53 protein-coding genes and 1 pseudogene are annotated in these 55358 nt (G+C 52.8%); 27 read left to right on the forward strand and 27 right to left on the reverse strand.

The features are described 5' to 3' along the window. Positions 1-226 precede the first annotated feature (226 nt). The 4 genes from BLV85_RS05370 (at position 227) to BLV85_RS05385 (ending at position 4084) form a co-directional block, all read left to right on the forward strand. Complete coding sequence (locus BLV85_RS05370; RefSeq protein WP_090412987.1) at positions 227-1489, forward strand: Fic family protein; 1263 nt, start codon at positions 227-229, stop codon at positions 1487-1489. A gap of 621 nt (positions 1490-2110) precedes the next feature. Beyond that, entirely contained in the window at positions 2111-2758 is a 648-nt protein-coding gene (locus BLV85_RS05375) for a MotA/TolQ/ExbB proton channel family protein (RefSeq protein ID WP_090412989.1), read from the forward strand. After that, complete coding sequence (locus BLV85_RS05380) at positions 2745-3146, forward strand: ExbD/TolR family protein (protein ID WP_090412992.1); 402 nt, start codon at positions 2745-2747, stop codon at positions 3144-3146. Before BLV85_RS05375 ends, BLV85_RS05380 begins: the two co-directional genes overlap by 14 nt. Positions 3147-3166: 20 nt before the next feature. After that, the gene (locus BLV85_RS05385; protein WP_245725099.1) at positions 3167-4084 is read left to right on the forward strand and encodes a hypothetical protein; all 918 of its coding nucleotides are present in this window, start codon (positions 3167-3169) and stop codon (positions 4082-4084) included. 853 nt (positions 4085-4937) lie between these two features. Here BLV85_RS05385 and BLV85_RS05390 read toward each other — a convergent pair. After that, positions 4938-5342, reverse strand: coding sequence for a DoxX family protein (locus tag BLV85_RS05390; protein WP_090412997.1), 405 nt, complete (start codon positions 5340-5342; stop codon positions 4938-4940). A 542-nt stretch (positions 5343-5884) separates the two neighbouring features. On the opposite strand from BLV85_RS05390, the gene queA reads away from it, so the two are divergent. From queA to ubiE, 8 genes are all read left to right on the forward strand, one after another. Then, on the forward strand, positions 5885-6919 hold the full coding sequence (gene queA / locus BLV85_RS05400; RefSeq protein WP_090413116.1) for a tRNA preQ1(34) S-adenosylmethionine ribosyltransferase-isomerase QueA: 1035 nt from the start codon (positions 5885-5887) through the stop codon (positions 6917-6919). Then, the gene (tgt, locus tag BLV85_RS05405) at positions 6916-8001 is read left to right on the forward strand and encodes a tRNA guanosine(34) transglycosylase Tgt (RefSeq protein ID WP_090413002.1); all 1086 of its coding nucleotides are present in this window, start codon (positions 6916-6918) and stop codon (positions 7999-8001) included. The genes queA and tgt overlap by 4 nt, the downstream gene beginning before the upstream one ends. 70 nt (positions 8002-8071) lie before the next feature. Beyond that, positions 8072-8548 carry a preprotein translocase subunit YajC gene (gene yajC / locus BLV85_RS05410; protein WP_090413005.1) on the forward strand — a complete coding sequence of 159 codons (477 nt, stop codon included), beginning with the start codon at positions 8072-8074 and terminating at the stop codon, positions 8546-8548. 86 nt (positions 8549-8634) lie between these two features. Then, on the forward strand, positions 8635-10476 hold the full coding sequence (gene secD, locus BLV85_RS05415) for a protein translocase subunit SecD (RefSeq protein WP_090413008.1): 1842 nt from the start codon (positions 8635-8637) through the stop codon (positions 10474-10476). Positions 10477-10504: 28 nt separating this feature from the next. Beyond that, on the forward strand, positions 10505-11437 hold the full coding sequence (gene secF / locus BLV85_RS05420; protein ID WP_090413010.1) for a protein translocase subunit SecF: 933 nt from the start codon (positions 10505-10507) through the stop codon (positions 11435-11437). A gap of 197 nt (positions 11438-11634) precedes the next feature. After that, the gene (locus tag BLV85_RS05425; protein WP_090413014.1) at positions 11635-12234 is read left to right on the forward strand and encodes a DedA family protein; all 600 of its coding nucleotides are present in this window, start codon (positions 11635-11637) and stop codon (positions 12232-12234) included. A gap of 4 nt (positions 12235-12238) precedes the next feature. Further along, the gene (locus BLV85_RS05430; protein ID WP_090413016.1) at positions 12239-12616 is read left to right on the forward strand and encodes a gamma-butyrobetaine hydroxylase family protein; all 378 of its coding nucleotides are present in this window, start codon (positions 12239-12241) and stop codon (positions 12614-12616) included. A 43-nt stretch (positions 12617-12659) separates the two neighbouring features. Beyond that, positions 12660-13394 carry a bifunctional demethylmenaquinone methyltransferase/2-methoxy-6-polyprenyl-1,4-benzoquinol methylase UbiE gene (gene ubiE / locus BLV85_RS05435; protein ID WP_090413019.1) on the forward strand — a complete coding sequence of 245 codons (735 nt, stop codon included), beginning with the start codon at positions 12660-12662 and terminating at the stop codon, positions 13392-13394. Between the two features lie 19 nt (positions 13395-13413). On the opposite strand, the gene BLV85_RS05440 is transcribed toward ubiE, so the two are convergent. Continuing rightward, positions 13414-14268, reverse strand: coding sequence for a pirin family protein (locus tag BLV85_RS05440; RefSeq protein WP_090413022.1), 855 nt, complete (start codon positions 14266-14268; stop codon positions 13414-13416). A 772-nt stretch (positions 14269-15040) separates the two neighbouring features. On the opposite strand from BLV85_RS05440, the gene BLV85_RS05445 reads away from it, so the two are divergent. The 3 genes from BLV85_RS05445 to BLV85_RS05455 all read left to right on the forward strand — a co-directional run bounded on the left by BLV85_RS05445 (position 15041) and on the right by BLV85_RS05455 (position 17745). Then, on the forward strand, positions 15041-16399 hold the full coding sequence (locus BLV85_RS05445; RefSeq protein ID WP_245725100.1) for a YncE family protein: 1359 nt from the start codon (positions 15041-15043) through the stop codon (positions 16397-16399). Between the two features lie 135 nt (positions 16400-16534). Then, entirely contained in the window at positions 16535-17134 is a 600-nt protein-coding gene (locus BLV85_RS05450; protein ID WP_090413025.1) for an SCO family protein, read from the forward strand. Then, positions 17131-17745 (forward strand): hypothetical protein, encoded by a 615-nt coding sequence (locus tag BLV85_RS05455; protein ID WP_090413030.1) that lies wholly within the window; start codon positions 17131-17133, stop codon positions 17743-17745. Before BLV85_RS05450 ends, BLV85_RS05455 begins: the two co-directional genes overlap by 4 nt. Positions 17746-17753: 8 nt before the next feature. Here the strand turns inward: BLV85_RS05455 and BLV85_RS05460 are convergent, their stop codons facing one another. The 7 genes from BLV85_RS05460 to BLV85_RS15125 form a co-directional block, all read right to left on the reverse strand. Next, a complete protein-coding gene (locus tag BLV85_RS05460; RefSeq protein ID WP_090413033.1) occupies positions 17754-18659 on the reverse strand; it encodes an FAD:protein FMN transferase in 906 nt (301 codons plus the stop codon). Between the two features lie 99 nt (positions 18660-18758). Continuing rightward, complete coding sequence (locus tag BLV85_RS05465) at positions 18759-21401, reverse strand: DUF3570 domain-containing protein (RefSeq protein WP_090413036.1); 2643 nt, start codon at positions 21399-21401, stop codon at positions 18759-18761. Between the two features lie 35 nt (positions 21402-21436). Next, a complete protein-coding gene (locus BLV85_RS05470; protein ID WP_090413123.1) occupies positions 21437-21658 on the reverse strand; it encodes a DUF4266 domain-containing protein in 222 nt (73 codons plus the stop codon). Positions 21659-21817: 159 nt separating this feature from the next. Next, positions 21818-22384, reverse strand: coding sequence for a TlpA family protein disulfide reductase (locus tag BLV85_RS05475; protein ID WP_090413039.1), 567 nt, complete (start codon positions 22382-22384; stop codon positions 21818-21820). Positions 22385-22495: 111 nt separating this feature from the next. Next, positions 22496-22951, reverse strand: coding sequence for a hypothetical protein (locus tag BLV85_RS05480; protein WP_090413042.1), 456 nt, complete (start codon positions 22949-22951; stop codon positions 22496-22498). Positions 22952-23139: 188 nt separating this feature from the next. Further along, positions 23140-23928, reverse strand: a complete 789-nt coding sequence (locus tag BLV85_RS05485) for a hypothetical protein (protein WP_090413044.1) — start codon at positions 23926-23928, stop codon at positions 23140-23142. A 116-nt stretch (positions 23929-24044) separates the two neighbouring features. Further along, the gene (locus tag BLV85_RS15125) at positions 24045-24299 is read right to left on the reverse strand and encodes a hypothetical protein (protein WP_176973940.1); all 255 of its coding nucleotides are present in this window, start codon (positions 24297-24299) and stop codon (positions 24045-24047) included. A 128-nt stretch (positions 24300-24427) separates the two neighbouring features. Here BLV85_RS15125 and BLV85_RS05490 point away from each other — a divergent pair, with 128 nt between their 5' ends. Then, positions 24428-25981: a fused MFS/spermidine synthase gene (locus BLV85_RS05490; RefSeq protein ID WP_090413048.1), complete on the forward strand. Its 1554-nt coding sequence runs from the start codon at positions 24428-24430 to the stop codon at positions 25979-25981. A gap of 100 nt (positions 25982-26081) precedes the next feature. Here the strand turns inward: BLV85_RS05490 and BLV85_RS05495 are convergent. Continuing rightward, positions 26082-26840 (reverse strand): annotated as a pseudogene (locus tag BLV85_RS05495) (RNA-guided endonuclease InsQ/TnpB family protein); the annotation flags it as partial. A 46-nt stretch (positions 26841-26886) separates the two neighbouring features. Between BLV85_RS05495 and BLV85_RS15130 the strand changes: the two are divergent. The 4 genes from BLV85_RS15130 (at position 26887) to BLV85_RS05510 (ending at position 31318) form a co-directional block, all read left to right on the forward strand. After that, the gene (locus BLV85_RS15130; protein WP_176973939.1) at positions 26887-27090 is read left to right on the forward strand and encodes a hypothetical protein; all 204 of its coding nucleotides are present in this window, start codon (positions 26887-26889) and stop codon (positions 27088-27090) included. 189 nt (positions 27091-27279) lie between these two features. Beyond that, entirely contained in the window at positions 27280-28110 is an 831-nt protein-coding gene (locus BLV85_RS05500; RefSeq protein WP_176973941.1) for a hypothetical protein, read from the forward strand. Positions 28111-28130: 20 nt separating this feature from the next. Further along, positions 28131-30293, forward strand: coding sequence for a TonB-dependent receptor (locus BLV85_RS05505; protein ID WP_176973942.1), 2163 nt, complete (start codon positions 28131-28133; stop codon positions 30291-30293). Positions 30294-30322: 29 nt separating this feature from the next. Then, positions 30323-31318, forward strand: coding sequence for a hypothetical protein (locus BLV85_RS05510; RefSeq protein ID WP_090413056.1), 996 nt, complete (start codon positions 30323-30325; stop codon positions 31316-31318). Positions 31319-31545: 227 nt separating this feature from the next. Here the strand turns inward: BLV85_RS05510 and BLV85_RS05515 are convergent, their stop codons facing one another. The 11 genes from BLV85_RS05515 to BLV85_RS05560 form a co-directional block, all read right to left on the reverse strand. Next, a complete protein-coding gene (locus BLV85_RS05515; protein WP_090413058.1) occupies positions 31546-31800 on the reverse strand; it encodes a BolA family protein in 255 nt (84 codons plus the stop codon). Between the two features lie 75 nt (positions 31801-31875). Further along, complete coding sequence (locus BLV85_RS05520; RefSeq protein WP_218132780.1) at positions 31876-32835, reverse strand: ISAzo13 family transposase; 960 nt, start codon at positions 32833-32835, stop codon at positions 31876-31878. 7 nt (positions 32836-32842) lie between these two features. Beyond that, positions 32843-33082, reverse strand: coding sequence for a hypothetical protein (locus tag BLV85_RS15440; RefSeq protein ID WP_218132781.1), 240 nt, complete (start codon positions 33080-33082; stop codon positions 32843-32845). A gap of 95 nt (positions 33083-33177) precedes the next feature. Next, a complete protein-coding gene (locus BLV85_RS05525; protein WP_090413061.1) occupies positions 33178-33933 on the reverse strand; it encodes an ABC transporter permease in 756 nt (251 codons plus the stop codon). Beyond that, the gene (locus BLV85_RS05530) at positions 33930-34844 is read right to left on the reverse strand and encodes an ABC transporter ATP-binding protein (protein WP_090413064.1); all 915 of its coding nucleotides are present in this window, start codon (positions 34842-34844) and stop codon (positions 33930-33932) included. Before BLV85_RS05530 ends, BLV85_RS05525 begins: the two co-directional genes overlap by 4 nt. 221 nt (positions 34845-35065) lie before the next feature. Further along, a complete protein-coding gene (locus tag BLV85_RS05535) occupies positions 35066-35353 on the reverse strand; it encodes an STAS domain-containing protein (RefSeq protein WP_143032290.1) in 288 nt (95 codons plus the stop codon). 31 nt (positions 35354-35384) lie between these two features. Further along, the gene (locus BLV85_RS05540) at positions 35385-36002 is read right to left on the reverse strand and encodes an MlaC/ttg2D family ABC transporter substrate-binding protein (protein WP_090413069.1); all 618 of its coding nucleotides are present in this window, start codon (positions 36000-36002) and stop codon (positions 35385-35387) included. Positions 36003-36092: 90 nt separating this feature from the next. Continuing rightward, positions 36093-36560: an outer membrane lipid asymmetry maintenance protein MlaD gene (mlaD, locus tag BLV85_RS05545; RefSeq protein ID WP_090413071.1), complete on the reverse strand. Its 468-nt coding sequence runs from the start codon at positions 36558-36560 to the stop codon at positions 36093-36095. Further along, positions 36560-37357 (reverse strand): lipid asymmetry maintenance ABC transporter permease subunit MlaE, encoded by a 798-nt coding sequence (gene mlaE, locus BLV85_RS05550; protein WP_090413074.1) that lies wholly within the window; start codon positions 37355-37357, stop codon positions 36560-36562. Before mlaE ends, mlaD begins: the two co-directional genes overlap by 1 nt. Positions 37358-37444: 87 nt before the next feature. After that, positions 37445-38272 (reverse strand): ABC transporter ATP-binding protein, encoded by an 828-nt coding sequence (locus BLV85_RS05555; RefSeq protein ID WP_090413125.1) that lies wholly within the window; start codon positions 38270-38272, stop codon positions 37445-37447. Positions 38273-38359: 87 nt separating this feature from the next. Continuing rightward, positions 38360-39805, reverse strand: a complete 1446-nt coding sequence (locus BLV85_RS05560; RefSeq protein ID WP_090413077.1) for an alanine/glycine:cation symporter family protein — start codon at positions 39803-39805, stop codon at positions 38360-38362. 50 nt (positions 39806-39855) lie between these two features. Between BLV85_RS05560 and BLV85_RS05565 the strand changes: the two genes are divergently transcribed. Then, positions 39856-40731, forward strand: coding sequence for a thermonuclease family protein (locus BLV85_RS05565; RefSeq protein WP_090413081.1), 876 nt, complete (start codon positions 39856-39858; stop codon positions 40729-40731). Positions 40732-40919: 188 nt separating this feature from the next. Here the strand turns inward: BLV85_RS05565 and BLV85_RS05570 are convergent, their stop codons facing one another. Together BLV85_RS05570 and BLV85_RS05575 are read right to left on the reverse strand one after the other, a co-directional pair. Next, positions 40920-41603 (reverse strand): TIGR04211 family SH3 domain-containing protein, encoded by a 684-nt coding sequence (locus BLV85_RS05570; RefSeq protein ID WP_090413083.1) that lies wholly within the window; start codon positions 41601-41603, stop codon positions 40920-40922. A gap of 135 nt (positions 41604-41738) precedes the next feature. Next, positions 41739-41930 carry a hypothetical protein gene (locus BLV85_RS05575; protein WP_090413086.1) on the reverse strand — a complete coding sequence of 64 codons (192 nt, stop codon included), beginning with the start codon at positions 41928-41930 and terminating at the stop codon, positions 41739-41741. 115 nt (positions 41931-42045) lie between these two features. Between BLV85_RS05575 and cutA the strand changes: the two genes are divergently transcribed. From cutA to BLV85_RS05600, 5 genes are all read left to right on the forward strand, one after another. Next, a complete protein-coding gene (gene cutA, locus BLV85_RS05580) occupies positions 42046-42363 on the forward strand; it encodes a divalent-cation tolerance protein CutA (protein WP_090413089.1) in 318 nt (105 codons plus the stop codon). Positions 42364-42375: 12 nt separating this feature from the next. Beyond that, a complete protein-coding gene (gene dsbD, locus BLV85_RS05585) occupies positions 42376-44307 on the forward strand; it encodes a protein-disulfide reductase DsbD (protein WP_090413092.1) in 1932 nt (643 codons plus the stop codon). 110 nt (positions 44308-44417) lie between these two features. After that, positions 44418-44963 (forward strand): TlpA family protein disulfide reductase, encoded by a 546-nt coding sequence (locus BLV85_RS05590; protein WP_090413095.1) that lies wholly within the window; start codon positions 44418-44420, stop codon positions 44961-44963. A 491-nt stretch (positions 44964-45454) separates the two neighbouring features. Then, positions 45455-47005 (forward strand): MraY family glycosyltransferase, encoded by a 1551-nt coding sequence (locus tag BLV85_RS05595; protein ID WP_090413097.1) that lies wholly within the window; start codon positions 45455-45457, stop codon positions 47003-47005. A 96-nt stretch (positions 47006-47101) separates the two neighbouring features. Further along, positions 47102-47449, forward strand: coding sequence for a P-II family nitrogen regulator (locus tag BLV85_RS05600; RefSeq protein ID WP_090413100.1), 348 nt, complete (start codon positions 47102-47104; stop codon positions 47447-47449). Between the two features lie 4 nt (positions 47450-47453). On the opposite strand, the gene BLV85_RS05605 is transcribed toward BLV85_RS05600, so the two are convergent. Further along, positions 47454-49451 (reverse strand): monovalent cation:proton antiporter family protein, encoded by a 1998-nt coding sequence (locus BLV85_RS05605; RefSeq protein WP_090413126.1) that lies wholly within the window; start codon positions 49449-49451, stop codon positions 47454-47456. 462 nt (positions 49452-49913) lie between these two features. Between BLV85_RS05605 and BLV85_RS05610 the strand changes: the two genes are divergently transcribed. Beyond that, positions 49914-50306 (forward strand): hypothetical protein, encoded by a 393-nt coding sequence (locus BLV85_RS05610; RefSeq protein WP_090413102.1) that lies wholly within the window; start codon positions 49914-49916, stop codon positions 50304-50306. Between the two features lie 95 nt (positions 50307-50401). On the opposite strand, the gene BLV85_RS05615 is transcribed toward BLV85_RS05610, so the two are convergent. The 3 genes from BLV85_RS05615 to BLV85_RS05625 all read right to left on the reverse strand — a co-directional run bounded on the left by BLV85_RS05615 (position 50402) and on the right by BLV85_RS05625 (position 55230). After that, complete coding sequence (locus BLV85_RS05615) at positions 50402-51580, reverse strand: MalY/PatB family protein (protein ID WP_090413107.1); 1179 nt, start codon at positions 51578-51580, stop codon at positions 50402-50404. After that, entirely contained in the window at positions 51577-53694 is a 2118-nt protein-coding gene (gene ovoA / locus BLV85_RS05620) for a 5-histidylcysteine sulfoxide synthase (protein WP_090413110.1), read from the reverse strand. Before ovoA ends, BLV85_RS05615 begins: the two co-directional genes overlap by 4 nt. A gap of 426 nt (positions 53695-54120) precedes the next feature. Continuing rightward, on the reverse strand, positions 54121-55230 hold the full coding sequence (locus BLV85_RS05625) for an AOC03_06830 family ribosome hibernation factor (RefSeq protein ID WP_090413113.1): 1110 nt from the start codon (positions 55228-55230) through the stop codon (positions 54121-54123). Positions 55231-55358 lie beyond the last annotated feature (128 nt).

A 55358-nucleotide genomic window follows, 5' to 3' on the forward strand; every position in this document is an offset into this window, starting at 1 on the left:
GTGTTCCGCACCTCTTGGGAGAGTGTCTTTCGCTCGGTGGAGATGGCTGTGCAGTGGGGACGTGAGCACCGGGACCTTAGCGGTGTACGCGCCATTGGGATTGACGAAATCGCCTGGAAGAAGGGGCACAAGTATCTGACCTTGGTCTACCAAATCCCCAAAATACGATGCGTTGTTCCAAAATATCGTGCGCGACAGTCCGAGCAGATATTTAGAACTGATCTCCATGACGATTCGGCCAGATCCCAAGGAAAACTATTATCACTGGGACAAACTTCGCCATTTGATACCACCAGATGGGCTTACCTGCGAGGAATGGTGGTTTGCTGTCAAGACTGCTCGTATGGTGCAGTTCAAACCGATTCCACATGCGGATGCGCATGGAAAACCCTTTCGGTATACACAACCAGATGTTGTGATGCGCTTGCTACACGAGATAACCCGTGATGCAAGTGGTGTTATACAGAGTAGCACGGCGATTACAAATCTACAGACTAAGGACGCGTATCTACTTAATTCCCTAATTGAAGAAGCAATTACTTCAAGCCAGCTTGAGGGGGCATCCACAACGCGAAAAGTTGCAAAGGAAATGATCCGCCAAGGCAGAAAACCTAGAGACAACTCTGAAAGAATGATCATCAATAACTATCACGCAATGCAATTTATCAGCGATATGAAGGAGGAGAAGCTTACCCCTAAAGTAATTTTTGAATTACACCGCTTGCTGACAACAGGCACGATGGCAAATCCTTCCATGGCAGGTAGACTGAGGAAAACCGATGACATCTATGTTGGAGATGAGCGCGATACGACAATTTTGCATGTGCCGCCCATGGCAGCAGAACTAGAACAACGACTAGAAAACCTTTGTGAATTTGCCAACGACAATCAGATAACTGATTTTATACATCCTATTATAAAGGCCATTCTTCTGCACTTCATGCTTGCCTATGACCATCCATTTGAAGATGGCAACGGCCGCACCGCTCGGGCGCTGTTTTATTGGGGCATGCTTAACCAGGATTACTGGCTTATTGAATTTATCTCAATATCGCGAATAATCAAATTGGCTCCAGCTCAATATACACGCGCATACTTATACACGGAGACAGACGACAACGATGTCACTTACTTTGTCGCACATCAATTAAACGTAATCATTCGGGCGATTAATGATCTATATGAATACCTGGACAGAAAGTCTAAGGAACTGCGCTCAGCAGAATCTTTCTTAAAACAGTCCCCAAAATTACGCGCCGTATTGAATCATCGTCAAATCGCGTTGTTAAACAGGGCCCTAAAAAATCCTCAATCCGTATTTTCCATACAAGGTCATCGCAGCTCACACAACGTTGTTTATCAAACGGCTAGAATGGATTTATTAGACTTGGCCAACCTTGATCTTTTGGTTAAGGAAAAAATTGGAAAGGGATTTCTTTTTACCGTACCAGTTAATCTCAAGAACAAACTGGAAAAATTTGGAAATTGAATTAGGAGCCGTGAAGGAATAAGTGTGACAATTGGGCGCGTCTGGCGGGATGCAATGCAAGGCGAGAGGAGGAGTCATAGCAAGGCTATGGCGACGACGAGTAACGCCGCAGTGCGCCCGCCAGATGCGATCCAAGTGTTGCAGTTATTTATGAGCGACTCCTTATTAGAGCAATCTCCTTGACGTCCATTGCTCTGCGGTGGTGATCGAACACAACCCCGACGTCATGGCCAGGCCTCGTAGCGGGGGGTATAATTAGCGCATTGCACATTAAAAACAACGCGTTACCATGACTTATTCATACAAACAACATTTCCCCCCTGATCTGCCTCATTTGGCAATTTAAATTCTAAGAGATGCCCTATAGTGAACACCGAAATGCGCGCTGATTTCGGGCATGGAGTAGGCGTCTGGCAGATATGCCTGCCACATTTCTGTCCTGCTGGTATCGCTTGACGAAAGTATCATCTCCCAACAACACTTTTGATGAAGCGTCAGCAAGATACGCATGCATCACATAGACGCTTTCTGACTAGCCGGTATCAATTAGTGGCTTAAGTTCAAGGCAACGGCCGTTTCAAATCACACGCTATAAAAACAGACTTAATCTGGAGTTTATGAATGGAATACCTTAACCAAGCCTGGATCATGTTAGAACTGGGCGGAATCATTATTCTGCCGCTATCTTTGCTGGGTGTCATTGCGCTAGCGATAATGCTCGAAAAAGCATTTGTTTACTGGCGCTTCGCTCGTCTCTCAAACGATTTATTGAATCTCATCGAAACCTATGGTTTCAAGTGGGAAGACCTGGAAAAAATCCTGTCAGGACTGGATAAACGCCACTATTACAAACGCTTCTTTGAAGTGGTGATTTCCAATCGGCACCAACCATCCTGGTGGACCGAATCACGCGCAGCGGATGAAGCCCAGCTCATTGAAAGTTCACTCGCCCGCCGACTCTGGGCACTGGAAACAATCGTGACAGCCGCGCCGCTACTAGGGCTAGTGGGAACCGTTGTCGGCATGATGCGCGCCTTTCAAGTTATCGGCAGTGAAGGCATTGTCAACCCGACCGCAGTGACAGGCGGTGTTGCCGAGGCATTGATTGCAACCGTTATTGGTCTGATTATTGCTTTGGTTGCGTTGTTTGGATTCAATTACTTCTCACGTCTGCAATCACTAACGATGGATGAAATGGAACGTCTCGGCACGCGCCTGATCGATCATATTCGGCTGGATCAGAAGGAAGACACCCATGAAACTGCGTAAACCCAGGACACCCCGAAAAGGTTATATTCAGATTATTCCCATGATTGATGTCATGTTTTTTCTGCTCGCAACATTTATGCTGGCTTCGTTATCCATGCAGAAGCTGGATTCTCTGCAAGTCAGCTTACCCGAAGGCCAAGCCGAGAAACTTAGTGCCGAAAAACCGGTGACTCTAACACTGACCAAGGATAGTGAAATTTTTATCAACAAAGAATCCGTTACCCTCGACACTCTGGCTACCACACTCAAACCGCTGCTTCAAGATGCCAAGCAAAAATTGATCATATCGGCGGATAACGAAGCGCCACAAGGTATTGTGGTTCAGGCGATGCTCCGGGCGCGGGGTGCGGGCGTGCAGCATTTTCTGATCGCGGTTCGGCATAAATAATTACCATACCCCTTAATAGCTTGGAAGAGTTCGTAGCGATGAATAGCTCCAGATCAAAGGAAATTCAGCTCTGGTGGCCGCTGCCGCTGGCTGCGCTACTTTGGCTGATCATGATCTGGGTGTTCGGTTTTTTCCTGACGGAGCCCGAAATTGCAGTCAATATTGCTATCCCTGATGCAATAGAAGCGGAATTTCTGGAGCTTCCGGAACTCGTACAGCCACAGAAACCTGTCCCACCACCACGCAAAGGCATCGAGACGCACCCCCAGAATGAAGCGCAGCAAGCAAAAACAGCACCGGACCGGCTCAAGCCGCCGCTGCCGCTTCCGCGCCCCCCCACCCCACCCAAGCCGTCGCTACCTGACAGACAAAATGCGATTGAAACCACAAAAGTTACGCCACCTAAGGAAGTAATCAGAAGCGAGGTTCCACAAAAAGAGAAAGTCGCCCCACCGGCGGCCGATCTATCGGAGTATATCAATCAGAGAAGAGCGCAACGTAGTCGTTTGACCGGTATTCCTGATGGGTTTGAGAACAACAAAAATATCAACCCGAAACCACAGCCGTCGGAGGAAGAGATCAGAATGGCGAAAGTCAAACGCAACCTGCAAATGCCCGGCACCAGCGGCGTTTTTCAGATTCTCAAAATTGGCCCACGCTATGCACAGTTTTCATTTCGCGCCTGGACAACCGGCGGCGGCAATCCACGGCGAGAACTAATTGAAGTAGAAGCCGGGCCGGACGGCGACATTCAGCGAGCAATCATCCGTAGAATGATCCAACTCATTCGTCAGTATCATCAGGATGACTTTAACTGGGAGTCAGATCGCCTTAATCGCGTCGTTGTCCTGTCCGCACGCCCAGGAGATAACGAGGGGCTTGAATATTTTTTAATGCGCGAGTTCTTTGGAGAACCTATCCCACCTTATTTGCGCTAAGGGCTCGTTAATGCAAACGCAGGATTAAACCAAACTCTCTGATCACCACCAACCAATCGCTTTGCATAACAGAAACCGGTGCACGAGTGCACCCTACGCTTGTGGCAGCAAAAATTTTTGTTCGAATCACCGCACAGCTACGCTCACCGTCGTATAATGGACACCGTTCTCCGTCGTGGTGCAGGCGCACCGGATAGGTGAGCCCGCGCCATTGCCTCTACTGCCCACACCGTTCAATTGGCGGACACCTTGGATCAGATTTCCGTCGCCCGTTTCCACAAGCAGGTGATAAGTGGTTGAGCATCTGACAACAAACATGGACGTTCCAGCTGAAGTGGACGCAAACATCGCCGATAAACGCTATGTGTTATACCTGATCAACAGACGTATTTATTTAACATTTTATTGATCTTAATCAATAAATCTCACCTTTCTTTGGTTCACGATTTAGCTCCGACTGTCACATAATGTGGAGGTAATGATGAACATGCTAGAGAAAGAAGATGCTGAAACATTTAAAGATTTGGGTTGGAATTTTGCATTCATAGTCGCCGTAGCGGTGGCTTTGATTGTCATGTCTGTATACTTTTCGTAAGCGGCTGGTCGACAAAAAAAGCTGGGGGTTGCTATGCTTGAATTTAAGCGCTCCAGCGAACAAGCCACCGGCTGAAAGCCGGTGGCTGTATGTAATAAGTTACCGTTTAAAGCCTCATCAAAGCTAAAGGAGGCACCCGGGCGCCTCGCCAATCTTCGCCGCCAAACCGCGTCCAAAATATTTCCACAGAATGAATCGCTCAGCTTCGGCTGCCCAGATCCCTCTGATGCGGGTAGTGGCTGGTAAATTCCGAAGTCTTCAGTCAGGTTTTACGGCCATTCTGCCACTGCCAAGGAAGAATACTGCAAGTCCCGTAAGCAGGAAGAAAGCCTGCAGCTCAAGCCCATATCCACCATGATCGGTTAATGTAAATAAGTGGCTGCGGTGTACCAGCACTATTGCAAAAATCATATTGCCAAAAACAAGCAAACCGCCCAGCCGGGAATATATTCCGAGGATGATCATCAGCGGTGCAATGACTTCCCCAAGATAAACCCCGTAAGCCAAAGCCTGCGGCAAATTCATGCCAGTCAGCTGTTTGCTGATAAAATCGAGAGAAGCTGGGTTGAGTATCTTATTGACACCATGAAACAACATCAGTACGCCTACGCTGAGGCGCAGGGTCAATTTACCCAAGCTATCGCTTTGGAACGGAAGACTCATAATATTATCTCCTTAAACTAATGTGCCCGAATATATCAATGCCAATCGTTACAATCCTCGGTGATACGACCCGCCTGAATTTAAGGGGACCCAGCATGCGATTTCGCCACCTGAAGCCTACCTGTCCCTATACATACAAATTCCCGGAGATTATACGCATTTACCCGCGCCGGGACACATGCGCATCATTCACGCAGCGGACAAATGCGATACCAGACTTTTTCCCGGCCACTGCAATTTAATATCAGCCGAATGGTGCGCAAGCGCACCCTTGATTCCAGGCTCCAAACAGCTTCTCAGGATCGTCCTTAGGAGCCGTGAAGGAATAAGTGTGACAATTGGGCGCGCCTGGTGGGATGCAATGCAAGGCGAGAGGAGGAGTCATAGCAAGGCTATCGCGACGACGAGTAACGCCGCAGTGCGCCCGCCAGATGCGATCCAACTGTTACAGTTATTTATGAGCGACTCCTTAGCATCGCTATGATGCCCAATGAATAAGAATGGTTAGCGAAAAAGGCTGCGCCATCGGTATAATTCGCGGCATGAAAACAGATACATTCGATTTTTATTTGCCAGACGACTTGATTGCGCAATTTCCGCTCGCCAACCGCACGGATAGCCGCATGCTGTATGTCGGCGGCACGGCCCAGCATATCAAGGATGCCACTTTCAGGGATCTGCCCGATTACATGCGCCGGGGTGATCTGCTGGTGCTCAACAATACCCGTGTGATCAAGGCCCGCTTGTCCGGCTTCAAACCCACTGGCGGCAAGGTGGAAATCATGGTCGAGCGCCTGCTGGACGTGCACCGCGCGCAGGCTCTGATTCGCGCCAGCCACGCGCCGGCGGTCGGTTCAACGCTATCGTTGAGCGACGGCATCACCGCCGTGGTGGAAGCCCGCCAGCAGGATATCTATACACTGCGCTTCCTGCATCCGCTGCCATTACTGGAGCTGCTCGACCGGTACGGACGCGTCCCACTGCCGCCCTATATTGAACGGACCGTCACCAATTCCGATGAAAGCCGCTATCAAACTATTTTTGCACAGGAAAGCGGCGCGGTCGCCGCACCCACAGCGGGGCTGCATTTTGACCAGGCGATGCTGGATACCTTGCGCGCGATGGGCGTAGCGATTGCCTATATCACGCTGCATGTCGGTGCGGGGACTTTCCAGCCAGTACGAGCTGAAAACATCGAAGATCACGTCATGCATGCCGAGCGATACAGCATTCCACCCGACACGATCGAGGCCATTCGGGCCTGCAAGGCCGGTGGCGGGCGCGTGCTCGCGGTGGGCACCACTTGCTTGCGCGCACTCGAGGCTTGCGCACGCGCCCATGAAGGGCAACTGATTGCCGGTCAGGGCGAAACCAACCTTTTCATTACCCCCGGTTATCGTTTCCAGGTGGTCGACCGACTACTGACCAACTTCCATTTACCTCGCTCCACTCTGCTGATGCTGGTCTCCGCTTTCGCGGGCATGGACGCCATCCAGCGTGCCTATCAGCATGCAGTTGCCGCCCGCTATCGTTTTTTCAGTTATGGCGATGCCATGCTTCTCGAAATCCAATCATGAATTTTCAGTTACATTGCAGCGACCGGCAGGCCCGCCGGGGCACCCTGACGCTGGCGCATGGGGTGGTGGAAACACCCGCATTCATGCCCGTTGGCACCTATGGCGCGGTCAAAGGCCTGTCGCCAGAGGATTTGCAGACACTGGGCGCCGATATTATTCTGAGCAACACGTTTCATCTGTGGCTACGGCCAGGGCTGGAAGTCATCGAGGCGCATGGCGGATTACACCGTTTCATGGGCTGGGATGGCCCCATTCTGACCGACTCGGGTGGTTTTCAGGTATTCAGCCTGGGCGCGCTGCGCAAAATCAGCGAACAAGGTGTGCATTTCCGCTCGCCTGTCAATGGTGACGCCTGTTTTCTGACGCCCGAGGAATCCATGCGGATTCAGCGTGTGCTGAATTCGGATGTCGTCATGATCTTCGATGAATGCACGCCCTACCCGGTGGATATCCAGACCGCCGAGCAATCCATGCAGCTCAGCCTGCGCTGGGCCGAGCGTTCCAGGGCCGCTCATGCAGGTAATCACAATGCCTTGTTCGGCATCGTGCAAGGCGGCATGTATGAGTCACTGCGTGACCGCTCAGTCGCGGCACTGTGTGATATCGGCTTTGATGGCTACGCCATCGGCGGGCTTTCGGTTGGCGAACCCAAGCAGGATATGCAACGCATTCTCACCCATACCGCCCCTCAGCTACCGGTCGACCAGCCGCGCTACCTGATGGGGGTGGGTACCCCAGCAGACATCGTATACGCCGTCTCCCAGGGAATCGATTTATTCGATTGCGTCCTGCCGACCCGCAATGCGCGCAATGGCTGGCTCTACACCAGGCACGGCATACTCAAGCTGCGCAACAGCCGCTACCGGCTGGACACCGCGCCGCCGGACGCACAATGCGCGTGCTACACCTGCCGCCATTTCAGCCGCGCCTATCTGCATCACCTGCAGCGGACCAATGAAATGCTGGGTGCGCGCCTCAATTCCCTGCACAACCTGCATTACTATCAACAGCTGATGGCAGACATTCGCCAGGCCATTGAAACCGGCCGCTTCGAGCAACTGGTACAGGAATTTTCGGTCTAAAACTTCATGTTAGAATATACGACACTTCGCTTTTATCTTTGTTATTTTCAACCCCGAGGAGGGAATTGCCATGTTTATAAATGAAGCCTTCGCCCAAGCCGCCGGTGGTGCGGCTCAGCCCGAACCGACTCTGATGAGTTTTCTGCCGCTGATCGGTATTCTCGTCATTTTCTACTTTTTGTTGATTCGCCCGCAAACCAAACGTGCAAAAGAACAAAAACAAATGCGCGATGCATTGCAAAAAGGCGATGAAATCATCATTGCCGGCGGTGAGTTGGGACGGGTCACGAGCGTGGGAGAAAATTATATCACCATGGAAATTGCCCCCGATCTTGAAATCACTGTCCTCAAGACAGCCGTTCAAACCCTGCTGCCCAAAGGCACGCTGAGAACCATCGACACCGGCAAAAGCAATCGCGCGCTCAAAGCCACCAAGCAGCAGAAAACGCAAGAGTCTCAAAAAGATCAGCCTGAAGAAAACAGGCCTGAAGCGGATACGACCGACTCTGCCAGCGAAACCACCAAACAAGACAGCGAAAAAAACTGATTGTTACCGCTTTGCCATACCTTGACGCCGCCAAAATCCTGCCAGGACTTTAGCGGCTGTTTTTTCTTCCGAACACACTGGTCATCATGAATCGCTACCCCCTTTGGAAATATCTCATCATCGCGGTTTCGCTCCTGTTTGGGTTGCTGTACACCTTGCCCAATTTTTTCGGTGAATCGCCTGCCATTCAGATTTCTCCGCTGCGCGCCAGCGCGCAGGCCGATGCAGTGCTATTGCAACAGATCGAGCAAACGCTGGCCCGGCATCATCTGCCGTTCAGCGGCACGTTGCTGGAAGCCAGCGGCATCAAGATCCGTTTCGCCGATACCGACACCCAGATCAAGGCCCGGGACGTACTGGAGTCCGAGATTGGCAACGATTTCATCGTCGCTCTCAACCTGTTGCCCAATTCTCCCGAGTGGATGAACCGTATCGGTGCGCTGCCCATGTACCTGGGGCTGGATCTGCGCGGTGGCGTGCATTTCATGCTGCAGGTGGATATGGATGGCGCGCTCTTGAAATCGCTCGATCGTTACAGTTCCGATCTGCGCAGTACACTGCGCGAACAGCGAATTCCTTCGGCAGGGATCGACCGGGATGGCGATCAAATCGTGATCAAATTCCGCAATACCCAGACACGGGATAGGGCCATTGCCGAGCTCAGTAAAACTTTTGTCGACCTGGATTTGCGAACCATCGATACGGCCGATGATTTTCACTTGCAAGTCGCCATCAAGCCGGATGTGCATAAGCGTATGCAAACAGCCGCCTTGCAGCAGAACATTACCACCCTGCGCAACCGGGTCAATGAACTCGGAGTCGCGGAGCCGATTATCCAGCAAGCCGGCACCGATCGGGTAATCGTTCAGTTACCGGGCGTGCAGGATACGGCCAAAGCCAAGGATATTCTGGGACGCACCGCGACACTGGAAATTCGCATGGTGGATGACGAAAGCGATATCGAGGCTGCCCTGCGCGGCCAGCCACCGTTCGGCACCGAGCTTTTCACCGAACGTGGCGGCGGCCCCTTGCTGGTCAAAAAACAGGTCTTGCTGACGGGTGACCGCATCACGGACGCCCAGCCGGGATTCGATCAGGACAGCCAGCCCGCCGTCCATGTCACTCTGGACAGCAATGGCGCCCGGATTTTCAAGCAGCTGACACGGCAAAATGTTGGCAAGCGCATGGCCATTCTGCTGGTCGAGAAACATCTGACCGAAGTGGTCACCGCACCGGTCATTCGTGAAGAAATTGGCGGCGGACGTGTCCAGATCAGCGGGCGCATGAGCAGCACCGAGGCGCGCGACGTCGCCTTGCTGTTGCGCGCCGGCGCGCTGGCAGCGCCGATGGAAATCATCGAAGAACGTACCGTCGGGCCCAGCCTGGGTGCCGAGAACATCTCCCGAGGATTCAACTCGACACTGTATGGCTTCCTGGCCGTTGCCCTGTTCATCGCGATCTACTACATGGCTTTTGGCGCGATCTCCGTAACGGCGCTGTCGGTCAACCTGCTGCTGCTGATCGGCCTGCTGTCGATTCTGCAAGCGACTTTGACCCTGCCCGGCATGGCGGCCATCGCGCTGACAGTCGGGATGGCGATCGACGCCAATGTCCTGATCAACGAACGCATACGCGACGAAATCCGTAACGGGATTTCGCCGCAGGCCGCCATCCATGCCGGGTATGAACGCGCGCTGGGCACCATTCTGGATTCAAACATCACCACGCTGATCGCGGGGATCGCCCTGTTTGCATTCGGCTCTGGACCGGTCAAGGGGTTTGCGGTCGTGCTCTGTCTGGGGATTCTGACATCGGTCTTCAGCGCGACCATGGTTTCGCGCGGCATGGTCAACTTGCTTTACGGCAACCGCAAACTGAGTCGGGTACCCATCGGCTCGGTGTGGAAACCCAAACGTAGCAAGCGTTGAGCAACCATTTACCTGAGACTGAATAGACATGGATTTCTTTAGATTTGAACGCGATATTCCTTTTATGCGCTGGGGAAAGTACTCGACCATTCTTTCCCTGACGATTTTTATACTCTCCATTTTCTTCATCGCCACCCGTGGGCTTAATCTGGGCGTGGATTTCACCGGCGGGACCGTCATGGAAATCAGCTACGGGCAACCGACAGATCTGGCCCGGACCCGTGAGGTGCTGGCCGGAATGGGCATGACTGACGCGACCGTGCAGAATTTCGGCACCTCGCGGGATGTGTTGATCCGGCTGCCCACGAAACAGGAATTCACTGGCGGCAATCTGTCCGAAGTCGTCATGGACGCGCTCAGGCAGGATGACGAAACTGTCGAAATGCGGCGCGTCGAGTTCGTTGGCCCGCAAGTTGGGCAGGAATTGCTGGAAAATGGCGCACTGGCATTGCTGTTCGTTTCACTCGGCATCGTTATCTACCTGGCGATTCGTTTCGAATGGAAATTCGGTATCGCCGGCATCGTGGCCAATCTGCATGACGTGGTCGTGATTCTGGGATTCTTCGCCTTCTTCCAGTGGGAATTCTCCCTGACCGTGCTGGCCGCGGTGCTGGCAGTGCTGGGTTACTCGGTCAATGAATCAGTCGTTATTTTTGACCGGATCCGCGAAAACTTCCGCAAACTGCGCAAGGCATCGGTGGCCAAAGTGATCGACAACGCGATCACCATGACCATGTCCCGGACCGTCATCACCCACGGCAGCACGCAAATGGTGGTCATCTCGATGCTGCTGTTCGGGGGCGAGGTGTTGTACTACTTTGCCCTGGCCTTGACGATCGGCATCCTGTTCGGTATTTATTCCTCCATTCTGGTCGCCAGCCCCATTCTGGTTCTGCTGGGTGTCAAACGGGAGGATCTGGTCAAGCCCGAACGCAAACCCCAGGAAGAAGCCTTGCCATGAGCGGCCGGCAGCCGGATGATCAGTCCCGTGGGATGCGCCCCTGCACCCTAAAACTGAGGCTGAATTATTCCGGATTGCCGGCATCTCACTGAAAACAAGTTTAGAGAAATCACCGCTATCGATTGCCTGGCCGCGCTGATGGCTAGGCACGACCCACTTTCATCACGCCACCACTACTCGGAATTCCGGAAGCAACCATGTACGAATTCATACAATGGATAGTTCAGACTATCGGCAGCCTGGGTTATCCGGGCATTTTCATATTAATGTTCCTTGAATCCAGCTTCTTTCCGTTTCCGAGCGAGGTCGTGATAGTGCCGGCAGGTTATTTGGCCTATCAAGGCGAGATGAACCTGTTTGCAGTCGTGGCATGCGGCATCTTCGGCAGCCTGGCGGGTGCACTGTTCAACTATTATCTTGCCGTCCGGCTGGGGCGCCCCTTGCTGATCCGCTATGGGCGCTATTTCATGTTCAGCGAGACTTCGATGCAAAAGATGGAAGGCTTTTTCTCACGCCATGGCCATATTTCCACTTTTACCGGGCGCCTGATTCCCGGTGTGCGCCAATATATTTCACTCCCGGCCGGGCTCGCCCGCATGCACCTGGGGTTGTTCAGCTTCTATACCAGTCTTGGCGCGGGCATCTGGGTGCTCATTCTTGCCCTGCTTGGCTATTACATCGGGGATAACGAAGACCTGGTCAAGGACTATTTACAGGAAATCGTGCTCTACCTGATTCTCCTCTGCCTGGCGGGCATCGGCGTGTATTGGCAATACAATCGACACAAGAGGAAATAAATATATGGCAGGCCTGACTCCACAAACCCCCATTCCCACCGAATTGAAGCTGCACCGCAAATCCGGCATCCTGGACATCACCTTCGATGATGGCCAGACCTTCAATTTTTCGTGTGAATTCCTCAGGGTTCACTCACCTTCGGCGGAAGTGCGCGGCCACAGTCCCGAACAGGAAATTCTGCAGACCGGCAAAAAAAATGTCACCATTACCCATATCGAACCGGTTGGCCGTTACGCCATCCGGCTGGATTTCTCCGACGGTCACAACACTGGCTTGTATTCCTGGGATTTGCTCTATAATTATGGCCTGAACCAGGCAGCCATGTGGCAGCGCTATCTACGGCGCCTGGAGGAATCCGGCGGCAGCCGGGAAACGCCATAGCCTGCCTATCAAATTTAAATCACCCATTCAGGGAATTTCCCAAATGACCAATACGACGCACTTCGGTTTTACAACGGTCTCCGAAACGGAAAAAGCACGCAAAGTCGCTGATGTTTTCGATTCCGTTGCGGCACGCTACAACTTGATGAACGATCTCATGTCCCTCGGATTGCATCGCATCTGGAAAAAATTCGCGATCGAGGCCAGCGGGGCCAGAGAGGGCGACAAGGTGTTGGACATCGCGGGCGGCACCGCCGATCTGACCAATCTGTTCCTGGAAAAGGTGGGACGCAGCGGTGAAGTGTGGCTGACCGACATCAACAATTCCATGCTGTCAATCGGCCGTGATCGTTTGCTCAACGAAGGTAAAAGCACGCCCGTGGCACAATGCGACGCGGAAAAACTGCCCTTTCCCGACAACTATTTTGATCGAGTCAGCGTCGCCTTTGGTCTCAGGAATATGACGCACAAAGACCTGGCACTCAAGGAGATGTTGCGCGTATTGTGTCCCGGCGGTTCAGTCATCGTGCTCGAATTCTCCAAGGTCTGGAAACCGTTGCAGCCGTTCTATGATGTCTATTCCTTCAAGGCCCTGCCGATGATGGGCAAAGTGATCGCCAGTGACGATGCCAGCTACCGCTATCTTGCCGAATCCATCCGCATGCATCCCTCGCAGGAAGAATTGAAACAAATCATGCAGCAGGTCGGATTCGAGCGGGTCGAATATTTCAATCTGACAGCCGGCGTCGTGGCGCTGCATCGCGGCTATAAGTTTTAGCCAGCAGTCCAAGCGGATTTCAGCCAAAATGACCGCGCTTGAAATCTGCAAAGGCTTGCAGGATTTCCTGCTCGCTGTTCATGACAAAAGGCCCACGCCCCACAACCGGTTCATCGATCGGTTCGCCACTCAAGAGCAGCAGGGTTGAATCGGTATTGGCAGCGATGGTCATTTTCTCACCCTCCCCACTCAGCAGCACGGTCTGCACCTCGCGAACTGCCGTGTCGTCATTGACCACAACCGAGCCATGCAGTATCACTAGCCCCACCCACCAACCGCTGGGAAGCGTCAACTCACAGGAGTTATCCGCACGCAATCGCATATCCCAGACATTCAGCGGTGTAAATGTGCGCGCGGGCCCCTTGTGCCCGTCATATTCACCCGCAATCACACGCACAGCTCCGGCCTCCCCGGGCAAGGCGGTGGCAGGAATCTGCCGGCTCAGAATGGCCTGATAGCTCGGCGCGGTCATCTTGTGCCTGGCTGGCAGGTTGACCCAGAGCTGCACCATTTCCAGCCCGCCCCCGGTGCGGGTAAAAGCCGCGGAGTGAAATTCCTCATGCAGTATGCCCGCACCCGCCGTCATCCATTGCACATCACCAGGGCCAATCACTCCTCCCTGACCAGTCGAATCGCGATGCGCCACTTCTCCCTGGTAGACAATGGTGACAGTCTCGAATCCACGATGTGGATGCTGACCCACCCCACGCGCCTGCTCAGCCGGCTCGAAATTGGCCGGACCGGCATAATCAAGCAGCAAAAAGGGGCTGAGATGCTTGCCATGGTTCATATAAGAAAACAGCGAACGCACCGGAAAACCATCCCCCACCCAATGAGGATGAGGGGCATCGTAGACACCGTAAACACTTTTCATGACGATCTCCTGACAAAAGTGACCAGTATAAATGGGTCCAGCCCGGTTACGACAGCATGATTGGAAATGCAACACCGCAGGCAGATGGACTCTGTGCAGTTTCACTATGGGTCAAGTGTTTGACTGCAATTCAAACCACGAATGAACACGAATACACACGAATACTGAAAATCGCTTCATCTGGTTTTCACCCGTAATCAGACCAGCCATCATGCATTCATCCTGCCGCATGACAATTCAACTAAAGCGGGCACCACCGCTTAATAATTCGTGTGTATTCGTGTTCATTCGTGGTTTTCCCGGCAAGGTAGCCATACGACCCGCCCTGCACCTTTCACGCCCACAATACTTCTCATGACAAATGCAATTAACGTGCACTTGAAACCTGCTGGAAACATCTAGGAGGCTGTCCGAGAATAGATTGATCTACTTCGGACGAACCTGCCAGACTGGATTTTTCGATCCTTTTCGTTGAATAGAACCACTATTCACCTCAAATGATCGAAAAATCCCGCTCAGTCAGCTTCGCCCTCGCTACGATCGCTATTCTCGGACAGCCTCCTAGCCGATGTGCGATTTGTCACAGAAGCAATACAGCAAGAATCCATAAAATAGGTTTAATTAACTTGCAATATAAGCCGATTATCTTAATCACTCTCAAAGTAAGCAAAACTTTGCAGTCGTTTTACTTGGGGAGATTTTGGATTATTGCCGGTTAATGAGCATTCAGTAGCTTATTTTTTAAGAATTCAACACAATCAGGAGGGGTTTAATGGATTTCAAGGCCAAGTTTCTCAAGGCTTCCATGTTGGCGGGTTTATGCCTGGTTTCGGTACAGGCGGCCTCACTTCAGGCGCAGAACTTCGGGCAGGGCTCACCGGCCATGCTCAACAATCAGAATGTCTACAACCAATACCTGCAGCCAGTTGTAACTGCAATCGATTATCATACCCGGATGGTATATCTGTTCAACTACGAGGAGGACAAGGTCATCACACTGGATCCTCGCAATTTGCAGGGTTGGCCCGGCGACATTCCGCTGCAGCATACGCTGATACTGCCCGGTGCAGATAAACTCTACATCACCAGCGACAATACCGATGATCATCCGGCCTATATCATCGCGCTGAATGTCTATGGCATCGATTGGGACAATAACACAGTCAGCCTTTCCGTCGAATCGGTCCTCCAGACAGAGGCGCCCGGTACTCCAGCAGAATTGCCCTATGTCGAGCAGACCAACCCCAAGCAACCTATCCCAACTTGGGTAACTGCCAGAGCAACCCAGATTCATGGCCCCACTTTGCTGCCTTATACGGATTACGCTTATTTCACCAAATGGACCTCGGATGAAGTCCGTGTAATCGACCTGAAAACCAGCGATTTCGCGGAGGCCGATCCGATCATTATCCCCGGTTACACCGAGCAGACACATGGCATCAATTTCAACCAGTCAGGCACCATCGGTCTGGGCACCGGCTATTTCTTCGATAACAACGTCATCGATGTCTACACCGTCAACCGCCAGACTGGCGCGCTCAACCCAGTCAAGCAAATCATGCTGGGCGACGAAAAGCGGTATGCTGCCTTTACCCACTTTGTCTATTGGCTGGATGAACGGTATGCGCTGACCGCATCGATGCAACTCGACAAAACCTCGCTGACCCCCCCTTCCACCAACAACATCATTCCACCCAGTGTTTGGTTGATCGATGCTGTGGATGGGACAGCCACTCAGATCCTCAACCGCACCAATACTGTCAATGGACCGGGTGTTTTCCGTTCAGCTTCAGATCTGGCTGTGGTCGGCGGAAAACTCTACATCGCCGAGGAGGATAGCCTCGACAACACCTTCGCCAGGGATGGCTATATTTCGATTTTCGATCTGAGCGATCGCACCAAACCCAAATTCATCAAACGGCTCCGGCCCGGGTACGAGCTGCCGGAAGGATTTGCGGTCGCCCACACGCTTAGTCCGACACCGGACAACCGCTATCTGCTGCTGGCGAGCTGGGTATCCGGTTATGTGATCAAGATCGATACATTGACCGATACCGTCGCCAAGGTATTCGGTCCCAGCGATGGTCTGGTTATGCCACATGGCATCTATGCTGCCGGTGGCAATCGCTAATCTGCAAGCAAGTTAGATCTGGTTAATTACCCTGGCCCACTGTCGTCTCTCTCCTTTCGTCGCCGGCTCTGGCGGCAAACAGTGGGCCAGTTTTTTAATCAACCAAACGACTACCGAAATCCAAGAGAATCAACCATGCACTTCAGAATATTGTCCATTTTCACTTCGTTGAGTCTGATAGTCGCACTCGCCACCCTGACACCGATCGCGACCCATGCGGCTGCCATCGTTTTGCATCAGCCGGTTCCCCTGCAACAGGAATCGATCACTGCCCTGCGGCATAGCTTGCAGCCACAGGATCAAGATCACTGGAAACTGGTGTTCTTCGGCTTTGCGCACTGCAAGGAAATCTGCCCGGTTTCAATGGCCAAGCTCTCCATGCTGATCAAAGCGGCTGCCAAGGCGCAGGTCAAGGTGAACGGGATTTTTGTGACCGTGGATCCGGATAGAGATACCGACACCATATTATCCGGCTATACAAAAAGCTTCGGGACCAATCTTTCCCATTTACGGCTGGAAGGCGAGCAACTGGAACGATTCAAGACATCGTTCGGCGTGGAGGCTCTTTTTTATACCAAAAATGCCGGCAATACGCAGCATTACCAGGTTGATCACAGCACAACGGCATTCTTGATCGATCCCCATGGCAATATCCGAGTCCTGTTCGATGCACTGGATGACACCACAACGCTGGCCAAAATGTTCAGCGAAGACGAGGACTTGTTCAAGCTATGAAATATCTCAGCTGCTTGTTTGTCACGCTGGGGATGCTTTCCGTCATACCGCAGGGTAACGCGATGAGCCTTTATGATGATCCGCGGATGATCTACAGCTACAAGGATAAGGCACTTGCACCGGAAATCGACATCCTGCAGGTCTCAACCCTAATCAGCCCGAATGACGAGTTGGTCATTCAGGTAAAAACCCGCGGTGAACGCGCAACAGGTGAAATTGGTGACTATTATCTCGTCAAAATTCATCAAATCAGCACCCATGCTTTTGTCATACCCGTGAGCCGGACAGAGGCATCAGGCATTCAGCTGTATGCAGGTCTGGAGCAGTCTGACGACCTGGAGCCATATCGGCTCCTGAAACGGTTCATCGAAGCCGACACGAACCATCCATTCAGAATGGCGTATATCGACAATGGATTCGAGGTGTATATTCCGCTCAGCTGGATCAATTTTGCCGCCACGTTCAGTTATGATGTGTACACGGTCCGGGCAGGCAGAGAAGGGCAACATCTCACGCTGGAAAACGTGTATGACCAGGCAAGGAAAGGACGGGAAGAACCGAAAATTCCGGCGCTGACTTTAGTCAACAGGCTGTGCTCACCCAAAAGATAGCCATTGCGCTACTCGGTTACGTTCGCCAGCGAGCCGCCAATTACACCTTCCACATCCACCCAAAGATGGGGCAGCCCCAGATTTTGCAACCACTCGCTGGCATGCTCTTCTTTAAGCATGCCAATCGTGGATGCGCTACCGGCGATGACACACAGCTCACCAATCACGCTCACTGCGGCCATTCGCCTGACCGGCCAGCCGGTCTTGGGATTGAGCACATGTCCATAGCGAATGCCATGGAGTGTAATGCATCGCTCATAATCACCGCTGCTGGCCAGACCGCCACTGGATAACTGTATCGTTCGCAACAGGCTGCCCGGCTGACGGGGATGCTGTATCCCAACCCGCCAGGGGCTGCCATCCGCATGCGGACCCACTATCCGGATATCTCCCCCGAGATTGATCATGCCATGCCGGATACCGGCATCCCAGCACAAGCTGACTGAGCGGTCGACCGCATACTCTTTCACTACCCCGCCGAAATCAAGCTCCATGCCGGCAACCGGAAATTCGAGCACAGGTGCATTCCAATTCAGCCTTGACCAGCCAACTCGCGCCAACGTGGCCTCGATCCGTCCCTCTGCGGGCAACCGGCCCGACTTGAAATCCCACACATGGCGCAAAATACCGGAAGTGATGTCGAACAAGCCGTCACTTTCACGATGACAAGTCGCCGCATAATCCAGCAAACCGGCCGTCTCCGGATCCACCTTGATTTGCCCGCCTTGTGCTGCACAGCGATTGATTTCGGACAGCAAGCTGTCCTCACGGTAGCGTGAGTATTTCAGCTCCAATCGCTGGATATCGCGGACAATCGCCTGAATCGCCCGCTCCGCACTGGCCCGGCTGGGTGCATAGAGCTGAATCGAGCAAGGTGTGCCCATCGCCTTGAAGGCATGCTGAAAGAACTTCATTCGGTCAGGCCTTATAGTATATGCTCCATACAATTTTCAGCAGGATAAATGCGATCCGGGGTCATCCATATTCAGGGAAACAGTCTGATGCGCATCGGCTCAGAAATGATAGCTCCAGTTGGCGTTCAAGGTTCCCTTGCGCTCGAGTTGGAAGCCATTGAAATCATCGCTCAGCGGTTGCAACCATTCCACGGCAAACATATTCCCGGCAAACCTGCCGCTCGGCACCGATGCTGTGACACCCAGACCAATGTCCCAAAACCGCCCGCCCTGGTTGCCGGGGTAGTCCATCGGCCCTATCCGGCTATTGAAGGTGTTGAAGTCGCCCCGGATTTTGCCTTGGCTGGTATAAATGCCCCGCACGGAAGCGGAAAGCCAGTCAAGCAAGTGGTACCCGCCCCAAGTGGATGCCTGAAAAATATCCCCCAGGCGGTAACCCGAACTGTTCCGCTTCTCCATGCGCTTGGTGCCGATCAGCTGGCCGCCCCAATACCAGGGACCGGCATCTCCCTCGTAGGTCAGATTGGGAAGAAAATCCCAGGTCCCGCTCCCCAGCTGCATGTCAAAGTGAATCAAGCCGCCATCCTGCCGGGCCATACGCCTGAGCTTGAGTTTGACATCTCCGGAAGGCGCACTCACACCGAGACCCATATGCACGTGATGACCAGGCAAATCCAGCAGCCTGACCAGTGACATCAGAATGGTATCGCTGACCCCGCCGGTAGTATGCGGCGTACCCGGATGCTGATGGTCGCCCGGCGCGGGCGGGGGACGCCCTTCCAACTCGCGCAGCTCCATGTCCATGTCCATGAACTGCGGCATCAACATCACATTGAGCCAGTCGGTCGGCGCATACATGATATCGAGCATGTGCATCCGCATATTCATGCTGTCCGGCGCGTGGGTGCACAGTTTGCTGGGGCTGCAAGCCAGGTTGACGATATCGGCGTCACCCACCTTGCTGGAACCGCGCAGCATGTTTCCCGCCTGCCAGGCATACATGAAGCGATAGCCAAAGTGGAATTCCCCAGCCTTCTCCAGCATATGCCCATACATGACGCCAGCCGGTCCATGGCGGCCATGATGCATGCGGTGATCGTGCCCGCCGTCATGGTGATCATGGTGTGCATGCGGGTGCTGGCTCCGGCGCAAATTGATGGCGTCCATGTCAATCTTGAGCGCAGCATTGGCCACGTAATAATCAAAATCAGCGAAGCTGCTGTTCCCGCCGCCGCCCAACTTCAAGGCGCTGGAACGGGTATAGTATTCGAAGCCCGCCTCCAGTTCGATCCCGCGGGCAAACTTCTTGTTGACGGTCACCCCGCCACTGAGAGCACCAAAACTGGACAGGCGGTGATCACTCGAAAAATGCTTGGGCAGTTTCTTGGGATCATAGGTAATGACTTGGGGTTCGCCGTCATCATCGAATACCAATCGGGTAAAGGCCTGATTCGACACCAAATAAGGTTCAAAGAAATTTGCCGAACTCTGTGAGTAATAGCGAATTCGCGGGGTAATGGTCCAATCGCTGCCAAGTGGCTGCACCCAATCGCCTTCAAAGGTATTGCTGTAAATGCCCCAGTCGTCGAACGAGAATTTGTAGTTGAGATGCAATGCTGCATCGAGCGGACTCACGTACTGCACCAGCTTGCCGCTGAAAGCGAACTGATTGCGCAGCCCCGGCCGCTGCTCGAGCACGGTGCGCAGATTGCCCTGGATCAGGGCATTGGGATCGGGGCTGATCCGCTCGGGATCGACAAAAATCACCGTCACGCCCTTGTAGGGATTCTCCATGAAGCCGCCGCTGCGGGTATAGCCAAAATTGAAATCGACCAGCGTGCTTTTACCGAGTATTTGCGTCAGGCCCAGATTGGAATTCCAGTCATGCCGGTCGCCCGCCAGAATCCGCAAATTGTCCCGGGACTTGATCCGGTCCGCATAAGCGAGATTGGTGATATAACCCAACGCATCATGATCGAGAATGGCTGACTGCCGGCTGCTGGCATACCCCGCTCCCCATTTCAGGCTGGTCAGTTTCTGGTTGAAATCGAAACGGCCGCTGGCATGGCCATAAGCCGATTTGAAGTCACGCTCCTCCGAAAAGCCGCCGCTCAGTCTCAGGGTCGCTTCATCCCACTCGTATTCGAGTCCGAAATCCCCCTGATTGCGCGTCTCGGGCGAAGCAGTCGAAAGCACCAGCACAGTGCGGGGATCGATCAACTGGTTGCCTTCGGCATCAAACCGGATGGGATTCAGATTCCGGTCAAGAGTGACCGCGCCGGTCACATGCGGCGAGGCGCCGGATACGACTTCCCCGGTGGGCAGTGTGCGGGTGAAGGGAATATTGCCGGCAGTGGACGCCAGCGGAACGGAGCTGACCGGGGTTGCGCCCGACCAGGTATCCTGCGTATAGCCAAAGGTCAGCTTCAGGCGATCGGTGACAAACAAAGTGCCGTTGCCATGCAAGGTATCGACCATGATCGGATCCAGATCGCTCCGGACCGAATACAAGTTGCGCTTGCCTTCCTGGTAACGGCTGTACTGAAAATTGACACTGCCGCTGCTGGCGTCAGCGGCTTCCGCCGGGGCAATCAGCAAGCCCGGCAGCACCAATGCCGCAGCCGTCAGCGCCTGCAGGGCCAGCTGGCTGCCCGCAGCCGAGTTTGGAACATGGCAGGATGACGGGCTGGATGAGGGCACGCAATCCCCCTCGCGGGGGTGCGATGGAGAAGCAGAAGACATACTCACGCTACTTCAGCATGTTGTCACGGCACCTATCAATAACAACCGCACCCCCCGCCGCCACCGCCGGCGTTGGTGCTGGCACCCGCCTCACGGCTGCCATAATTGTGCATGCGTGTCCCAGTCTGCAGCGGATTGGGCTCCAATGCCATCTGCGGCTTGGCCAGCACACCGCGCTCCCAGGGCGCAACACTGGCGCAGCCAGACAGCATCACACCAGCACAACAGAGCAGTATCAGCAATCGGTCTTTACGCATAATCGAGGTACCCGGATTACCCGGAGCAAAACAATTTTTGATGTTCATCAACCATTTTCAAGAAGCCGGATCCACTCGCGTACCATGAAACTGCCAATGGATTATTCCGGGCCATGTATCCTGTTGGAAATCGCATGGAGGTATAGATGGCATTTCAAATCAGATCGTCTCTTCCAGCAACGCTTCGATCAACTCACGCATGGCCTCGGTTTCGCCGGGCCGGAATCCGCGGTGGATATGGCGGACGAACCCCCGCTTGTCGATGATATAGGTCGAAGGCATGGCGATCACGTTGAAATCCTCGGCACAGCTTTTATCCGGATCGAACATGATCGTGAATTGGGTCGGAAATTGTTCGAGAAACGCATCCGCCTCGGATTTTTTCTCATCCAGATTGACGCCGACCACTTGCAGGCCGCGTGCCTGGAAATCCTCGGTCAGTTGATTCATGAAAGGAAACGATTTGATGCAGGGCGGACACCAGGATGCCCAGAAATCGATATAGATCACCTGCCCTTTCATGCTCTCCCAGTCTTCAGCGGGCATACCATCCTGGTCAGTCAGCGCACAGAGCGGTGGCGGCGTATCGCCTTCAAAATGCGCGACAGCCGGCATGGCTGATAGGATAAAGGCTATCAACAATAAACAACGGATCAATGGGCTACGCCTTGTTTGTAGTACGGATCGAATTTCCTTGAAACCAGAGTAAACAATAGAAATCTCCATGCATTCTCCTGTTTTCCCAGCAATTACTACACCTGGATAATCTTAGCCTGAATATAGGAAAACCCAGTATGTCATCATTCAAATATCTTCCTGGCTAACTTCGGATTCTATTCATTCATAAGTAGTTAATAGAATATCAGTACCGGTGTGATTATTATCCGCAGTCATACAATGGTACTCGACCGCAACATTTCTTGTGCCCGCCTTAGTTTTGTTGATAATCATAAAATAAAGACCACCGCCCCCTCTCAGGGCAATGGTTGGGCTAGGGCTATTATCACCCGGTATGGAATCGGTGGTACTAATCGCCTTACTTCCTTTGAAAAGGGCCAGGTTAACGAACATGCCTTCCACAGCGGGGCTCATGTCTCTTATATTCGCCACTAATTTGTCAGTCTGTCCATTATCATCGAAGCATGTCACCATCGCTACGACCGTAAAGCTTGGCACGTTGCCAGCCGGATCGATCGGTCCGGCAATATCATGCGAAAAACCTGCCCCGGCCAATCCGATACCTGACAGAAAAGCTGAAACGCCCAACAATTTCTTTATAGCCACCTTATTCATCGCACCATCTCCTTGAGTTCATTTTCGTCTCTCCCACCAGGGAAGTGCAGCTTGATTTTTGCCATCTTCCAATTAAACCTTGGCAGAACCTGTTTTAAATTATCCCAGATTCCCCATCGGCATGCTCGTTTTAAAAAGCAATGTGCCATCACCCACAAAGTGATGGCACCGAGCGACACATTCAGCCTTTATGGAATCGGCCAGACTTGTGTACCGTTAATCCGTACGGGCATATCTCTGTCCAGCTGTTGAGCCGAAGGATAAATCCGCGCGGTAATCCCTTCACCACAGTTCTCAGGCAATGGATTGGTTTCAAGATTACGGGTCACGATATAAGGTGCGGGAGAATTCCAGGCAGGCCCATCGAACTGCGGATGACCGGCGTCTGGCGCAGACCAGAAATCGACATCCAGTCGATCTGTATCCTTGCCATTAATTTCATGGATGCTGGTCAGTTGACAAATATTGGCGATAGCGGGCGCCACGATCAATCTGTTCACGCAGGAAGTTGGTTCGATATTAATGGGATTGACCCGAACCGCCAATTTTGCCACCCAGTTATTGGGTGGAATCGACCCGCCTGCCTGCCACTCGGCGATTGGGTTGCCATTTGAATCCCTGACTATCTCGTGCATCGTGAATACATGCTTGCTCAGAACGGGGCTGAAAGTAACTACACCCAGCACAAAAGCCGAAGCAGGCTGATCCGAGCGGGTGAAAGCATCACTGCCGATCGCGGCATTGGGGAGCGGCGCGGTATCCACGAGTGCCGTCGAGACATCAGGAAAAACTGTCACATTGCCGATCACCGGTTGATCGGTACAGCCATGTGGAATGACGACATGATTATCAACCCTGGTTCCTTCCTTGGTGGTATTGATGTCGAATCGCGTATGCGCCTGGGCATTCCCCCATGCAACCGTCACCAGTGCGGCAAGCAGTGGCAGTACAAATATTTTTTCTTGATGTTTTGTCATTATCAGAGTCCCTTTTTAAAATTCAACTGATGCCCAAATGAACAACCTGTTCCGGTTCGTCTTATTGCGTTTAAATAAAACCGACAGGCCGATTATCAGGTGAACAATCTGCGTTTTCAATGCGACAAATTGTCGCACCCCCCGGGGCGCAAACTTTCCCCGGCCAAATATTTACACACAAGCAATTGATTGATAATGATTTTATTCAATACCACGCCAGCCATTTCCATCAACGGGTAATCCCCAGGTGCGACAATTTGTCGCATTTGCAAAGCCATTTCCGGCTTATACAATGCTCCGGGTCTAGGAGGCTGTCCGAGAATAGCGATCGTAGCGAGGGCGAGGCTGGTTGAGCGGGATTTTTCGATCATTTGAGGCGAATAGTCGTTCTATTCAACGAAAAGGATCGGAAAATCCGGCCAGCCAGAATCGTACGCAGTAGATCAGCCTATTCTCGGACAGCCTCCTAACCATCGCCATCTTTTTCACAAGGAAATTCATGAATCCTCCCCCATCTAGCCGCTACAGCTTTCTTTGGTTGTATTGCACCGTGTTTCTGACCGGCGCTGCCGTCATGGTCATAGAATTGCTGGGCACGCGCCTGATCGCGCCCTTCTATGGGGCGAGCCTGTATGTGTGGGCATCCCTCATTTCGGTGACCATGATTGCTTTGGCGATCGGTTATTTCGCCGGCGGACGTTGGGCGGATCGCGCGAAACACACAGGTTTGTCCCTGATCATCGCGCTGGCCGGTTTGCTCACTCTCCTCATCCCCGCAATGGTCGGCCCGGTTCTGCTGGCAACCGATTCACTGGGACTGCGTCTGGGCACATTCATCAGCACCTTGATTCTGTTTACCCCCAGCCTGATCATGCTGGGCATGGTCAGCCCATTTGCTGTCAAGCTCGCCACTTCCAGCCTGGCGGGCGTGGGGGCAAGCACGGGCTCGATTTATGCCGTCAGCACGCTGGGCAGCGTTATCGGCACGCTGTTTCTGGGGTTCTATTTATTCCCCTTGGTCGGCTCACGTGAAATTTTTATCGGTCTTGGCCTGATTTTATTTCTGCTCGCCTTGCTGGTCGGGGTCATTGAGCGCAAACGCCTGCAATCCGCGGCGACAGCGCTGGCACCGGCTGTATTGCTGTCGTTCATCGGCATGGGGGTGTTACCCAAAGTATCCGATGCCAGCGTTGCGCAACACCGGCAGGCCTCGCTTGAAACCCGCTTCGCGCATGAAAGCCTGTATGGCTGGGTGCGGGTGGTTGACAACCCGGCAGCCAACATGCGGCTGCTGACCGCGGACGCCTCCACCATTGGCGCGGCCACGCTCAGCCACGGCCAGAATCTGCTGACCTATCAGAAAATTGTCGAATTGATCCCGCGGCTCGTGCCCGGCATGACACGCGCGTTGCTGATCGGTCAGGGTGCAGGCCATATGGTGGCCAGTCTCAAACAATTTGGGATTGAAACGGACACCATCGAGATCGACCCCGCCATTGCCCAGGCAGCCCACGAGTATTTTGATTTCGCTCCAACCGGAAAAACGATTATCGGCGATGCGCGCTACGAAATCCGGCAATTACAGGACAGGTATGACCTGATCATTCTCGATGTCTTCACCGGCGGCACGGAACCGGTGCACCTGCTCACCCAGGAAACCTTGCAGCAACTGCGGGAACTGCTGACCGATCAGGGCGTGCTGGCACTCAATTTTGTCTCCTTCCTGGAAGAAGGCAGCAATGTCGCGCTGGCTTCGGTTGGCAAAACGCTGCAACAGGTCTTTCCCCATCAGCTCACCTTCATCTCCGAACCGGGCGACGATTTCAATGATTTCATTTTTATTGCTTCCAATCATGACCTGAGCATTTACGGCGGCACACTTTCCAGATCCCAGCAGGCCTGGCTTGAAACAAGATCACTCGATATCAACCTCGGCCAAGGCATCATTCTGACCGACAACTTCAATCCATTGGAACAATTGCAAACCCGCAAAGCCGAGTTTTACCGGCGGCTGATCGTTGACGCCGTTGGTATCGATCACTTCGTTCGTTGATTGGGCCTGTCCCGAGCGCCGCTCGTCATGCCATAAACCGCGCTGCATGCCAGACAGATTCTGAATAGCGAACGTATATTGTTAGGGGCACTTGCGCACCCTATGCACTGCATCGCGAGCCGCTGGAACATGTCAATCGGCTTTTCCCCAAAGCAGTCTCACCACGCCTGCCATTAATCTGGCTGCGGCATTGATCCGCCCCTGAGCCGCTTCGGTGGATTCCTGCTGCTGGCAGCATTACCGCACCGCTCACTTCACAGGCGAACCGGGCGTGTCCCACCCTTAAAACATTGATCACGCCGACCACATCGGCGTTTTCCACGAAGTCACATTCGATGCACAGGAATTGCGCCTGCCTCTGCCGGTTGGCAGCCGAAATGTGTCCGCAACACGGACACGTCCTACTTGTATACTGCGGCAGCACGGTGACAAGCCAACCTCCGTTCCACACCAGCTTGTATTCCAGTTGGTGGCAGAACTTGAACCAGCCTTGATCGAAGATGGATTTGTTCAGGCCAGATTCTGCCCGGACGTTTCTGCCCGGTGCTTCGGTTGTACCTGCCGCTGCCTTGGACATGTTTCGCACCTGCGAGTCCTCGATACACACCATCGCGTGGTTTTGGCTGATCGTGGTCGTGGTCTTGTGCAGGTAGTCGCGGCGGGCATTGCCGATACGGGAGTGGATGCGCTGGACCTTGGCCTTTGCCTTCTTCCAGTTGCTGTTGAATTTCATTTTTCGGTTCATCGCTTGCTGCGCCTTGCACAGTACGGCTTCATGCTGCCTGAAGCTGTTGAGCGGCGCGTAGAAGGTGCCGTCGGAGAGCGTGGCAAAGCGCGCCAGGCCCATGTCGATGCCGACTGCACCGCCTTTCGGTAGCGGCTACTCGACCCCGCACCACGTCTGAATGCTGACAAACCATTTGCCGCCGCTCATGCTGATCGTGAACATGAGTTACGACTGGGAAACAGCCGGCCGGATCAAACTATTGCTGTTTGGCAAGGCTTCCAACGTGACTCAGTCCGTCATCCGCCATTCCGCTTCCTTCCTGCGCAATTTTGCCCCGGAACCAGGTTTCAGTTTCGAGGCAGGATTGCGTGCGACTTTTTAATTCCGCTTTGATCCGACGCGATTGAGTGATTGGGTTGCACGTCATCACAACACCGCTCTGACTGCGACAATTTGTCGCATTGCTATTGGAAATTAACTTGGTTACTTTACACTCTTTTTCGGAAATATGATGATCAAGAAATTTCTTGTAATTCTGCTACTGGCATCCGTCACAGTTTCTCAACCTGTTATGGCACACGAGGGCACACCCAATATGGCTTTTGCCTGGCGTCAGGGCAAAATCCTGATCGATACACAGCGGCAAGGTAGACAATTAGGGGATCATATTGTTTTCACCATTCCATTTGCGGGCTCGCTAACGCCTTACCGGATGTCCGATGCAAGTTTTCGCGGTATTGGTTTTGATCAGGGTGGCACCCTCCATTACCAGTTCGTCAGCACACTGATGAAATGGTCGCCGGATCAGAACCGCTGGATGCGTGATGGATTCGATGAACAACTGTCTATCCGGATGGCTTTCGTCACACGCAAAATTTCGGCCTGGGAAGGGGAAGACAGCCAGGGGCTGGTCGGCTTTTTAAGCGCCAGTGGCTCGACTGATGACATTCATCCAACTTTTGAGCTGCAAAAAACAGATGGTTCCGCCCCTGATGATGGCGCTTACCTGGTCGCATTGACTCTGTTTGGAACGAGTGTGGCGGGTGATCAAATTCTTTATCCGCCTTCCAAACCGTTCTTTCTGGCATTCCATATGAATACGGGTGGCGGGTTCAACCCAAATGCATTCAGCCAGTCACTCGCTCAATTCTCCGGCATTCCGTTGAGTGACTATAGCCGTATCGACCCACTGTTTGACTGGGCGGAAGCCAATTTCAGCGAGATTTTTCCACATCCCGCCCAGAGTCGTTTCCTTTTCGGCTTCTATGCGCGCTGCTATGACAATGCGATTTGTCTGGGCAGTAAACGCGGACGCGTCTTTACCACCGGTGGACCGTTTGGTGGTTTGACCGATCACGGACCACTCAAATCTTTTTTTGATCAAGCCGGGATTGCTGACTAATGTCTAGGATACGAGCTAATTTGGCTCCACTGCCAGCATGGATGCTCCTGGCATTTCTGACAATCCCAGTGGTACAAGCTGAATCGGTTTTGCAGCCGGTTCCCGAGGAAATTGAGGAAGCGCGCTCCCAAACCGTCCAAAAAGAAAATATTCAGCTATTGGATACGATGGTCATCAAAACGACCGCGCAGTCTGCAGAGGCCGTCAGCAAGATGAGCGATCGTGAATTGAGATTACGTGCAGCGGATACGCTTGGTAAAACACTGGAGCGTGAGCCAGGGGTACACAATCTTTCCTATGGGCCTGGTGTCGGTCAGGTTGTCATCCGGGGCATGGGCGGACCGCGTGTGCGGGTCATGCAAAACGGCATCGGCACGCATGATGCCTCGGGGATGAGTCAGGATTATGCCATTGCTGCCGAAACCATGCTGGCTGACCGCATCACTGTCTATCGCGGCCCAGCCGCATTGCGCTTTGGCGGCAATGCCGTAGGTGGCATGGTGGATATCAAGCATCAACGCATTCCTGACAAAATTCCGAAGAACGGGTTTGCCGGGCGAACGGAGTTCCGGTTTGACCACAATCCGGGCGAAAAAGCAGGCATGATCGGGCTTGATATGGGTAAAAATAGGGTTGCGCTTCACCTCGATTATTTCCACCGTGCAGGCGGAAACACCCATATTCCTGGATACGCCTTGGATGAAAAGGCAATTGTAGAACAGTTTCAGGTACAGCCAACCGGGAACAGCAAGGGCGTCATCCAAAACAGCCGCACTCAGAGTCAGGGCGGGTCAGCGGGCATTTCAGTGGTTGGCGATGCAGGCTATGTTGGGGGAAGTTACCATGAGTTGACAAAAAACTATGGCGTACCGCCCGCAATCCCCGGAAGAGGAGATGAAGACCTATACGGGCCGGAAGCCGTGCGTATCGATATGAGGCAGCGCCGCTTCGATCTGGAAGGATTATGGGCCACACCCTGGGAATTTTTACCAAGTATCGAAGCCAAGCTGGGTTATATCGATTATGCGCATGACGAAAAAGATCGAGGCTCTCCACTCATGCGATTACAAAACAAGGTTTGGGAGTCTCGACTGGAATTCAACCATCAACATGATGGCTGGCTTGACGGCATTGCCGGTTTCCAATGGCAGGATCGTCAGTTTTCCCAGTACGGTTTTCAGACATTTACACCGGCTTCCGACATCAGCACGCTTGGCTTGTTTCTCACGGAAACTCTGATGCTGGCTGATCGCGTCAGCCTGGAATTCGGCGCACGCTACGACCATCAGACCACCACGCCCAAAGACGATGCGGTGCGCATACCGGGTGTGGTGGCGCCACTGCCTTTGCCCGGACAGCTTCGATTCAACACTTATTCTCTCGCTGCCAGCTTGAACTACGAGGCATTTGCCGGTGGCATCATCCATCTCAACTGGCAACGCGCGCAGCGCGCACCGGACATTCAGGAACTTCTCACTTCCGGGCCACACTTCGCCACCCGCAGTTTTGAGCTGGGCCGCATGGATCTCAAACGCGAACAGGCCGATCACTTTGAACTCGGCCTTAACCTGGCCCACAACGGCTTTTCCCTGCTGGCGAATGGCTATTACAAACGAATCGATAACTTCATTTATCTGCAGAACCAGGGCTTGTTTTTCAATTTCTCACCCGAACCGCCCCGCTTCCAGCTGGCCTGCGCCAACCTGCAGAACTGTTTGCCGGTGTTCGGCTATCAGGGCGATGATGCCGATTTCTGGGGTTACGAGACCGAACTGCACATTCCGCTCCCTTTCAGCGCTTATTCCCCACACCTCAAGCTGTTTTCCGATTATGTGCGTGGCTGGTTCCGGGATGGCGCGCTCGGTGATGTGCCACGATTGCCACCCTTGCGCGCGGGCTTCGAGCTCACTGCCAGCCATGGACCCTGGCAGGCAGGGTTGCGCTATACCCGCGCACTGGCACAAAACCGCCCCGGATTAAAAGAAACGTCCACCGACGGCTATGACCGGCTCGATCTGGATATGAGTTACGACTGGAAAGCGACAAACCGGATAAAATTATTGTTGTTTAGCAAGGTTTCCAACATGACCCAGTCCGTGATTCGCAATTCCACCTCTTTCCTACGCAATTTCGCTCCAGAACCGGGTTTCAGTTTCGAGGCAGGATTGCGGGCCACTTTTTAATTAAAAATGATTTTATGAGAGAGCGAATCATGTTGCACAAAACAACCTACCCTTACTTTTGGCTATTGGTTTCTTGGCTGTCGCTTGTTCCGATTGTGTCGCAGGCACAGTCTTTTCACCAGGACATTGAAGTTAGAATCGCCAATCAACGGCTGGTCACCGATTTTTGCCAACGCTCAGACATGTGCAGCATTTATGGCATTGAGTTTCTAGGATTGCCGGAAGGGCAACTGCCCCACGACCACTTGACCGGACAGCCTATCTATGTGACTCAATTAGTCAATTTCCCTGGCGTGATTGCTATCGACAGTCCAGGATTTTTCGCGTCTGAAGGGGATCTGAGTGCTGGTGAAATCGTCCGCTATCAGGCATCCGGTCATCTCGCCTATTGGCATCCCGCGCTGCAGCGCTGGACACTCGCCCCGCAAGGCACGCAGATTCGTCTGGCTGGTGGGCTGGACCTGCAACCCGACCAAAGCTGCGGTCGGGTGTTCTGCCCACCTGAAATAATTACGGGTTTCACGTCCTATAGCCGGGAAGGCATCGGTGGCGCATCATCGTTGATCGTGGGAGAAACACAGCCCAATGGCGCGCTGCATTCGCATCTAGACTGGTTTCTCGAATCGGATCAGGGCACACCTGGCGGCCCGGCCGGCGCTTACATGGTCGAGATGCGTTTGTTTTCCGAACAACATTCCACACCTTCCGAACTGTTGTATATCCTGTTCAACCATGCGCTGTCTGAAAGTGAATTTCAGCAAGCGGTCACGGCCCGGGTGCTGCAACCCAGCATCGACCCGGTCCGAACCGATAAATTATTCGACTGGGCAGAAGCCAATTTCCCCGATCTCTTTCCCCACACTGCCAATTCTTTCATTGCGCTTGGCTACTATGCCCGCTGCTACCAAAACGGTGTATGCGTGGGGGTCAAGGATGACCATGTTTTTTCAACCGGCGGTACATTTGGGGCTGGCATCGTTGAGGTGGGAGAATTGACTGCGCTTCTGAACCAGGCGGGGTTATAAACTTCTGGAAAAGAACAGCTTGAGAAACTGTTTGGGAGCGCTGGCCGTGAGTCTTCATACAGCACCCAGGCCAGGTTGACGTTGGGCTGGATTACCGCGCCACTTTTGCAGCTCGAAAAATAGCAGGGTGCACAGGCCCACTCTACATTGGCTGCATGATTTCGCTGCGCCCCGGAAATCATACGCAGCCAGCAGCTGAAATGGATATCTTCCGGGCGCAAGCGTGCTCAAGTGAAGGATTTCTCGGCAACTTGCCATTGCTCGGGGGTATAGGTTTTCATCGATAGCGCATGAATTTCTTCACGCATCCGGTCCCCCAGCGCGCGATAAACCAGCTGGTGCTGCTGGATCATGCTTTTGCCCTGGAATTGGGCACTGACGATGACGGCATGGAAATGATGACCATCATCACCTTCCACCCTGACCCACTCACATGGCAAGGCGGATTGAATGGTTTGTTCGATGGATTCTGCGGTAACCATATTGTATTCCTCTTGATAGTAGATTCAGAAATGACACAAACTCTTTAGGATTTGGCTAAAAATAACTTCCCAGAATCAGATTGTTTGTGGGACTGCCCGGTAGTTCCAGCGAGGCAGATAGTCATCAAAGATAATCCTCATATTCTCAAGAAAATTCTCTGCACACTTTTTTCCTGTAACGTAAACCCCGGTCAATATATCCACGGTTACTTTTAAACCCTTACAGGTTTTAGTCTTCTCCATAAATTGCTTGGCAATGGCGACTGAATGAAACACCACACCCTGGCAGGCTCGCGTAATGTGCGAAAACAACCGGTGTTCAATAGGGTTGTACTTTGAGCAGTAAGGCGGATAGTGGGCAACACGAATTTCCAGTCCGAGCCGTTCGGCAAGTCCTTGCAAAGCTTCCTTGAACACATGTCGATTGGCGGAGTTACTACCGCCGCCATCGCAGAGCAGCAACAACCGCCGGGCCTTGGGATAGTGCTGGCAACCCTGCTGTTTCCACCAATGCGCAATACTGTCGCAACAAAATTCACTGGTATCATGGCTCGTATTTAGGTTCATATGCCCTTCGTTTCGCGCCAGATCATAGATGCCATGCGGAATCAATTTACCTTCACCGGCACTGGGAAAATCATGATCCAAAGCATCCACAGGCGTCTGTGTATAGGTGTGGCCTTCTCGACTGAAATTACCGATCAATTCCTTCTTTTTGGAATCAATACTGATCACGGGCTCTCCCTTGGCCATATACGCCGCCTTAAGTCTGGCGATGTTTTGAAACTGGGCGTCCCGATCAGGATGGGCTCCCAGCGTTTTTTTCTTACGTGTTTTACGCTGTCCTAAGCCATGTTTCTTTAATAGCTTGCGAACCGTGTGCCGACTTGCCGATGTGCCCATTTCAGCCAGGCGGCGACTAATCTCGCAACGTGATAGATTGGTCCATAAAACACCTTCACGCATCGGATCGCCGGCGGTAAACTCAGCAAGTAACCCGAGGAAATTTTCTTCCAGGGCAGGCTTGTGATCCATTGCATTTTTACGTCCCGCACCTTTTTTTTCTGATCCGGGTCGGTGCAGGATCCTCGTTCACTTCCAGTTCTACCAGACCGCGTCGTACCGTCTTGGGGTCCACATCGAATAACCCAGACACATACTCAATACCACCGTGCCCCAGCTTGGCCGCCTCAATCCCCGCATACCGCCGCCGATCCTTTTCTGATAGCATCAGAAACAACCGTTGCATCTTGAGTTCAACGCCTTTATCGTAAGCAGTCACAATTTGTCTTTCTTCACTTATAAATTGTCCTTATTATCCATAATTCCGCATAAACATTCTAATCCATTTTCTGGAAGTTATTTTTGACGACGTCCTTAGTGGCGCAGCTTGTAGCCACTTTTCAACAGCCACAGTGCCCAGCCTGAAATCGCTGCCAGACTCGCCGCCATGACAATCAGGCTGATATAAGGCGAAATATCGGACACACCAAAGAACCCGTATCGAAAGCCATCGATCAGATAGAAGAAAGGGTTCAGGTGTGACAGGAATTGCCAGACAGGTGGCAATGAATGTACCGAATAAAATACTCCCGAAAGAAAAGTCAGAGGGAGTATGAGAAAATTCTGGAACGCGGCCAGTTGATCGAATTTATCGGAGACAATTCCGGCGATAAGACCTATCACGCCCAGCAGGGCACTGCCGAGCAGCGCAAACAGAATCGCCCATAACGACACGTGGGGAGGTGGCCCATAAAACCATGCAGCAACACCGTATACCCCCAGCCCCACGGCCAGCCCGCGCAACATCGAAGCGCCGACATAGGCCAGAAAAATTTCCAGATAGGAAAGCGGTGCCAGCAGGATGAATACCAGGTTACCGGTTATTTTCGATTGAATCAGGCTGGAAGAGGAATTGGCAAAAGCATTCTGCAAAACCGCCATCATCACCAGCCCTGGAATCAGGAACACGGTATAGGCGACCCCTTCATAGACTTCCACCCTGCTCTCTAGCACATGGGAAAAAATCAGAAGATAGAGCAAACTGGACAACACCGGCGCCAATATTGTTTGAAAGCTGACTTTCCAGAACCGCATCAACTCCTTGTAAAGCAGGGTATAGAAACCTGTCATGAAGCACCTGCCGGAACGCTTTCCATAATATTGACGAACACATCCTCCAGGTCGGGCTGCAGCAACTGCATTTCGAGTATCCGGATACCGGATGTACGCAGGATCGACAGCACCGATTCGATTTCGGCATAGTCTTTTATTTTGAAACTATACAGGTTGCCATCATGATGGACTGGCCATGCGGTCAATGCCGCCGGCAAGGCATCGGTGGACAAACGCAACTCCAATGTATAGTCCTGAATACTGCGCACGAGATTGCGCATGCTGTCGAGCGCGACAATTCTGCCCTGCTTGAGCATGGCGACCCGGTTGCATAATGCTTCGGCCTCTTCCAGATAATGTGTGGTCAGCACCACTGTATGGCCTTCTTGATTGAGATGCTGGATAAATTGCCACAAGCTCTGGCGCAGATCCACATCCACCCCTGCCGTCGGTTCATCCAGTATGATGACCGGTGGTTTGTGCACCAGCGCCTGGGCGATCAACACCCGGCGTTTCATGCCGCCCGACAGCGCGCGCAGATTGGTATGCGCCTTGTCCGCCAGGTCGAGACGGTACAGAATTTCATCGATCCAGGCATCGTTGCCCTGGATCCCGAAATAGCCCGACTGAATGACGAGCATTTCGCGTACCGTGAAAAAAGGGTCGTACACCAGCTCTTGCGGCACCACCCCCAATCTTTTGCGCGCAGCGCGATATTCGGACAAGACGTCATAACCCATCACCTTGGCGCTGCCATGGGTAGGCCGGGTCAGCCCGGCCAGGATGCTGATCAAGGTGGTTTTACCCGCACCATTGGGACCCAGCAGGGCAAAAAATTCTCCCGGCTGTATCACCAGATCGATATGATCCAGGGCGGCCAACGCGCCGTAGCGTTTACCAAGTTGCTGTATGTCAATAGCGGGAGTCATTGCACCAACGTCATCATTGCCAAGGAATTACCTAAGGAGTCGTTCATAAATAACTATAACACTTGGATCGCATCTGGCGGGCGCACTGCGGCGTTATTCGTCGTCGCCATAGCCTTGGCTATGACTCCTCCTCTCGCCTTGCACTGCATCCCACCAGACGCGCCCAATTGTCACACTTATTCCTTCACGGCTCCTAAAAGCCAGCCTGTCAAAGCCGTTGATCAGGATGGATTGCGGTCATCCAACGGCAGCAGGTCAACCACATCATACAGCTTTATCAGGCTGCGCAAATTTTCTGGCAGATTCACTAATCGAAGCTGACAACCTTTTGCCTGCGCCGTACGCAACCATTCCAGCAACATGCTGACCGCCGAAGAATCCACTTCGGTGACGTGCGTAAAGTCAACCTCCAAACGCCTGCCACCTATCCTCACCACGCCCGCCTGCATGACACGCATCACGTTCTCAAACAGAATCGGTCCATCAACGATCAACTGATCATCTGCCACACTTACGCTATTCTCGAGTCCGTCCGTCACCCTACTGACCTTTCAGCGATTCGTTTCTTTCCACAAGCGTGGCAATCAACCCCTCCACGCCACCATCTCTGATCTGGGTGTTGAAGCTACCGCGATAGTTGGTTACCAGACTGACTCCGGAAATCGTCACGTCGTACACTTTCCAGTTGTCACTTGTTTTTTCCATCGAATAATCGATCGGGATCGGTTGCCGTCCTCGACCCTGTATCACCTGGGCTCTGACGACTGCGCGCGTATCTTCGGGTTTGACTTTGGTGGGACTGACCTCGATCACTTCATCGCGGTAATTGGTCAACGAGTTGGAGTAGGTCCGCACCAGCAGGGTACGAAATTCCCGCACCAGTTCTTTTTTCTGCTCGTTGGTCGCCGTGCGCCAGTTTCTGCCCATTGCAAGCTGGGTCATGCGCGTAAAGTTGAAATGCGGCAGTATTTTCTCCCTGACGAGGCTCAGTATTCTGTCCTGGTCACCGGCTTTGATGCCGTCATCCTGCTTGAGAATTGCGATCACCTCATCCACCGTATTCCTGACCAATGCATCCGGCGCGGTATTCTGAGCAGAAGCGGGAACAACCACCCAAAACAGCACCAGTATGAGGAGATGCCTGAAAAGCGCTTTCATGTTTTTTGCCACCTATCGTTTTGTGTTAGTTAGGGCTCATTAATAAATAATTTGAGCATACGCCCAAGTTATTATTAACGAGCCCTTAGATTAAAAATCCTTATCCTCTGCTGCCTTGTCGAAAAGGAAACGGCCGATCATGTCCTCCAGCACAATGGCCGAATTGGTTTTCATGAACTTGTCCCCGTCTTCGAGCATGGCGTCATCCCCACCGGGCAGCAAGCCGACATATTGTTCGCCCAGCAAACCCGAAGTGAGAATGCTGGCAAACGTGTCCTGCGGGAACTGGTAACGCGCATCCATATTGATCGTCACCACCGCATCGTAGGTTTCCAGACTGAATTGAATATCGGCCACCCGCCCCACCACCACCCCGGCGCTCTTGACCGGGGCACGTACTTTAAGACCACCAATATTTTCAAAATTTCCCACCAGCGTATAGCTCTCGCCTGTCTGGTAAGTGGTCAGGTTGCCCACCTTCATTCCCAGTATCAGCAAAGCGCCTATCCCGGCCATTACAAACAAACCTACCCAGAAATCCATCATGGTCCGCTGCATCAACTCACTCCCCTGAACATGAATGCGGTCAAAACAAAATCCATCCCCAAAATAGTCAACGCGGAAGTGACTACCGTTCGGGTAGTCGCGCCGGACACCCCTTCCGCTGTCGGCGGCGCATCGAAACCTTCAAACACGGCAATGGCCGTGATCGCCACCCCGAAGAAACAGCTTTTGATGACGCCGTTCACAATATCATATCGAAAATCAACGGCATCCTGCATTTGTGACCAGAAAGAGCCTTCATCCACACCGATGAAAATCACGGTCACCAGATAGCCGCCAAACACCCCCATGACGGTAAACATCGCAGCCAGCAGCGGCATGGAAAACACCCCGGCCCAGAATCTGGGCGCCACCACGCGTGCCACCGGGTCCACTGCCATCATGCCCATGGCGGCCAGCTGCTCGGTAGCTTTCATCAATCCGATTTCCGCAGTCATGGCCGAACCGGCACGGCTGGCGAACAGCAAGGCGGCGATGACGGGGCCCAGCTCCCGCACCAGCGACAATGCCACCAATGTACCCACCGCCGACTCGGCGCCGAATTTCTGCAAAGTCTCATAGCCCTGCAGCCCCAGCACCATGCCGACAAACAACCCGGAAACCAGAATAATGACCAGCGACAGTACGCCGGCGAAATAAATTTCGCGCGTGATCAAGCCGAAACGCAGGAAACTGGGCGGCGAGTTCAACAGCACCAGCAGGAAAAAGCGGCTCGCACAACCCAGGCGCCAAACACCATCAATCACCCGGTGCCCAACCGCTTGAATGCCAGTCACAATATGTTTAATCAAAATAATTCTCCAGATTCAATCCCTGACTTCAGTGAGCAGGCTGATAGAAATAGCCTTGCGCACCCGATTGCTTTCACAATCCGTGATTCAGGATTCGGTAGCAGCACCCGCTGGGGCAACCATATTCAAATCCTTGGCATAGGATTGTGCCTGATAATGAAAAGGCACCGGACCATCGACTTCGCCGTGGATGAACTGGTGCACAAACGGCATCTTCGACTGGCGCACTTCTTCGGGCGTACCCTGTGCGGCAATCACACCATCTGCCAGGAAATAGACATAATCGACGATCTGCAAGGATTCCTGTACATCATGTGTGACCAGAATCGACGTCATGCCAAGCGCATCCGTCAAATGACGGATCAAGCTGCCGATCACGCCGAGTGAGATTGGATCCAGCCCGGTAAAGGGCTCGTCATACATCATCAACATTGGATCGAGCGCAATCGAACGGGCCAGCGCAACTCGGCGCGCCATGCCACCCGAAAGCTCGGCCGGCATCAGATGATGCGCCCCCCGCAGGCCGACCGCATGCAGTTTCATGAGTACCAGATCCCGGATCATGGTTTCGGGCAGATTGGTATGCTCACGCATCTGAAACGCGACATTATCGAATGCCGATAGGTCGGTAAATAATGCACCGAACTGAAACAGCATGCCCATTTTGCGGCGCAATCTGAACAGTTGTTTTCGATTGAGTTGATGCACGACTTGTCCGGCCACGCTGACAGTTCCCGCGGAGGGTTGGACTTCCCCGCCGATCAAGCGCAGCAAGGTGGTCTTGCCAGACCCGCTCCCCCCCATGATGGCGACAACCTGCCCGCGAGACATGGTCATGTTGACACCTTTCAGTATCTGTTTCGCGCCGTAGGCAAAACTCACATCCTTGAATTCAATCAGCGGTTCGGTTGCCATGGCTGGATCCATTGGTTGGTTTTTTGTCATATCTCACTCAAGCCCGGTTCTCGATAATGTCATTACGATAGGCGCCCATACGGATGATCAATTGGCATTTTCCTGCTTGAGACGCAAAATGTATCGATTCAGATCACGCTTGATTTCCGGCGCCAGCAGGTACAGACCGATGATATTCGGAATCGACATGGCCAACACCATGGAATCGGTAAACAGAATGATATTGGACAATTCGGCGGAGGCGCCAACGACAATGAATAGACAGAACGCTATTTTATAGAATACTTCGACTCTGTCATCTTCCCCAAACAGATAGGTCGCACATTTCAGGCCATAATACGACCAGGAAATCATGGTCGAGTAGGCAAATAAAAAAACTGTCACCGCCAGCACATAAGGAAACCAGGAAATACCCGTGGCAAACGCCCGGGAAGTCAACGCCACGCCCTCCATGCCGTTGCCATCCAGATAGGCGCCCGAGATCACAATCACCAAGGCAGTAATCATGCAAATGACCACCGTATCGATAAAAGGCCCCAACATCCCAACTATGCCCTGACTGACAGGTTCATTGGTCTTGGCCGCCGCATGCGCGATCGCCGATGACCCCAGGCCGGCCTCGTTCGAGAATGAAGCACGCTGCACGCCGATCAGCAGCGAACCGAGCAATGCCCCCAAACCGGCCTGTGGATACAAGGCAGTTTCCAGTATGGTCTGCAACGCAGCGGGAATCGCTTCATAATGCATGGCAATCACGGCAAAACCGGTCAGAATATAAGTGATTGCCATCAATGGCACCACCCGTCCCGCCACCGCCGCGATCCACTGAATGCCACCCAGTATGACCAAGCCGACCAATATCGCGGTGATCAGTCCAAACAGCCATCCCTTGTCGGCCAGAAAACCGCTGTCTCCACCGGTAATGATCACTGCCTGATTATAGGCCTGATTGACCTGAAACAGTCCGCCCGCACCCAGCGTCCCCCCCACGCAGCAAATGGCGAACAAACCTGCCATGAATCGGCCCAGACGGGTGTGGCCGCGCTGGTCAAAAGCACTGCGCAGGTAATACATCGGTCCACCCGAGATTCTTTCAGGATGACGTTTGGAACCATGTTGCCGATATTTCACCCCCAGGGACACTTCCATGAATTTGGTCGACATGCCAAAGATGCCCATCACTGCCATCCAGAATGCCGCCCCTGGCCCGCCTACCGAAATCGCCAAAGCCACGCCGGCGATATTACCCAAGCCCACTGTTCCCGACAGCGAAGTCATCAGGGCATCAAAACGATTGATTTCTCCATCAATGTTCTGATCACCATTTTTTTCGTGCAGCAAGCTGATCGCATGCCCGAAATAGCGCACATTCACAAACCCCAAATACAAGGTAAAAAACAGGGCAGCCACCACCAGCCATACCAGGATCAGCTTGATATCCAGCTCCATCGCTGATACGCTAAAAAAAATAACCGATGCGACAGCGTTTGATATGGGTTCAAACGCTGCATCGATCGCCTTGTCAATTTCCATACCGGATTTTTCTCTCTTTAAATAGGTGAAACGCCTGGGTAGGCTTATTCATGCATTTTACCAGACCCTCCCACCTACATTCGAACCTGCTGTCACCACTCAAAAAGCTGGCTTGCCTTGCGATCGCGCTGTTGTTTCTGCCGGGGCCACTGAGTGTTGCGAGCGGCGTCTATCGCAGTGAGGATGCGCGCGGTCGGATCACCTACTCGGATATCCCTACCCCTGCCGCAAAGCCGCTACAGTTAAACGTTCAACCCGCCCGCAACTGGAGCCGGGTAGTCAAGGTGATCGATGGCGACACGATCATCATCGAAGGAAACAAGCGCGTACGGCTACTGGGAATCAACACACCCGAAGTCGAAAGCCGGCATCGTCCCAATGAACCGGGAGGCATTATTGCGAAAAACTGGTTGCATCATAAACTGCAGGGACGCAATGTTTACCTGGAGCACGATCAGCAGAAACAGGATCGCTACAAAAGACTACTCGCCCATGTGTATCTCCCCAACGGAGAGCATATCAACCGCTCACTACTGGAACATGGCCTGGCTGTCGTCACCTTGCTGCCGCCAAATTTGCGACATGCCGAAGACTTGATCCAGGCACAGCAACGAGCCGAAAGACAGCAACTCGGCATCTGGTCAATGCAGCACTATGCGCCGCGCGACCTGACCAAAATAACCGAGAAGCCATTTGGCTGGCAACGCTACCGGGCAAGAGTCACTGCGCTCAAGCGAAGCCGGCAATACAGCCGCTTGATCATCAACGACAAGATCGATCTTCGTATCGCCAATAGTGATCTGGCGTTGTTTCCGCCTTTAAAAATCTACTTGAACAAGCCGATTGAGGTGCGTGGCTGGGTCACTCGCAGAAACGATCACTTCTCGATTCGGATTCATCACCCCAGCGCATTGATCATACGTTGATTTTTCTGCCATGGATGACCTCACCCGCTGCCGACAGGGCACCCAGCATGGCGTCGGCAGAGTGCGGTAGGATGCGCTGCGCACCATAATAAAACCGACTTTCCCTGCAACCGTCACCCAACATCGGCTGGGGACGGTGCGCAAGCGCACCCTACGATGACTGTGCCCATAAAAATATTATGCAATACTCAGAAATCGCTATAGCGCGACCGCTTGCGCCATTGAATGCGGGGGATGATCAATCCCATCAAAAGGCCAATGAACAGCACCAATGCCCCGGCATAGAACCACTCACGCTCGACCTGGTTGCCAAGCAGCTGATTTTCCTGCTCGAGCCGGCCTATCAGTTGCTGTAACTCGACTATTTGCTGGCGCATTTCCTGGTTCTGACTGTCCAGATTGACTGCGTTGGCAGCCGTTTGCCGGATTTTCGCCAAATCATGCGCCATTTGCTCGTTGTCCTTGCCCAGCGCGACTGTCTGCTGTGCCAGCGCCTCGTACTCGCGCCGAATCAGATCGGCTTGAGCCGCTGGGCTGTCCAGATTGTTCTCGGATTTGGAAAAATGGTCACTCAATTGTGCCAGCAGTTCTCTGGCCGAAGGTTCAGCCATCAGGTGCCGGGTCAGCACCCACCCTTCAGCACCGCCTGTTGCCCGCACCCTGGTATAGCCTTTCGCTTTGTCATGCTCCAGAGTTTCCAGCACGGCACCACTTTTCAGCATGCGCACGATTGCATGCTGGTGACTGGGCCCGGTACGCAGCAGCACTTCGATCTGATCGCTGGCATAGCGTGTTTCGGCCTGTGTCAACGATGGAAGCCAACACGCCTCAACAATGAAAACGAGCGGGAGAACTAACAGTAATTTTTTCATTTTGTATGCATTTGGCTCGTGGAACGGAATATGCAAGCAACCGCCCCAGGAAAAATCAGCGTAGCTTCAAGCTCAGGCAGGCTGCTGTGGCCAATGCGGATTTCGCCACAGGGCCATGGTCGGATTCTGGGAAATCTACTTATCTTCGAATCCCGATAAGAAATATTTTATCAAGAGCACCATGAAAAACGGAAAGGCGCTCATGGCCGTAACCAAGTAGTGCTCGTAGGTAAACTGGTTACCCTCGTCCATGAGAATATAGGTAAAAAATACGCCAATAGGGAAAATACTGGTGATCACCTGAAGCAGCAAAAACAGTTTTTTCATCGTAGAAATAGATTCATTATCTTGTCCTGTTACGAGAAATTGCGTTTACAATAGAATATCATAGAAATTCAAGCTGCCAGGATAAGGCGATAGATACCCAAGGAACAACCGATCGATGCAGGTCATACTTGTCTTGACTAACTTTCCGGATCATTCCGGCGCAAAAGCATTGGCGGAAAAACTGCTGAATGACAGACTTGCCGCCTGTGTCAATGTCCTGCCAGAATGTACCTCTTTTTATCGATGGCAAGGCCAGATCGAAACCGCCGGCGAGATTCCGCTCTTGATCAAGACCGCAGCCCGGCACTATGAGGCGGTCGAGCAAGCGATCAAATCACTGCACCCCTACGAACTCCCCGAGATTCTGGCTGTCCCTATCGGTAACGGTTTGCCTGCCTATCTTCAATGGGTAATCGATGAAACAAATGTTTAACAAGGTTAGCAGATGCATTGGATAAAAATAATTTTCCTGTTGGCGTGCCTCACGAGCCCGCATGTCATGGCCGAGGAAAGTCAATCATCGGGTTTGATGACGATTTTACAAAAACTTGGCGCCAACTTCGGACAAGCGCAACAGGAACTCCTGCCGCCGGATGAAGCATTCAAACTGTCGCTTGAAGTGCGCGACGAAACGACATTGATTGCCCATTTGACGCCCGCCAAGGAATATTACCTCTATCGCGATAAAATCGTATTCGAATCGAAAAGCGAGGGCATTCGGATCAGCAAGGTCACGCTTCCGCCCGGGAAAATGAAGGATGACCTGACCTTTGGCCAGACAGAAGTCTATTATCAGCCGTTGCAGGCGATCATCTCACTGCAGCGCGAAGCTGCCGCACCCGGTCAGCTTGCCCTGTCCGCAACCTATCAGGGTTGCAATGAACCGGTCGGCGTCTGCTATGCCCCGATCAACAAGGTGCATGAGCTGTTGTTGCCAGCGCTCAAAACCACGGTCGACGCAGTGGCAGACATCGTCAGCGCAGAGGCTGCGGCAGCCGACCCCGACCCGGCAGCAGAATTATTCCAGACCCCGGCCAAAGCGCCCCTATATGAAACCGAATCCTACAAAATCGAACGCATGTTCGCCACCGGGAATTTCTGGCTGATACTGAGCGGTTTCTTCGGCATTGGCCTGTTATTGGCGCTCACACCCTGCGTGTTCCCCATGTTCCCGATTTTGTCGGGGATTATCGCCACCAAGGGGCAGCATTTATCCAAACTGCGCGGGTTTACGCTGGCCCTTGCCTATGTGCTTGGAATGGCCATTACTTATGCCATTGCCGGCGCGGCCGCAGGCATGTCCGGCGCAATGCTGTCAGCTGCACTGCAGAACGCCTGGGTGCTGGGCACGTTTGCCCTGATTTTCGTTGCACTCGCCTTCTCGATGTTCGGTTTCTATGAACTTCAGTTACCTTCTTTCATCCAGAGCAAAATCGCCGAGGAAACCGGGCATCTGAAGGGTGGACATCTCACCAGCGTATTTGGCATGGGGGCATTGTCCGCACTGATTGTCAGTCCTTGTGTGGCTGCGCCACTAGCCGGCGCCCTGCTCTACATCAGCCAGACTGGCGACGTCATGCTGGGTGGTTCCGCCCTGTTTGTGATGGCACTTGGCATGGGAGTGCCGCTCCTGTTGCTGGGCATCTCCGCAGGCGCACTGCTGCCGAGATCGGGCTCGTGGATGAAATCGATCCAGCAGTTCTTTGGCGTTCTGCTGCTGGCGGTCGCAATCTGGCTGATCTCACCCGTTATCAACGAGGTCATCCATATGCTGCTATGGGCAGCGTTGCTGATCATTTCCGCGATCTATCTGCATGCACTCGATCCGCTACCCGAGAAGGCGACAGGCGTCAGAAAGTTTCTCAAGGGAGTAGGTGTCATCGCCCTGCTGACCGGGGTTGCATTGCTGATCGGCGTACTTTCCGGCAGCCGTGACGTGCTGCAGCCACTCTCTAAATTCAACCTTGCCACCACCAGCCCGGGACAGCTGGCAGAACTGGATGCCACAACCGCTGAAAGCCTCCCTTTCAAGCGGATCAAAACGGTCGCCGAACTGGATGCATACATCCAGCAATCCCAGGGCCGCTACCTCATGATCGATTTTTATGCCGATTGGTGTGTTTCCTGCAAGGAAATGGAGCGCTTCACCTTTAGCGATCCACAGGTCCAGGCAAGATTGAAGAATGTGGCGCTGGTGCAAATAGATGTCACTGACGGCACCCCGGATGATGCGGCACTGCTCAAACGCTTCAAACTGTTTGGCCCGCCCGGAATTTTGTTTATTGATCCGCAGGGGCGTGAAATTCCCGACATCAAAATCATCGGCTACCTCAACAAGGAAGATTTCATCACGGTACTGGATGCAGTTCTGCAGTAATTGTCAGTCACATCAGCTTGGCTGATTACATGCGGAAGGCACATCGGTGGGCGCCTACGCTTGTAAAAAACCACTATTCATTCAACCTGGCTTATTTCCCTGGATAGCGCATGTCAAAATCAAATAAATTATCGTTTTATATCGTTGTGGCGATTTTCTCGCTGGCCGCCGGTTTTGCCTATAAGTCCTGGCATATGGACAATGCCATGTCATTGACCAGCAGCGAAAAAAAAGCGGGCGCCGATAATTTCTTCGCCGCTTCCCTGCCAGACATAGATGGAACACTACAATCCGCTGCGCAATGGCAGGGAAAAATCGTGGTCGTCAATTTCTGGGCAACATGGTGTCTGCCTTGTCGCGATGAAATCCCCGAATTGATCGAGACCTATACCGCTTATCGGGATCAGGGCGTGGTAATCGTCGGCGTGGCCATTGATGATATGGAAAAAGTGGCTGCATTCAGCGAAGAATTTGGCATCAACTATCCTGTGTTGGTCGGGGATATCGAAGCCTTCTCATTGGCTGAGGCCATGGGCAATCCTCAAGGTGCCCTACCCTACACGGCCACAATCGACCGCAGCGGCACCATCGTGCACACCCGACTTGGGCGCATCAATAAATCGCAAATCGAGGCAATCATCAAACCCATGCTGTAAAGAAAGCGCTCTATGCAGTCAAACCGGCATTGCTATCGATGGTGATCACATCGATCGGTGCCGGATACTGTACGGAGAAAATCATACACTTCGCCTGACTTCAATCCAGGCCTCTCAACTGGACCCGCGGCAGCGTGCAGTGGCCAGGCGCAGGGTACATTTCCTGTACCACACACTGAAACTGAAAACAGCTCAGAAGCACAACAACCCATTATTCTCTCTTCTTTCTTCAATACGTCACCTCCCTGTCATAGTGGCCGACTGAGGTACCCAGGTTCAATTGGCTAGCAAGCCCCCCGTCCCCCCGGACAGTCCGTCCAAGCAAAAAATAAAAGCGATAAGGGGTACAGAAATTTCCATGGTTGCCGTTATCTATCCAAAACCGTCATTTGAGTCATTACAGGTGACGCTGATTCGGCATCATCCTGGCAATACTGCAATCAATCCGTGTCAACCTCGGGTTTCCATTCTCTCAATTCATATTCTCAACTATGACAGATACTCTCATTTTGTTCGCAATCAGTACGTTACTGGCAGGGTTCACGGTTCGGTTCGCCATTTCACTGGCACTCGCGCACGGCATTCTGGATCGCCCCGGCCAGCATAAACAGCATGAAACCCACACGCCTTTCGTCGGCGGAACAGGTATTTTAGTTGCCCTCTCGATAGCCCTGGTTTTTCTGGCCAGCCACTTTCCTGAACATACCTTGAAATGGTTGGGGCTGGGGCTGGGCGCCATGATCATTTTCATCACAGGGTTCATTGACGATATTTTCCAGCTCTCCTATAAGCTGCGCTTCATCGTTCAAACCCTTGTCGTACTGATCATGACGCTCGCAAGCGGTGTCGTGATCAGCGATCTTGGACACCTGCTGGCTGGCGAATTATTTGTGCTTGCCATGTTCGCCATTCCGTTTACACTGCTTGCCACCATCGGCGGCATCAATGCACTCAACATGATTGACGGCATCGATGGGCTATCCGGATCGGTGACTTTGATGAGCCTGGTGCTGCTGGGCATCGTGGCCTATATTGCCGGCGATCAACCCAATTTAGCATTGATCATTGCCGTCAGCGGCGGGACTGTCGCATTTTTATGCTTCAATCTTCGACACCCGTTTCAAGCACGTGCCAAAGTTTTTCTCGGGGACAATGGCAGCATGTTGCTTGGATTTCTGATCGCATGGCTGCTCATCGATCTATCGCAGGGTATCGACCGTGCCATGACACCGGTCACGGCACTGTGGCTATTCTCCATCCCGCTCATGGATACCATCAGCATCATGCTGCGCCGGATCAGGCAACAAAAATCGCCATTCGAACCTGACCATAATCACCTGCATCACATCATGCTGAGCGCGGGTTATCGAGTGGGAGACGCCGTCTATACCATCGCCTGCATCCACCTGCTGCTCGGTGGCATCGGCCTGGCCGGTCTATACATGGACATCCCCGAAGTCCTGATGCTGCTCGCCTTTGTGTGTATTTTTTGCGGATACTTTTACCTGACACTGCGCCCATGGCATTTCATTACGGCGCTACGTTATCTGCATGCGCTCTGGGGGCTGGCGCCGACCAAAAGCTATGGCCTTTTCCTGGGCAGCCATACGGCCCAGGAAGCAGAAAATCTGGTTCGCATGCTTTCGGGAGAACTCAGGCACAATGAGAATTCCTTGGTACATGTGATGGAACAGCAAGCACCGCATGGAAAGAAATTGACTCAATATGCCGTGGTGGTCAACATACGATTATTGGATGGCGACAACACACCGCACAAGGAAACCGAGAAATTTACGGCCGCCTTGCAAGCGCGCATGAAAGAACAGTACGGCATTCAATTACGACCCTTCTTTGAACGCCGCAAGCAAGACACTCGAAACACGTTTCAGCCCGGCGCTGCGGCGGAAAATGGTGGCATAACGGAACGGCGACGTGGCGAGCACAAGCTATTGATTTTTGAAGCGATGTTTGACCAGCCGACATCCAGGCAAGGCGAGGACAAGCCATCGAAAATTGCTTCTGGCAGCTCGCCCATAAAATAAGGCATTGATGACCGGGAATTGGCAAATGTCATTTGCAAGCAAATACTGTCAGAATAAGGGCATCACTCGATCACTCGAGATAATTGGGAGCTCTCTATGCACTTTAAATTGATCATAGTATTTGTTGACCAGGATAGAACGGCACAGGTCATGGATGCCGCCCGCGCTGTGGGCGCTACCGGCGCCACGATCATCAACAATGCACGTGGCGAGGGACTGGAAAAAGTCATTGGGATATTCGGGCTTGAAATTCTCGACCCGCGTGCTGTCATCATGATCCTGGCCGAGGCTCGGCGTGCAGACCATGTGCTGAATGCCGTCACCGAAGCCGGCAATCTTGACGAGAGTCTGGGAACTGGTATCGCCATTCAGCTCGACGTAGACAAAGCACTCGGATTGAGCGAGCATATCAAAAAACTAGAGGCGAAACATCCATTGAACTAGGCCTTCACTCGATCGGCGGTTGTTTGATTCCTGTCAACAATACCTCGGCACGCTGCAGGCCATCCGCTGAACCAAACAATACCAGCACATCGTTCGCTTGCAGCACAGTATCCAGGGAGGGCGACAGTTTTCTTTGACCGTCTCTAACCAAGGCCGTCACTACCAGATTGTCCGCATTGATGGTCAGATCGGCCAGCCTGCGGCCAACTGCCGGGCTCTTGTCATCAAGCGAGATGGGATATAGCCTGTCTGCCAGCCTTTCCTCAGGCTGGTCAAAGGCTGTCCCACTACCGCTGAGCAACTCGCGCAACATCTGATAGCGATTCATTCGCTGTTCCTGAATATACTGGGCGACTGTGTCAAGCGGTTTTTTGAGCGCGAGTAGCGCATGAGAAATCAGCATCATGCCTGCTTCCAGTGTTTCGGGAATCACTTCGGTAGCACCCGCTGCTTTGAGTTCGGCAAGATGTGATTCATCGCGCGTTCTCACCAGCACGGTCAAATCAGCCTTGAGATGTTTGACATTTTCCAGTGTTTTCAGCGCTGCGGTCGTATCATCATGACTGATCAGCAGCAAACGCGCCGCTGCAATATTCACAGCTTCCAGCACGCTCATCTCGGCTGAGTCGGCATAATAGACCGGATAACCAGCCAAGCGCGCTTCACGCACCCGCGAAGCATCCATATCCAGCGCGATATACGGAATGTTTTCCGCTTCCAGACAGCGGCTGACAAGTTGGCCAATTCGACCAAAGCCACAAATTACGACATGGTTGCTGGCACCATGGGAATGGATCGAATCCCCCTCCCCTGCTTCCTCCCGTTTCTTTTCGGCCGGAAGCGGCATTATTTCTGCAGCCAGCAGCCGGTTATAACGTATCATGAATGGTGCGATGACCATGGAAATCAGTACCGAGGTAAGTGCTATCTGGGCAAATTGCTGGGCGATCACTTCCGAACCGATGGCAATTGCCAGCAAGGCAAAACCGAATTCACCGCCAACCGCCAGTATCAGACCGACTCGCAATGCGGTGTTCCAATCGATTCGCGCCAGTCGGACAATCGTTGTGACCAGCAGCAACTTGATCAGCAGCAGCGCCACTGCTCCCGCAAGTGCCTGCGGCCAGATTTGTGGCAACACGCCTGGATCCATCAACATGCCGATACTGATGAAAAAGAGCCCCAGCAAGACATCGCGGAACGGGCGGATGGTGGCCTCGACCTGATGCCTAAACTCGGTTTCAGCGAGCATCATGCCTGCCAGGAATGCGCCAAATGCCATCGACAAGCCAAAACTCTTGGTAATCCAGGCAGACAGAATGCAGACAAACAAAACCGTCAGCGTAAACAATTCCGCCGAGCGCTTCTGGGCGACCTGGTGAAACAAAGGCTTGAGCAAGTACCGGCCGCAGATGACCATGATGGCTATCGCCAATATCGCCTTGATCAGTGCCCAGCCAAGCGCGCCGATAACCGCATCGGAGGCCGCGATCCCCAGAACGGGAATGATGATCACGAACGGCACGGCCGTAATATCCTGAAATACCGATAATGCAATCCCCAGCCTGCCGTGGCGGGCATGCTCCTCCCCCACCTCGCTCAGTTGCTTGGCAATGATAGTCGTTGAAGATTGTGCAAATACGGCTCCGATCACGAATGCGACCCGGGCATCGGTATCCAGCAACCACAGCCCCGCTGCAACAATGATGGTTGTGAACGCGACTTGCGCAGAACCCAATCCCAGTATCATATGCCTCAAGGAATAGATATGCGCCAGAGAAAAACTGAGGCCTATCGTGAACAGCAGGAACACGATACCAAATTCGGCGATCAGCCCAATATAACCGTTATCGATCACTGGCCCGGCCGTGTGGGGGCCCAGCAAAACGCCCACCAATAAATAGGCCAGGCTGGGAGGGATGTGCAATTTATGGAAACCCAGCACGGCCGCGACGGTTGCACTCAACAAGAGCAACAATTGCATCAGTGTTTCATCTAGCATTGCATATATCTTTTCTTTGATTTTGACGGCATTCGATGATCCTGGGTCAGCTAAATGCACTGAAATATAGGGTTCCAAAGCTGTGCAGAACAAGATACCACAGCGATGCGCGCAATCACCGCTCCATTTCAGGCCATTGCAAATGCTGCCCCAAGCTTTGAAAAGCAAACCAACCGGTCCATGGCGTGGATACCAGCCGAGTGAACATGAAGATAACCACTTATGCCCTTGATCACAATATGGGGACCATCAATAGTCGGCCAACCGAAGAATCGGGAGCGCATACCTCATGTCCACCAGCCGCTTTAGCCTGCCTCATCGAGTCGCCAGAAGAATTCCGGACGACGCGTATGGATTGACGTTCGCTTGGAGGGGGTGCTATATTTTTTTGCCGATTGACAGGCAAAGTAGGGATAAAGGTTAATATCTCTTGATTACAATCATTACAGGGAGGATATCACCGTGGCTTCAACCAACCGGGTTTTTATCAGTTTTCCACTCAAGGATGCCGAACTCAAGGATCAACTGATCGACGAAATCAAGAAAATCAATGAGCAATGGGAATGTGTCTTCATGCCGCAAAAGAAATCATGGGAAAGCGCATGGAAAGCTGAATGCCAGGAGGTCGTAAGCGGTTGTGACGGTGCAATCGGGATCATTACAGCCAATACGATTCGGGCCGATGGCCAACTATGGGAATTGCGTTGCGCCTATGATGGACAAATGCGCGTGTTATTGATCGGCGACGATGAGGCATGTGACATTCCCGCCAAAAAATTCCCCGACCTGATCAGAGACGAGGATATCAGCCCATGGGACATGTCCACCGTCAAGCTGTTCCTGAACAGGCTATAGGATATTGAGTCCCACAGTATACTGGCACTATTCAGCATGCTGTGGGACTCAATATCCTGCTGACAGCGCCAGCTGGGCGGCATTAATACGACTCGTCAGGATTGCTGATCTTTCCGCTCAACAGCCTGTCGGATTTTTTCCAATGCATGCCTGACCCGATGCCGGGGTGTGCCGATGTTCATGCGCATGAAACCGCTGCCTTCCTTGCCAAATAGAATTCCAGGGCTCAGGCCGATTCCAGCCTGTGATACGAAAAACTGTGCCAGCATAGCGTCGCTCAAACTCAACGGCCGGCAATCCAGCCAGACCAGATAAGTGCCTTCGGGAGAGATCAGCCGAATTTTGGGAAGGTGTTCGGCCAGGTATTCTCGAATGAAATCGCGCGTTTCAGCGAGATAGGCCATCAACGCGTCCAGCCACGCGCCGCCGTGACGGTATGCGGCCTCGAACGCGGCGATGCTAAAAGGATTGGCGGCACTGACATGGATCATGTCCAGATACTCGCTGATTGCCGCCCGGTACTTGGCATTGGGTACGATTAATGCGGACAGATTGAGACCTGGAATATTGAAGGTCTTGCTCGGGGCGACCGCAGTAATAATCTGTTCGGGGCAGTCAGCCAGGCTGGCCAATATATGATGTTTGCTCTCCGGATAGACCAAGTCGGCATGAATTTCGTCCGACACCACAATCAGCTCATGCTGATTGGCAATAGCCAGCAGCTGCTCCAGCTCCGACCGCTGCCAGACTCTGCCGACAGGATTGTGCGGCGAGCAAAACAACAACATGCGCGCCGTCTCGGCTTGTTTGGCCAAGTCCTCGAAATCCATGCGATAGCGATGTTGCTCGAACCGCAATGGACTGGCATTGAGCTGTCTGCCCGTTTTTGTCACAGCAGAAAAAAACGGGAAATACACGGGCGGTTGAATGATGACAGGCTCGGCTGGCTGGGTAAGCGCGAGAATAGCGGTATTGAGCGAGGGCACCACACCCGGACATAAAACAATCCAATCCCGCTCGACCTGCCAGCCATGGCGCACTTTCAGCCAGTCGATCAGGGCAGCGTATAAACTGTCCGGAAACAGCGTGTAGCCATAGATCGGGTGGGCTGCACGCGCGGCCAATGCTGCAGTCACTGCAGCAGGCGCGGCAAAATCCATATCCGCCACCCACATCGGCATCACCTCTGCATGACCGAACATCATCGAGCGGCCATCATATTTTGTGCTCGATGTGCCTGACCGGTCGATCTCGCGATCGAAGTCATCACTCAATCGATTTTCTCCCAGATGGTCGCTTCCGATAAGGTATGCTGGAATTTGCGGCGGGTTTCACGAATCACGAACGGAACTTCCAATGGCCCCTGAATCAATCTGAAATGTTTGCCCAGAATTTCCTTGAGCCCGTCGAGTGTGCCGAAGCTTTCACCATCCCGCTTGAAACCACCCACCCAGTTTTCCCGCTTGGTATGTTCTTCCAGCCAAGTATACGGCGAAGCAATCAACAGCAACCCACCCGAATTGAGTCGTTCGTGAATCATGCTCAGAAACTTGCTGGGATCATACAAACGATCAATCAGATTGGCCGCCAGTATCAAATCATAACCGGTCAGAATCGGCTTGAGATTGCAGGCGTCACCCTGGAAGAATTCAACCTTGTGCTTGGCATTTTCCAGTCCCAGATTGGCCAGTGAGCGCTCTCGATAAAAGACCAGCTCGCCTTCATCTGTCAGTGTATAACGTAATACGCCATGCTGGGCCAGCTGGACGCCCTGGTTGATGAAGCGCGCCGAGAAATCCACGCCGGTGACATGCTCGAAATGTCGGGCCAGTTCAAAGGTGGCGCGGCCGGAAGCACACCCCAGATCGAGCGCCTTGTGCGCCGGCCGGCCGCCCATGGCGCTGATTGCGAGCTTGGCCAGGGCCGCCGGGAAGTTGGGGACATCGTAATAGTTGTCTCCATAGTGGAATTCCGCATACTCCGACAGCAGTTTGTCGGTCTCATAATGCGAACTGGCCAAAGTGGCGGGCGCATCGGATATCACATAACGAAATCCGGCATGCTGGAAGAAATGCCGCCGGAAAGCATAACGCGCCGATTTCAGGGATTCGTTGCCACAGGCAATCCATGATCCGCCTTTGATGAGATTATGCCGATCGTCAAAAGTGGGCGTGGTAAAGTCATCGTAAAGTGGATGCACGTCGAAACCGGCGAAAGGATAAGTGGGCGTTTCCGTCCACTGCCAGACATTTCCCACAATGTCAAAAAAATCCCCCTGTTGAAATTCATTGACCGGACAGCTGGAGGCATAGTAATCGAGATGAATATTACCTTCCGCCGGCGTGTCGGCAAGCACTTCGCTCAGGCCGGCAACATCATACAGCCGATACCATTCATCTTCCGTCGGCAGGCGCACCGGCTGCCCGGTTGCCCTGGCCTTCCAGTTGCAAAAGGCCTTGGCTTCGTGATAGTTGACCTCTACCGGCCAATCCCAGGGCATGGGCACCTCTTCCGTCATCAGACGCAACCACCACTGTGCCCCCTTTCGTACCCAGAAGGTCGGGCAAGTCACTTGCGTATGCTGCTTCCAGGCCAGCCCTTCCTCTTCCCAGCATGCATCTGATTCATAGCCTTTCGCCTCGACAAATGCCAGGAATTCCTGATTACTCACCAAATAGCGGCTAGCCTGAAAAGCAGGTATCTCTGCCTCATGGTGGCCATACTCGTTATCCCACCCATAATAAGGATCGTTCTTGCTCTTGCCGATCTTCACCTTCCCGGCCTGCACCCCAACCATTTGATTCTCCGGCGCGCTCCCGCTGGTGCGGCAAGGTTGCCAGGCCGGATGGGGCTGTACATAAGCGGGGTTATGCTGCCGGATAAGAACGGACGATGTTTCCAAATGAATGCGTTCATGCTCCACCCCCATGACAATGGCCCACCATGGACTGTCCCACGAGACCGGCAGTTTCAACGGCATGGTGGTGATTAGCTGGTCGACCCGGGCGCGCATGGTACGACGATAAGCCATGACCTCTTCGACAGTTGGCCAATCGTAGTGGGTCGTATCCAGATCATCCCAGCTCATTTCATCGACACCTACTGCAAACATTGACTCCAGTTTGGGATTGATGCGCTCGGCGAACAATCCGGCCAACACCAGCTTATTGGTGAAGAAAGTTGCTGTATGCCCCAAATAGAAAATTAGAGGATGACGCAATATGATGGGTTTAACGTAGTAGGCTTCCTGGCTGCGCAAAGTCTCAAACAGCTGCTCATAGCGATCCAGGGTAGTGTGAAAATAGGCGCGCAACACCTCGCGTGTGGTGTCGATAGATTCACCATCCAGCAGCGGCGTGCGTTGAAAAAGATCATTTTTGGGAGACATAGGTCACTTGAGGCAATGCTCTTGCACTTTTCAAAACTAGAGATTATAACGCCTCCCGCCGCCTGGGTCATGGGCAGCGGGAGGCGTTACAGCAATTCTTATTTTTAGAAGCTATTTGGAAATGCCTGCTTCAGGTCCGCCCCTTCAATACCACAGCCATTATGGCGAAACAGGGTTACCGAAAAACATATCTGGATGGCCGCAGCCCGTCTGACCTCGCCATAACAGCGATAACGTTGTGTGTGCGGATCATTTTGGCTACCGTTATCTCAAACAGCAATCGATTGAGATTTACAAAATCAGGCACATGTTTGAAAGTGGTGCTGTATCGGCAAAGTGCATGCCGATGAAAAGTATCACTCGACACTTTTCATCGGTAACAACGAAAATCTGTGTGCTTGCGCTAGGAGGCTGTCTACGTATGCGTCAGTATCGCGTCTGAAGGCTGAGTGGTTTTTCATCGCCCAATTGTTCAGCCGATAGGAAATAGACCTCTCCACCTTTCTGAAGCACCTGTTCGATCAATACATCCACCACATCATCGGTGACACCTGGCGCGGCCGGGTCATCCTGCGGTGTGATCGTTTTTTGCGCAAGATCGACGAGGCCTGGCTGCACATAACCGGTGCGCACAAACAAACGGAATGCGTTGCCCTCGTCAATGGCACGATACATGGTGGAAAGATCAGTGAGTAATTGATGTGCGCTACGCGCCTGCGCGATATGCTGCAATGCGATTTCGGCTCTGCGCCTGCGATAGTCAGCCGCTGCGCTCTGCACATCCGCTATGATTTTTTCTGCAGGTGCCTTTAGCTCGGGTACATTATCGATTTCTCCGACAATATCGCCCGGCCGGTCGCAGGCCTCCTTAAAGAAAGCCAGGTTACGGACGTCACCGACCACAATGACCGGCAAACGCGTGCGCTCGGGATGATTCTGAACTTCCTGCAGGCTTTTATCTACACGATTGAAGAATTGCTTGAGATTACCAGCGTCATTGGGCATCTCGGCACGATCAAGGCCATGCGGCGCAAAGAGCAGGGTGTTGTCGATCGGAAAACTGCCCGCCCGCAACGCAGTCTGAGGATCGAATTCTGCAACCAACCGATCGTCGAAGGCCTCTATCAAACGTACCGTTGCCCGTGAAATAACCAGTATGTAGTAATTGATCGAGCTGTTGATTTCCCTTACCAAATCGCGGATGGCGAATGTGTCATCAATAATGACGCGCTGCTTGACCGTGAATGGGAAATGCATGAGCGTCACTTCTTCACAATCGGCAAAAATACCCAGACTATCAAGATTATAGTTATGGTCTAGCCCATCCACCTCTGCGTTGATGGCGTCGATAATTGCTTTGACTTCACGTTTATCCAGGTGAGTCTGGAGCCGCTCCTCGGTTTCCTTGATAAGATTCTTGAGTGTAATGAGGTCTTGCCTGTTGTCTGGAAAAGTACGATGCGTCGGCAGCAAGATGCTGATTGCCGGACTATTCTTGCGCTGGCCAAGCTGATTCAGGAGCGATTTTAAATTCATGGAGATCCTCTATCTATATTATCTGGATTATTCGTAACTATTCAGCGTATTCTTTCTCTCAGTCATTCTGCAACATAAAATCAGGCAGTTTCCCAGCGAAGAGCAGGGAAAGCGCCTCGGAAGCAGAA

The organism is Nitrosomonas halophila (assembly GCF_900107165.1).
GTDB classification, from domain to species: domain Bacteria; phylum Pseudomonadota; class Gammaproteobacteria; order Burkholderiales; family Nitrosomonadaceae; genus Nitrosomonas; species Nitrosomonas halophila.

Excerpts from the sequence above, each read along its gene's own strand:
- BLV85_RS05480 (WP_090413042.1), bottom strand. The coding sequence starts at position 22,951 with ATGAATAAGGTGGCTATAAAGAAATTGTTGGGCGTTTCAGCTTTTCTG.
- secD (WP_090413008.1), top strand. The coding sequence starts at position 8,635 with ATGAATCGCTACCCCCTTTGGAAATATCTCATCATCGCGGTTTCGCTC.
- BLV85_RS05605 (WP_090413126.1), bottom strand. The coding sequence starts at position 49,451 with ATGCTAGATGAAACACTGATGCAATTGTTGCTCTTGTTGAGTGCAACC.
- BLV85_RS05600 (WP_090413100.1), top strand. The coding sequence starts at position 47,102 with ATGCACTTTAAATTGATCATAGTATTTGTTGACCAGGATAGAACGGCA.
- BLV85_RS05380 (WP_090412992.1), top strand. The coding sequence starts at position 2,745 with ATGAAACTGCGTAAACCCAGGACACCCCGAAAAGGTTATATTCAGATT.
- BLV85_RS05370 (WP_090412987.1), top strand. The coding sequence starts at position 227 with ATGACGATTCGGCCAGATCCCAAGGAAAACTATTATCACTGGGACAAA.
- ubiE (WP_090413019.1), top strand. The coding sequence starts at position 12,660 with ATGACCAATACGACGCACTTCGGTTTTACAACGGTCTCCGAAACGGAA.
- BLV85_RS05575 (WP_090413086.1), bottom strand. The coding sequence starts at position 41,930 with ATGAAAAAACTGTTTTTGCTGCTTCAGGTGATCACCAGTATTTTCCCT.
- dsbD (WP_090413092.1), top strand. The coding sequence starts at position 42,376 with ATGCATTGGATAAAAATAATTTTCCTGTTGGCGTGCCTCACGAGCCCG.
- BLV85_RS05530 (WP_090413064.1), bottom strand. The coding sequence starts at position 34,844 with ATGACTCCCGCTATTGACATACAGCAACTTGGTAAACGCTACGGCGCG.
- BLV85_RS05520 (WP_218132780.1), bottom strand. The coding sequence starts at position 32,835 with ATGGATCACAAGCCTGCCCTGGAAGAAAATTTCCTCGGGTTACTTGCT.
- mlaD (WP_090413071.1), bottom strand. The coding sequence starts at position 36,560 with ATGCAGCGGACCATGATGGATTTCTGGGTAGGTTTGTTTGTAATGGCC.
- tgt (WP_090413002.1), top strand. The coding sequence starts at position 6,916 with ATGAATTTTCAGTTACATTGCAGCGACCGGCAGGCCCGCCGGGGCACC.
- BLV85_RS05500 (WP_176973941.1), top strand. The coding sequence starts at position 27,280 with ATGGCACACGAGGGCACACCCAATATGGCTTTTGCCTGGCGTCAGGGC.
- ovoA (WP_090413110.1), bottom strand. The coding sequence starts at position 53,694 with ATGTCTCCCAAAAATGATCTTTTTCAACGCACGCCGCTGCTGGATGGT.
- BLV85_RS05440 (WP_090413022.1), bottom strand. The coding sequence starts at position 14,268 with ATGAAAAGTGTTTACGGTGTCTACGATGCCCCTCATCCTCATTGGGTG.
- BLV85_RS05465 (WP_090413036.1), bottom strand. The coding sequence starts at position 21,401 with ATGTCTTCTGCTTCTCCATCGCACCCCCGCGAGGGGGATTGCGTGCCC.
- BLV85_RS05475 (WP_090413039.1), bottom strand. The coding sequence starts at position 22,384 with ATGGAGATTTCTATTGTTTACTCTGGTTTCAAGGAAATTCGATCCGTA.
- queA (WP_090413116.1), top strand. The coding sequence starts at position 5,885 with ATGAAAACAGATACATTCGATTTTTATTTGCCAGACGACTTGATTGCG.
- BLV85_RS05425 (WP_090413014.1), top strand. The coding sequence starts at position 11,635 with ATGTACGAATTCATACAATGGATAGTTCAGACTATCGGCAGCCTGGGT.
- BLV85_RS15130 (WP_176973939.1), top strand. The coding sequence starts at position 26,887 with ATGCTGACAAACCATTTGCCGCCGCTCATGCTGATCGTGAACATGAGT.
- BLV85_RS05375 (WP_090412989.1), top strand. The coding sequence starts at position 2,111 with ATGGAATACCTTAACCAAGCCTGGATCATGTTAGAACTGGGCGGAATC.
- yajC (WP_090413005.1), top strand. The coding sequence starts at position 8,072 with ATGTTTATAAATGAAGCCTTCGCCCAAGCCGCCGGTGGTGCGGCTCAG.
- BLV85_RS05555 (WP_090413125.1), bottom strand. The coding sequence starts at position 38,272 with ATGGCAACCGAACCGCTGATTGAATTCAAGGATGTGAGTTTTGCCTAC.
- BLV85_RS05470 (WP_090413123.1), bottom strand. The coding sequence starts at position 21,658 with ATGCGTAAAGACCGATTGCTGATACTGCTCTGTTGTGCTGGTGTGATG.
- BLV85_RS05460 (WP_090413033.1), bottom strand. The coding sequence starts at position 18,659 with ATGAAGTTCTTTCAGCATGCCTTCAAGGCGATGGGCACACCTTGCTCG.
- BLV85_RS05625 (WP_090413113.1), bottom strand. The coding sequence starts at position 55,230 with ATGAATTTAAAATCGCTCCTGAATCAGCTTGGCCAGCGCAAGAATAGT.
- BLV85_RS05450 (WP_090413025.1), top strand. The coding sequence starts at position 16,535 with ATGCACTTCAGAATATTGTCCATTTTCACTTCGTTGAGTCTGATAGTC.
- BLV85_RS05510 (WP_090413056.1), top strand. The coding sequence starts at position 30,323 with ATGTTGCACAAAACAACCTACCCTTACTTTTGGCTATTGGTTTCTTGG.
- BLV85_RS05485 (WP_090413044.1), bottom strand. The coding sequence starts at position 23,928 with ATGACAAAACATCAAGAAAAAATATTTGTACTGCCACTGCTTGCCGCA.
- BLV85_RS05525 (WP_090413061.1), bottom strand. The coding sequence starts at position 33,933 with ATGACAGGTTTCTATACCCTGCTTTACAAGGAGTTGATGCGGTTCTGG.
- BLV85_RS05515 (WP_090413058.1), bottom strand. The coding sequence starts at position 31,800 with ATGGTTACCGCAGAATCCATCGAACAAACCATTCAATCCGCCTTGCCA.
- BLV85_RS05540 (WP_090413069.1), bottom strand. The coding sequence starts at position 36,002 with ATGAAAGCGCTTTTCAGGCATCTCCTCATACTGGTGCTGTTTTGGGTG.
- BLV85_RS05590 (WP_090413095.1), top strand. The coding sequence starts at position 44,418 with ATGTCAAAATCAAATAAATTATCGTTTTATATCGTTGTGGCGATTTTC.
- BLV85_RS05565 (WP_090413081.1), top strand. The coding sequence starts at position 39,856 with ATGCATTTTACCAGACCCTCCCACCTACATTCGAACCTGCTGTCACCA.
- BLV85_RS05430 (WP_090413016.1), top strand. The coding sequence starts at position 12,239 with ATGGCAGGCCTGACTCCACAAACCCCCATTCCCACCGAATTGAAGCTG.
- cutA (WP_090413089.1), top strand. The coding sequence starts at position 42,046 with ATGCAGGTCATACTTGTCTTGACTAACTTTCCGGATCATTCCGGCGCA.
- BLV85_RS05445 (WP_245725100.1), top strand. The coding sequence starts at position 15,041 with ATGGATTTCAAGGCCAAGTTTCTCAAGGCTTCCATGTTGGCGGGTTTA.
- BLV85_RS05570 (WP_090413083.1), bottom strand. The coding sequence starts at position 41,603 with ATGAAAAAATTACTGTTAGTTCTCCCGCTCGTTTTCATTGTTGAGGCG.
- BLV85_RS15125 (WP_176973940.1), bottom strand. The coding sequence starts at position 24,299 with ATGATCGAAAAATCCCGCTCAACCAGCCTCGCCCTCGCTACGATCGCT.
- BLV85_RS05490 (WP_090413048.1), top strand. The coding sequence starts at position 24,428 with ATGAATCCTCCCCCATCTAGCCGCTACAGCTTTCTTTGGTTGTATTGC.
- BLV85_RS05560 (WP_090413077.1), bottom strand. The coding sequence starts at position 39,805 with ATGGAAATTGACAAGGCGATCGATGCAGCGTTTGAACCCATATCAAAC.
- secF (WP_090413010.1), top strand. The coding sequence starts at position 10,505 with ATGGATTTCTTTAGATTTGAACGCGATATTCCTTTTATGCGCTGGGGA.
- BLV85_RS05595 (WP_090413097.1), top strand. The coding sequence starts at position 45,455 with ATGACAGATACTCTCATTTTGTTCGCAATCAGTACGTTACTGGCAGGG.
- BLV85_RS05390 (WP_090412997.1), bottom strand. The coding sequence starts at position 5,342 with ATGAGTCTTCCGTTCCAAAGCGATAGCTTGGGTAAATTGACCCTGCGC.
- BLV85_RS05455 (WP_090413030.1), top strand. The coding sequence starts at position 17,131 with ATGAAATATCTCAGCTGCTTGTTTGTCACGCTGGGGATGCTTTCCGTC.